Raw genomic sequence first — 54,341 nt, 5'->3', positions numbered from 1 at the left:
CAGGCTCGCGAGGCCGTGGCGATGGCGCAGGGTTCGATGACTGATCCGATCGTCGCCGACGAAGTCGAGGCGCTGCAGGCGGAGCGCCAGCGACTGCTCGAAGAGATCAGAACCGCGGACGACGCCGATCGCCGCTAAACCCGACCGCATTGCACTGACCACACACGAACGAACGCTAGAGACGAAAAGGCGCCATGCTCGAAATCAAAAACCTCCACGCCCGTGTCGCCGACGAGGGCACCGAGATCCTCAAGGGTGTCGACCTGACGGTCAAGGACGGCGAGGTCGCCGCGATCATGGGGCCGAACGGCTCCGGCAAGTCGACCCTGTCCTACATCCTCGCTGGCCGCGACGACTACGAGGTGACCGAGGGCGACATCCTCTACAATGGCGAGTCGATCCTCGAGATGGACCCGGCCGAGCGCGCCGCTTCGGGCGTGTTCCTCGCCTTCCAGTACCCGCTGGAGATCCCCGGCGTCGCCACCATGACCTTCCTGAAGACGGCGATGAACGCCCAGCGCAAGGCGCGCGGCGAGGCCGAGCTGATGACGCCGGACTTCATGCGCCGCGTCAAGGCGGCCGCGGCCGAGCTGAAGATCGACGCCGAGATGCTGAAGCGGCCGCTCAATGTCGGCTTTTCCGGCGGCGAGAAGAAGCGTGCGGAGATCCTGCAGATGGCGCTGCTCGAGCCGAAGCTCTGCGTCATGGACGAGACCGATTCCGGCCTCGACATCGACGCCCTCAAGATCGTCGCCGACGGCGTCAACGCGTTGCGCTCGGAGACCCGCTCGTTCCTGGTCATCACCCACTATCAGCGCCTGCTCGACTACATCGTGCCGGACACGGTCCACGTCCTCTACAAGGGCAGGATCATCAAGTCCGGGGACAAGGATCTCGCGCTGCAGCTCGAAAACGAGGGCTACGGCCAGATCATCGGCGAGGCTGCGTAACTCATGAGTGTCACCGAACTTCGACCGAGAACGCCGGCCGATACGGCGCTCGTCTCGCTGGCGGAAGCCGCCGGGAGTGGCGAGGACGCGCGCCGCGCCGCGATCGAGGCGCTGCGCCGCGAAGGGCTGCCGCATCGCCGCATCGAGGCCTGGCACTATACCGACCTGCGCAATCTGATGGGCCGCCGGCTCGGCGGTAACCAGCTGATCGAGGCCGTCGCCGCTAGAGAATTCCCGCAGACCGGGACGGTGCTGGCGCCGCTGGTCGCCGGCTCGACGGTGGTCGATCTCGACGCGCCGGAACGCGCAAGCGCGCCGCAGGGCGTCACCATCGCGGCCACCGACGATCTCGCCGACTGGCACGAGAGCCCCAACCATCTCGACCGCCCGGTCGACACGGTGCGGCTCGTCAGCGCGGCTTTCGGGGCCCGCGCGGCGACGATCACGGTTGCCGGCAAGGCGGAACTTGCCGCACCGATCGAGCTGCGCGGCGGCATCGGCGCGCCGTCCCATTCGGCCGTCCGGGTCAGCGTCGGCGACGGGGCCACGGCGACCTTCGTCGAGCGCGTCGAGGGCGGCGGCTCGCCTGCCCCCTCCAGTGCGGTGTCGCATCTGTCGATCGGCGACGGCGCCGAGGTGCTGTGGGTGATCGACCAGGCGAAGGACGAGGGCGCGGCCCATCTCGGCCAGCTGAACGTCTCGGTCGGTGCCAATGCCACCTTCAAGCTGTTCCTGCTCAATGCCGGCGGTCAGCTGGTGCGCCAGGAGGTACATGCGGTGACGGCGGGCGAGGGTTCCGAGATCATCATGCGCGGGGTGAACCTTCTCGAAAAGGACCAGCATGTCGACGTGACGACGACGCTGCGCCACACCCATCCGAACACCACCGCCACGGAAACATTCCGCAACGTGCTGATGGGTGGCCACGGGGTCTTCCAGGGCATGATCAAGGTTTCCCGCGAGGCGCAGAAGACCGACGCGAAGATGGCCTGCAACACGCTGCTCCTGTCCGAGGACGGCGACTTTTCGGCGAAGCCCGAGCTGGAGATCTTCGCCGACGACGTTCAGTGCGGCCACGGCGCGACGGCGGGCGAGATCAATCAGGATCACCTGTTCTACCTGATGTCGCGCGGCATCCCTGCGCCGCAGGCGAAAGCCCTCCTGGTCAAGGCCTTCGTCGACGAGATGGTCGAGGAGCTGGAGATCGACGCGGCGCTGGGGGAAGCCCTGACGGGCAAGATCGACGCCTGGCTCGAACAGAGCCACTGACCCCATGCCGCGGGCGCTCGCCGCCCGTTGCAAATGCCGGCAGGGGCAGCTTCGACGCCGCCTCCCGCCATCGGTCACCGGAGTCCCAGACAATGTCCGCACAAGCCGCGATTTCCGCATCCCTCGGCTACGACGTCGAGAAGATCCGCGCCGACTTTCCGATCCTGTCGAAAGAGGTCTACGGCAAGCCGCTGACCTATCTCGACAACGGCGCCTCGGCCCAGAAGCCGAAGGCGGTGCTCGACACCATCATGCGCGCCTACTCAGAGGACTACGCCAACGTCCATCGCGGCCTGCATTTTCTGTCGAACCGCTCGACCGAGGCCTTCGAGGACGCCAGAACCAAAGTCGCGACTTTCCTCAATGCCGGCTCGGCGGAGGAGATCGTCTTCACCCGTTCGGCGACGGAATCGATCAATCTCGTCGCCTATGGCTACGGAATGGAAACGATCGGCGAGGGCGACGAGATCGTCCTCACCCAGATGGAGCATCACTCCAACATCGTGCCGTGGCACTTCATCCGAGAGAGGAAGGGCGCAAAGCTCGTCTTCGTGCCGGTGGAGGACGACGGCTCGATCAGCGTCGAGGCTTTCGAGAAGGCCATCACGCCCCGGACGAAGCTGATCGCCACGACCCACATGTCGAACGTCCTCGGCACGGTCGTGGACGTCAAGGCGGTGTGCGCACTCGCCCGTTCGAAGGGTATCGCGACCCTCGTCGACGGCAGCCAGGGCGCCGTGCACCTGCCGGTCGACGTCCAGGACATCGGCTGCGACTTCTACGTCTTCACCGGCCACAAGGTGTACGGCCCGACGGGCATCGGCGTCCTCTACGGCCGCCAGGCGATGCTGGAGGCGACGCGGCCGTTCAATGGCGGCGGCGAGATGATCGCCGAGGTGACGGAGGAGGGCGTGACCTACAACGCTCCGCCGCATCGCTTCGAGGCCGGTACGCCCGCGATCGTCCAGGCGATCGGGCTCGGCGCGGCGCTCGACTACATGGCGAGCGTCGGCCGCGAGAGTATCGCCGCCCACGAGGAGACGTTGCGGGCCTATGCCCACGAGCGCCTCAAGGCGATCAACTCGCTGAGGATCTACGGCGAGGCGCCGGGCAAGGGCGCGATCGTCTCCTTCGACCTCGCAGGCATCCACGCCCACGACGTCTCGATGGTCATCGACCGCGAGGGCGTCGCGGTGCGCGCCGGCACCCATTGCGCGCAGCCGCTCTTGAAGCGGTTCGGAACCACCTCCACATGCCGGGCTTCGTTTGGTATGTACAATACCCTGGCCGAGGTCGACCGACTGGCTGAAGCCCTCGAAAAGGCGCGGCGCTTTTTCGCCTGACCGCCCAACCCGAGAAGACACCGATGACAGACCAAGCCGAGACCACGACCAGCGCGCCGGCGTCGAATGAGCTCGCCACCGCCGCGCCGACGGACGACACCGCCGCCGCCAACATGGCGATGGCTTCGGGGGGGCAGGATGCCTCGACGATCCCGGCCGAGGAGTTGTCGCGCCTCACCGACGACATCATCGGCGCGCTGAAGACCGTCTACGATCCGGAGATTCCGGCCGACATCTACGAGCTCGGCCTGATCTACAAGATCGACATCGACGACGAGCGCAACGTCGACGTCGAGATGACGCTGACGGCACCCGGCTGCCCGGTGGCGGGCGAGATGCCGATCTGGGTCGAGAACGCCGTCGGCTCCGTCGATGGCGTCGGTCAGGTCAAGGTCGAGATCGTCTTCGATCCTCCCTGGACACCGGAGCGCATGAGCGAGGAAGCCCAGGTCGCCGTCGGCTGGTTCTGAGCGCGGAGGCGACGATGGCGCCCGCCCTCAGCGGTCTCCTCGAAACCTGCCTCTATGTCGACGACATGGAGCGGGCGAGAAAATTTTACTTACGGCTCCTTGGGCAGGAGCCGGTCGTGACGGAAGAGCGCATCACCGTCTTCCGGCTGGCGGATGGGACCGTCCTGATCCTCTTCCGGCGCGGCTCGACGCTGGAGCCCGTCGATGTGCCGGGCGCTGGCACGATCCCACCCCATGACGGCAGCGGGCCGCTCCACTTCGCGCTGGCCATACCCGAGGGTTCCGAGGATGAGTGGCGCCGGCACCTCGGCGAAATCGGTGTCGCCGTCGAGAGTGAGGTGGCCTGGTCGAAGGGCAGGGGTCGCAGCCTCTATTTTCGCGATCCGCACGGCCATTGCGGCGAACTGGCCGTGCGCCGGCTGTGGCAGGGATCGTGACGCCTCTTTAAGGGTGCATCGTTGTCAAGGCGGCTGATGCGGTCGGCTCTCGAAAGGGTTCTCCGGAGCCGGCGGCTTTCCCAGCGACGGTGTGCCAATGGTCGTCAGCTTGGCGACGGTCCGGCAATGCGGAATAGGTTGCAGTTTACCTGACAAATTGCCATCTCTCTCATCATGATCGAACTCGAGGCCTGCTCCGTCCTGCACCTTCCGCATCGGCACCTTGCGACCCGGCTCGGGTTCGCTAGGTGACCAAGTAATTCTCGAGGCTGAAAGGAGCGATCCGATGGGCCGTTTTGCCGTCATGAGCATGACCAACGCCGCCGCCGAGCGCATCAAGGCCATCCTCGCCGCAAGCGATCGCGCGGCGCAGGGGATCCGCGTCGGCATCAAGAAGGGCGGATGCGCCGGCATGGAGTACACGATCGACCTTGCCGACGAGGAGCGATCCGGCGAGGACGTCATCGAGCGCGAGGGAGCCAAGGTGTTCATCGCGCCTGAGGCGGTTCTCTTCTTGCTGGGCACCGAGATGGACTATGAGGAAACGGTGCTGCGATCCGGCTTCGTGTTCAAGAATCCGAACCAGACCTCGGCCTGCGGCTGCGGTGAATCGGTGGAACTGAAACAGGCCGACCTCGCAGCCATGGCCGCCGCCCAGCAGGCCGTCTGAGCCGAAGCCGGCAGAGGTTCGGGGAAGGGAAGGCGATGGACGAAGAGTTCCTGCGTGATCTCTTCCGCTCACTCCCTCAGATCGGCATCCGCCGCATGTTCGGCGGGCAGGGGATCTACAGCGAGGGCCGCATCGTCGCCCTCGTCATCGGCGGCACACTCCACCTGAAGAGCGATCCCGAGAGCGAGGCGGTCTACGCCGAGGCCGGGCTCGATCGCTGGACCTATACGCGCCCGGGCCGGGCGGCGGTGAAAATGCCATACTGGCGCTTTCCCGAAGACGCCTATGACGATCCCGACGAAGCCGACCGCTGGATCGCCATTGCCGATGCGGCCTCGCGGCGCGTCGCGCGTCAGGCGCCCGAAAAACCTCCCCGCAAGGCCAAAAGCCGATCCACCGGTCGCTGACACCGGAGGATCCGGGCAACTGCCGTGGCGCAGTCGGAGGCGAATGGGTTCGGCGAACGGACGCGTCTGTGTCCTCGCCTGCCGGCATGCAATTCCCGTGACGGACGTCCGAAAATCTCCTCCACGAACGACGAAAGGGTGGATCGATGATCGATCCACCCTCGGTGCGTCCTGCGGCGTCGGCGCATCCGGCGATTATGTCCAGTCGCTGCGCCACTGGATCCGCTCGGCAGCCCGCAGAGCCTCGTCCCGCGACAGGCCGACGTCCCTCAGCTGCTCCGCGTTCAAGGCGAGCAGGTCCTGCCTCATCTTCCTGCGCCGCCCGACGGCCCTTGCCACGATTAGCGCGCCGGCGACGAGCGAGCGCAGGCCGCTCGACAACGGCGGCAAGGCCTCGGCTTTGTCTCGCATCCGTTCAAAATGCCCTAGCGGCCGATCTTCGAGCTGGGCGATCCGTGCATGGTGCATTGTCATGGTGACATCTCCTTCGATTGCACCCATGAAGTGATGCCCCTCTTGTACGCCGATCGATTATGCGTACAATACGATTTTCAGCATGGTGACAAAGAGAGGTGTTAGGGTGACAATCCAATTCGATATCTCGCGTGACGAGACTTCGCCCTTCTATCTCCGCCTGGCCGACGCGATCGAGCGGGCGATCGTCGAGGGTGCCTTGAAGCCGGGTGACAAATTGCCCCCCCAGCGCGACATCGCCTTCGACCTCAAGGTCACCGTCGGAACGATCGGCCGGGCGTATCAGATCGCCCGCGAACGGGGGCTGACCACCGGCGAGGTGGGCCGAGGGACCTATGTCCGGCAGATCGAGACTGAACCGGAGAAGCCGGAACCACGCCATTTCCTGCCGAATGCGACGGCCGACTCTCTGCCCGGTCAGCAGAGCGACGACGCCAAGCTCGATTCCACCTCTGCGCCCATGGTCGGCCAGGCGGAGGAGGTCGCCTCCACATTTGCAGCCGTCCTCGGGGATTCGGCGGCCAAAGCGCTGGATTACGTCCGCGGCGTCCCGCAAAGCTGGCTGGAGGCCGGAGCGGCGTGGCTGGAGACGGGTGGATGGACGCCGGAAGTCGCCAACGTCGTGCCGACGCTGGGGGTCAATGCCGCGATCCAAGGGATCATCGCGGCGGCCACCCATCCCGGCGACCGGATCGTTTTCGAGGATCTGTCCTACGCCTCCGTCGCCCGAGCCGCGACGATGATCGGACGGATGCCGGTGACCGTCGGCATGGACGACGAAGGCATGATTCCGGAAGAGCTGGATCGTTGTGCGGCGCGGCAACACCCTAGGATGATCTTCCTCATGCCGGCAGTGAACAATCCGCGCGGCATCACGATGTCGTTGCGGCGACGCGAGCAAATTGTGTCGGTTGCACGTCGGCACAACTTGCTGATCATTGAAGACAATATCTACGGCAAGATCACGTCGGTAGACATTCCGCCGATCGTCTCCCTGGCGCCCGAGCGAACCTTCTTCGTCGGCGGGCTGTCGAAGAGCGTTTCGGCGGGGCTGAGGGCCGGCTGGGCGAGTTGTCCCCGCGGCCAGTCGGTGCGGGTCACCGTCGCGCACAATCAGCTCACCGGGGGCCGACCGTTCCTCAACATGGAGGTCGCCGCGCGGCTGGTTCTCTCCGGCAAGGCCGAGTCGATCCGGCAGGCGGTGATGGGCGAGATCGCCGCGCGCGGCGCTTTGTTCGACGAGATCTTCCAGCTGCGCACGGCGGGGCGGGCCGCCGCCGCCGTGCCCTATCGCTGGGTGCCGCTGCCGGCGCCATGGACCTCGCCGGCCTTCCAGCTCGCGGCGAGAAACCACGGCATCCGCATCGACGGCGAGGACGAATTCCGCAGCGTCAGGGGCGATTACGCCCACCACTCGGTGCGGATCGGCCTTTCCGCCGTCCCCGAGCGCGAAAGACTGGCGAATTCGCTGACGATCCTGAAAGGGCTCATCGACAGCGGCAGCATCTCCTACATGAGCGTCGCCTGAACGGCGCTCTCCTGGGTGTCAATGCGAGAAAGGGCGGGAAGAGGTAGTCTCGGCGGTCCGTCGGCGCCCCGCGCCCGGCCACCGCGGCGCTTTGCAGCGCCCGGCGATCACGGTAGATAAGCAAGGGGGCTGCCGCCGAAGAGGAGGATATCGCGTGTCACGCACGATCTTCGCCATGCTGCTCGCCACCGCCTTCGTCTGCCATATGGAAACCAAGGCCATGGGCGCCCCAGAGGCCGGGCGAACCCTGCCGGAGGAGGCGTCGACCGCCGGCGCGGCATCGCCACGGACGCAGACCTTGCTGGCCGCGGGGCCGGCTTCCTCTTCGCCCGTCGGCCCGCCGCAAACCCGCAAGCCGGTCAGCGGCATCGGTTCCGGTAGCTACAGGCTGCTCGTCGAAACCCCGGGCCACGTCCAACCTGCGGATCAATCTGCCGGCGTCGCCGCGCTCGATCTGCCCCGACCTGCGCCCAATCCCGGCCCGCAGCGCGACATTGCCGTGACGAGGCTGGCCGCCGGGCCTGATCTGGCATCGGTGGCCGCGGCGGTTCCGGACATCGGCCCGTATGATCGCAGTCTCGGCGAGCCTTGCCGGATCGACTGGATCGATCGCTGCGCTTGGGTGCCGGAGGCGCTGGCCGACAGGCTTTACGATGCCCTTCGCGAAGCCGGCGCCGACCCCTCGCGGCACGACGAGCCGTATTTCTACGTCTCGCGCTTCGGCCCGGACGATCGTTTGATCATTTCGCGGACCGAAAGCTTCGGCGAGGGCGATTTCTCCCTCGTCAACGCGCTGGCCGACCGCAACGGAGACATCGAGAAGCTGTTCGCGATCCCGATTTCGCGAGCCGGGCAGGGGCTCGAGGCCGGGGACTCCGAAGCCACCGTCGCGGTGCTATCGGCAAGCGAAGGCGAGGACGGCGCGATCTACCTGACCATCGACACGCCGAGCCGCTGCGGCGACCGCGCCCGCCGGGCCGGGCTGCTGGCCAGGACGAATGGCGAACTCTCCGAGGTCGACTGGGTCGGGCCGTTCAACGTCTCCGACACGAACGTCGTGGTCCGGGGCGGACGGGTCTATGGGGCGAGCGGCGGCAGCTGCGAAAAGGACTATCTTTACGAGCTCGATGCTGCGACGGGGCGGGTCACCGGCCGCAACGTGTTGCCGACGGCGGCGGATTTCCTGGTCGGCGCGGGAGATCATCTGTTGATCGATCTCTACGAAGGCGCCGTGGCCTACGGTTTCCGCTAGAAGGCCGCGCTGCCACCTCTGCCAGAACGACTGTGGCGGATATTCTGATGCGGCCGGGCTACGTGGCGGATATTCAGGGGGCGCGAAACAGCTCCTAAACGCCTGCGTTGTCAGCGATCCTTTACCCGACTCATTTCCTCATCGCGCCTCGACGTTCCGATGATTGCGAACTTATACACGCGAAGAACGCAACTTCAGTATTGACAACATTGAGTGGAGGACATGTGTTCAGCCGATGGATCTGACGCTACGGGAGGTTCAAATGTCAGAAGTCGGGAATCTTGATCTTTCACAACCGATCGACCTGAACGATCCCGGGGCGAGTGCCTTCCTCGGCGATTTGCAGGGTAACATTCTGAAAAGCCACGGGCGCCGGAAGACGACGAATCTCTTCGTCACATTCACCGGCGAAGTTGCGGACACAAAGGCGCTGCTGGCCTCCTTGGCCGCGGACGGTACGATCACCAGCGCTGCCGAGCAGAAAAAACAAAGAGACCGCAAGGAGAACGGCCAGCCGGGGCCTAAGGGCGAAGCGCCGGGAGAGGAGACGGCGACGTTTCTCTTCCTGTCCGCCCAAGGATACAGCTACATCGGCGAAACGGCTCCGGAAGACGAGCCCTTCCAGAAGGGCATGGGGCGGGCCGATGCCGATCTCGGCGATCCAGCCCAGAGCGCATGGGACGAGCCGTTCAACGCGCCTTCGGAAGCGCCGATCCACGCCCTTTTGATCCTCGCCAACGAGAATTCGAGTTCTTTGGACAAGGCCGCGTCGGACATGCAAGAGCGGATTGTCAGCGCCGGCATCAGGGTGGTCGGCAAGATCGACGGGCGCGGCCTGAAGAACGGCAATGGCCACGACGTCGAGCATTTCGGCTATGTCGACGGGATCAGCCAACCGTTATTGACCTGCTCCGACGTCCAGGAGGCGAGCGACAATGCCACTGCGGCCAATGCCAAGGCCGATAGTCTGGGCGCCCCAAAGAGCGTCAAACCCTTCGATCCCAGCTTCTCGCCGGAAGCCACGGTCCTCGTGCCGGATCCGCTCAGCCCGAAGGGCGGCTTCGGCAGCTTCTTCGTCTTTCGCCAGCTCGAGCAGAACGTCGACGGCTTCAAGAAGGCCGAGGCGGAGCTCGGAAAGCTCTTGCCCAAGGGTCAGGAGGAGCGGGCGGGCGCAATGATCGTCGGCCGGTTCGAGGATGGAACGCCCGTGGCGCGGTATGGCGAGGAGATCGGCCCCATCGGCCCGAAAGGCACGCCGGACAACCATTTCAGCTACGACATCGATCCGGACGGAGAGAAATGCCCTTTCCAGGCTCATATCCGGAAGACCAATCCGCGCGGGGATGTCGAACGCCAGTTCGGAGCCGGGCCGGAAGCTGAAAGGCGCGTGCTGTTCCCGCGGCGGGGCGTCACCTATGGTTCGCGGGAGACCCATGACGACGACGTTCTCAACGAGGACGCCTCTCACCCGTCGGGCGGTGTCGGACTGCTCTTCATGGCCTACAACAAGGACATCGCCCGCCAGTTCGAGTTCATGCAGCGAGATTGGGCGAACAGTCCGACATTCGTGACAGGCAATCCGGGGATCGACCCGATCATCGGGCAATCCGGCCAGTCCTGGCCGGAGAACCATGGCGGCGGCGCCAAGGTGGTCCATGATTTTCACGGCTTCGTCAGGATGAAGGGCGGAGAGTACTTTTTCGCGCCATCCCTGAGCGGCCTGCAGGCGCTGCATCCCTAGCCGGAAGATTTCCCCACCCATGGCGAAAGCCCGGCGGCCATGGAAGGCGACGGGGCGGGCATTTCTCCCCGCCGAACTCGCGGCGAGGCTTCATGCCTGCGTCCGCGAAACGCCCCGGTAGATATCCCCCAGCGGCAGCGAGACGCCGAGGATCGGCAGCGTGACGTCGCCATCTGTCAGGACCTCGGCCGCCTCGGGCCAGCCGTCGGGCCCGCGGTGCCAGACCCAGATTCTGAGCTCGTCCTGCGCGGCGATGAGATAGGTGTCGAGATCGCGGAGGCCGAGATATTCGAGCCGCTTCTGATTGAAGTCGATCCCGGCGGTCGAGTCCGACAGCACCTCGACGATCAGCACCGTGCGCTCGGAGATCCGCCCGGCGAGATCGTCGTTCGTGGGCTCCACCAGGACGTCGGCGAAACGGATGGAGCGCGGGCCGGTCTGGATGGCGAAATCGCCCTGGGTCACCAGATATTCATCAGGATCGAGCGCTGTCTGAAGCAGCCGATCGATATTGCTGACGATGCGGGCGTGGGCGCGCTTGACGAAGGGCATCATGACCGGCGTTCCGTCGACGAGCTCGTACTGGTCTTCGTGGGTGCCCAGCCAGTCGAAGAACTCGTCGATCGTCATGTTCGTCGGCAGGTCGCTTCGCTGCCGCAATTCCGCAAGTGAGCTCATGGGAGGCTCCGTGGTCGTCGCTTTTGCCACGATAGCAGATGGGGATGCGCCTCGCAGCCTGAAACCTGGCTGACGGGACATCGGCATGGGGCGGCGAGCTTGAACCCGTTCCCGCTTTCCTCTAGCCAAATCCCACGCCATTTCTGAGAGATCCGGACACGCCCATGACCCTCGTCGACACCCGCACGCCCGATCCGAAGACCTTCATCTCCGGCGCCACCGGCGACTGGGAGATCATCATCGGCCTCGAGGTCCACGCCCAGGTGACGTCGGAGGCCAAGCTCTTCTCCGGCGCCTCGACCGGCTTCGGCGCCGAGCCGAACTCCCATGTCAGCCTCGTCGACGCGGCGATGCCCGGCATGCTGCCGGTGATCAACGAGGAATGCGTCAAGCAGGCGATCCGCACCGGTCTCGGCCTCAAGGCGCAGATCAACCACCGCTCGGTCTTCGACCGGAAGAACTATTTCTATCCCGATCTCCCCCAGGGCTACCAGATCTCCCAGTACAAGGATCCGATCGTCGGCGAGGGGACGGTGATCGTCTCCGTCGGGCCGGATTCCAAGGGCGAGTTCCAGGACATCGAGGTCGGCGTCGAGCGGCTGCATCTCGAGCAGGACGCCGGCAAGTCGATGCACGACCAGCATCCGACCATGTCCTTCGTCGACCTCAACCGGTCCGGCGTGGCGCTGATGGAGATCGTCTCCAAACCCGACATGCGCTCGGCCGACGAGGCCAAGGCCTATCTGACCAAGCTGCGGACGATCCTGCGCTATCTCGGCACCTGCGACGGCAACATGGACGAGGGCTCGATGCGCGCCGACGTCAACGTCTCGGTGCGGCGGCCGGGCGGGGCCTTCGGTACGCGCTGCGAGATCAAGAACGTCAACTCCATCCGCTTCGTCGGCCAGGCGATCGAGTCGGAGGCCCGGCGCCAGATCGCCATCATCGAGGACGGCGGCGTCATCGACCAGGAGACCCGGCTGTTCGATCCGGTGAAGGGCGAGACGCGGGCGATGCGCTCGAAGGAAGACGCCCACGACTACCGCTATTTCCCTGATCCGGACCTCCTGCCGCTGGAATTCGACCAGGCCTATGTCGACGCGCTTTTGAAGGAGTTGCCGGAGCTTCCCGACGACAAGCGGGCGCGGCTGATCAAGGACGCCGGCCTGTCGGCCTACGATGCCTCGATCCTCGTCTCGGAAAAGGCGATCGCCGATTTCTTCGAAAAGGTCGCCGCAGGACGCGATGCCAAGCAGGCGGCGAACTGGGTGATCAACGATCTCCTCGGCGCGCTCAACAAGGCGGGCAAGGGCATCGACGAGACCCCGGTTTCCGCTGACCAGCTCGGCGCGATCCTGGACCTCATCCGCGAGGGCACGATCTCCGGCAAGATCGCCAAGGACCTGTTCGAGATCGTCTGGAACGAGGGCGGCGACCCGAAGGCGATCGTCGAGAGCCGCGGCATGAAGCAGGTGACCGACACCGGCGCCATCGAAAAGGCCGTCGACGAGGTGATCGCGGCGAACCCGGAGAAGGTCGCCCAGGCGAAGGAGAAGCCTTCCATGGCCGGCTGGTTCGTCGGCCAGGTGATGAAGGCGACCGGCGGCAAGGCCAATCCGCAGGCGGTCAACGCGCTGGTGAAAGAGAAGCTGGGGGTGGAATGATCTTCTTCGTCCGCACCGCCGGCCGCAACGACCTCCAGGCGATTTCGGAGCTGCTCGGCGAGACCTGGCACGACACCTATGACGGTATCTACGGGACGCAGAAGGTTTCGGAAATCACCGCGTCCTGGCATTCGGTCGCGGCGCTGGAGCCGCGGCTGAGCCGGCCGGAATCGGAATTCATCGTCGCCGACGATGGTACGCGGCTCGGCGGCGTCGCCTTCGCGGCGTCTTCGGACCCGGAAAAGAAGCTCGTCGTCCTGCACCAGCTCTATGTCCGGCCGGACTGCCAGCGCCAGGGGATTGGCCGCGATCTTCTCAACGAGATCACCGACGCCTTCCCGGACGCGACGCGGATGCGGATCGAGGTCGAGGCGGCGAACGAGAAGGCCGTGCGATTCTATGTCGCCCACGGCTTTGCCGAAATCGGCCGCACCGAGAATTGCGGCTCCGCCGACAGCGGCATCCCTGCCGTCGTCTACGAGAGGCAGCTGGGCGGCTGACCGATGGCCGCTCGCCGGGTGCAGCGCAGGATGGACGGCGCGCAGGCGTGAGCCACTTCTTGTGACGAGCGGAGCGATCGTCGTTTCGCCGCCACGGGAGCGGCGGCATGCATCTGGTGAAACTCTATTTCCGATTCGAGAAGCTGGTCGCCCACATCCTCCTGTTCGGCATGGTCGGCGTCGTCCTCCTGACCCTGTGGAGCTTTCTGCGCGCCACCGGACTGGCGCTGTTCGATTTTGATCAACCGTTTGATTATTCGGCATTTCAATCGCTGTTCGACCGGGTTCTGGCAGCGGTCATCGCGCTCGAACTCGCCCATTCGATCCACCAGATGGCGCTCGGCGACCATCGGCTCGCCCAGGTCCGGACCGTCATCGTCATCGGCGTGCTCGCCGTCGTCAGGAAGCTGATCCTGCTCGAGGTGGATTCGACGAGTGGGACATTCCTTGCCGGCTTGGCCGCCACCTTCCTGGCGCTCGGCGCGCTGCTCGTGATGGTCCACTTCGTCGATTCCCGCGAGCAGCGCGGCGACAAGACGAGCGTCACAGGCGGCGACGGCGATGGTTAGTGTCCCGACCGGAGCGACCGAATGGGTGCGAGCCTTGATCTGTGGCATGGCGGCATGCGCGCCGGGTGGACATTTCCTCGGCGCCGCAGCATAACGAGCCGCAGTTCGCAGGGATCGAGACTTCCATGAAGAAATGGCTTCTAGAGATCTTCACCTGGTGGCAGGGTCAGACGATCGGCACGCGCTTCCACACCTGGCGCTTCGGCAGGAAGGTCGGTGAGGACGAGTTCGGCAACGTCTACTATACCAATGCCGCCGGCACGCGTCGCTGGGTGATCTTCAACGGCCCGGCGGAGGCTTCGGCGATCCCGACCGGCTGGCATGGCTGGATGCACCACCGTGTCGACCTGCCGCCGAGCGACGAGAAATACGCGCCACGCGAATGGCAGAAGCCCTTCGAGCCGAACCACACCGGCACCGCCAAGGCCTATCGTCCGTCCGGCTCGCTGCTGCGCCCCGGCAAGGAGCGGCCGCGCGTGACCGGCGAGTACGACGCCTGGACACCGTGAAGATCGGGCAAGGCGCGACGCGGTGATCAATCTGGCGCCGCATTCCGCGCCTAACCGTTCCGGCAGAGTGGCGAAGCCTGCGAAGGCGTCGTCGAACGAATTGGCTGCGGTCGGATATCGGCCCGCGCCACAATCCTCGGACCTTGCACCCATCGTATGACGCGGACGAAATCCCGAATGATCCTGGCAATCGCCTTGGCCGCGCTGGTCATGCCGGGCGTTTCGGGCGCCGTTGCCCAGGAAGACCAGCCCGATCCGCAGATGGCGACGCCCAAGCCGCGGATCAAACATCCGGTCGCGGTGTTTTCCGGCATCGACAAGATCACCGGGCGGATCACCAGCTTCGACGTCTATATCGACGAGACGGTACAGTTCGGCGCCCTGCAGGTGACGCCGCGAGTCTGTCTCACCAGTGCCGAGGGCGAGGCGGAGCGAACCGACGCATTCGTGCAGGTCGACGAGATCACCCTCGACCGCAAGATTCAGCGCATCTTCTCCGGCTGGATGTTCGCCGATTCACCCGGTCTCAACGCCGTCGAGCACCCGGTCTATGACGTCTGGCTGAAGAGCTGCAAGACCGATTCGGCCGTGCCGGCCCCCGCCGGGTAGAAGGTTGCCGCCACCGACAGCGCCTGGCCGAGCAGGGCGTGGTACTCGTCGCGATCGATCTCGACGGCGCCGAACTGCGCCAGATGCGACGTGATGAACTGGGTGTCGAGCAGCAGGTAGCCGCCGCGGATCAGCCTTTCGCAGAGAAAGGCGAGAGCGATCTTCGAGGCGTCGGTCTTGCGGGAAAACATGCTCTCGCCGAAGAAGGCGCCGTTGATCGAGACGCCGTAGAGCCCGCCGACCAGCACTTCGCCCTCCCAGCACTCCACCGAATGGGCGAAGCCCTCCCGGAAAAGCGCGATGTAGAGATCGCGGATCTGCCGGTTGATCCAGGTGTTCTCGCGGCCCGGCGCCGGCTCGGCGCAGCCGTCGACCACCGCAGCAAAGGCCGTGTCGACGCGAACCGTGAAAGGCTCCTTGCGGATCACCTTCCTGAGGCTGCGCGGCAGGTGCAGTCCGTCCAGCGGCAGGATGCCCCGTTCGGTCGGGTCGACCCAGAAGATCTGCGGATCGTCGCTCGCCTCGGCCATCGGAAAGATGCCCGACGCATAGGCCTTGAGGAGAAGTTCCGGGGTGATTGCCGGGGTCTTGCCGCGTCCCGCCATGTCCGCCTCAGCGCCTTGAAGGAAACACCCACGTCCCCGCCGCAAAGCCCGCCACGGCATCAAGGGGCCGTTCTCCGGTCTTGACGATCGAGCGGACATGCATCGGACATTCGATCCCCGGCTCGGGCCTTCCACGCTGCGGATGGCCCTTCGCCGAGACGTGCAACCGCCTTGCCGTGCGGCGGTTGCGATGTCGGCGTCAGGCCTTGGCGCCAGCGGCCAGATACTTCTCCAGCCAGTGGATGTCGTAGTCGCCCGCGCCGATGTCGGCATTGTCGACGAGATCGCGGAACAAGGGAAGCGTCGTCTTCACGCCGTCGACGACGATTTCGTCCAGCGCCCGCCTGAGGCGCATCATGCATTCGGCGCGGTTGCGGCCGTGGACGATCAGCTTGCCGATCAGGCTGTCGTAGAAGGGCGGGATCGAATAGCCCTGATAGACCGCCGAGTCGACCCGGACGCCGAGGCCGCCGGGCGCGTGGTAATAGGTGATCTTGCCGGGCGAGGGCGCGAAGCTGCGCGGGTCCTCGGCGTTGATCCGGCATTCGATGGCGTGGCCGGAAAAGACGATCTCGTCCTGGGTCGCCGACAGGCCCTGGCCGCTGGCGACGCGGATCTGCTCGTGGACGAGATCCATGCCGGTGATCGCCTCGGTCACCGGATGCTCCACCTGCAGGCGGGTGTTCATCTCGATGAAATAGAACTCGCCGTTCTCGTAGAGAAACTCGATCGTGCCGGCGCCGCGATATTTCAGGTCCCGCATGGCGTTGGCGCAGATCGTGCCGATCCGCTCGCGCTGCTCTCCCGTAAGGGCGGGCGAGTTCGCCTCCTCCCAGACCTTCTGGTGGCGCCGCTGCAGCGAGCAGTCGCGCTCGCCGAGATGGATGGCGTTGCCGGCGCCGTCGCCGAACACCTGCACCTCGATGTGGCGAGGCTTTTCGAGGTATTTCTCGATGTAGACGGCGTCGTCGCCGAAGGCCGCGCCGGCTTCCTGCCGAGCGGTCTGCAGCGCCAGCACCATGTCTTCGCGGGTTTTGGCGACCTTCATGCCGCGTCCGCCGCCGCCGGCCGATGCCTTGACGATGACCGGATAGCCGATCTCCTCGGCGATCTTCAGCGCTTCGGCATCTTCCGTCACGGCGCCGGCCGAACCGGGCACGACGGGAATGCCGAGCCGCTTGGCCGTGCGCTTGGCCTCGATCTTGTCGCCCATGATGCGGATGTGATCAGCGGTGGGCCCGATGAAGGTCAGGCCGTGGGCGTCGAGGATGTCGGCGAAGCGGGCATTCTCGGACAGGAAGCCGTAGCCGGGATGAACGGCGTCGGCTCCGGAGATCTCGCAGGCCGCGAGGATCGAGGGGATGTTCAGATAGCTGTCGCGCGAGGGCGGCGGGCCGATGCAGACGCTCTCGTCGGCCAGCCGCACGTGCATCGCCGCGTTGTCGGCGGTGGAATGGACGGCGACCGTCGAGATGCCGAGTTCCTTGCAGGCCCTGAGGACCCGCAGGGCGATCTCGCCGCGATTGGCGATGAGGACCTTCTTGACCATGAAGTTCCCCCTTACGCGATGACGACGAGGGCTTCGCCGTACTCGACCGGTTGGCCGTTCTCGACCAGGATCTTCGTCACCTTGCCGGCGCGCGGCGCCGGGATCTGGTTCATCGTCTTCATCGCCTCAATGATCAGCAGCGTCTCGCCTTCGGCGACGCTCTGCCCGACCTCGACGAACTGCTTGGCGCCCGGAGCGGCGGCGAGATAGACGGTTCCGACCATGGGCGAGGGAACGCTGCCGGCCTCGGGGCCGCTCGCCGGAGCGGCGGGTGCAGGGCCTGCCGAGGCGGGTGCGGGCTGCGGCGCCGGCGCCTGATGCTGCTGCGGATAGTAGGCAGGCTGCATCTGCATCTGGGCCGACTCGATCTTGCGGGTCACACGGACCTTCATCGAACCGTTCTCGACCTCGATCTCGGTCAGGTCAGTCTCTTTCAGGATCGATGCGATCTCACGAACGAAACGCGGGTCGACCGTCATGTCTTCTTTGGGCATATTCTTCCTTGGCCGATTCGGACTGAGGGGAGCCTTGGGGGCGAGAGCTTTCGCCATCGGGTCCCGTCGCCGGATGGATTGTCTCCCCCGACGAGGCTCAACGTCGCGACGGCCTGAAATTGCAACGCCGCCGGGCCTGCCAGGGTGCCGAAGCACCGATGCCGCATGGCACGCAAACATCCAGACGGGTTGCTGACGGCGGCGATCGGCATCGTGGCTCTGCGCTCACGGACGGGACGTTTCGACGTTGGCCGTCGATGTTCACGACGCCGTATAAAGCCTAGCGCCCCGTTCGCAAAGCCCTAATTGGCGCCAGCCGTGGCGAACGCGCCGCGGCTGGGGGTGACGGCCGCCTTTCAGCAGGTGGTGCTGCCGCAGGATCTGACATTGGCGATCGCCGCCTGGAGGTTGTCGATCCCGACCGCCCCGGGCAGGACCGTGTCCTCGATGACGTAGCTCGGCGTGCCGTTGACGCCGAGGGCCTCCGCGACTTCCTTGTCCTTGGCGATGTCGGCGGCGATCTCGGGCGAGGCCATGGCCGCCTTCAGCGCCCCGGCGTCGACGCCGAACTCGGCCGCGACGGCGATCGCCCGCGCTTCGTCGGCGGTCCCGCGGGAGGCCAGCAGCTTGCGGTGGAAGTCGCCGTAGGCTTCCGGCTTCAGACTGCGGAAGGCCAGGCTCACCCGCGAGGCTTCGGTCGACTGGGGCCCGAGCACCGGGATCTCCTTGAGGATGAAGCGGACGTTCGGATCGGCCTTCAGGAGCGTGTCCATGTCGGACAGGGCATGCTTGCAGTAGCCGCAATTGTAGTCGAAGAACTCGACCACGGTGACGTCGCCCTGCGAATTGCCGAGCGCCGTGCCCTCGGGGGTCGAGAAGATCGAGGCGGCATTCTCCGTGATCGCGTCCTTCTGGGAGGCCGCCGCCTCGGCCGTGCGCTTGGCTTCGAGCGCGTTGATCGCTTCGACCAGCACCTCCGGATGGGTGACGAGATAATTGCGGACGATCGCCTCGATCTCGCTCGTCTGCTTGGCGTCGAAGGACTTCGCCTGATCTTGCGCGCGGGCCGGAGCGCCAAAGGCGCCGGCTGTCAGGATCGCGGCGAATGCCACCGCGGCGGAGCGTTTGAAGACCATCAGGGCATTTCCTTCGCGTCTGTTCGTTCGGCAAGTGGAAGCGGTGGACACCAACGTCCGGGATTGTGGCGTTTTGGCGGGTCCGAAGCGGCCCGACCGAGACGGTCGCGATCTCATCGCGACTTGACCTTCAAGATGTCCTGGGCGCGGCGCCATGCGGGAGAGCCGGGCTGGAGCTTGCCTTGCGCCCGGGCGGCGAAGACCTTCGCTTCGGTGAGCGATCCGGCGTTCCAGTGTCCCTCCGCCGTCGCCAGTTCGGCCCGCCCGACGTCGCCGAGGCGGGCATAGGCCATTGCCAGGTATCGATAGGCGGCGGCGTTGAGCGGATCGCTCTGCAGCCCGCCTTGGATCAGCTCGATGGCCTGCTTCATGTCCGCCCCGTTGCCGGCGACGACGAGGGCCTGGCCGATCTCGGCCTTGAGCAGGCCGGAGTTGGTGCGATCGAGCTTCGACGCCTTGGAGAAGGACGCAGCGGCTTCCTTGCCGCGGCCGGCCTCCAGAAGGATCTCGCCGCGCATCTCGTGGAACCAGGGATTGTTCGGCCGCGCTGCGATCAGCCCGTCCATCTTGCGAAGCGCGCTCGCCGTCTCGCCGGCGAGGAAGGTCGCGATGGCGTCGCCATAGAGCGCCCCGAGCCCGCGCGGATTCTTGACGAACAGGCGGCGCACGTCGCTCATCCCGCCGGCATAGGCGGCGATCTTTCCTCGGGCGAGCTCGTGGCGCTCGGCGAGGGCGGGCGGATCGGTCCGGTCGTAGGGGGTCAGGCGCCGCGCGGCTTCCTCGACGGCGGTGATCCGCTCGCGCGGGGCCGGGTGCGAGGACAGATAGTTGCGTCCTCTCGCGGCGCTGAAGATGCTGCCGCGCTCCAGCGTCTGGAAGGTCTCGACGAGACCGCGGCCCGACTGGCCGGTCTTGGCGAGAAAGGAAACCGCCGAGCGATCGGCGATGGATTCCTCGCCCTGCATGTAGTTGAGGATGGAGCGCTGGGCCATCGCGCCGCCGCCGGAGATGATGCCGGCGCCGGCGCCGGCCGCGCCGCTCGCCCCCGCCACCGATCCGCCGATGGCGACGCCGGCACCGAGGATCGCAGCCGCGATGGTCATCACCTTGGCGCCTTCGAGCCTGTCGCGCAGGCGCTGCTGGTGGCCGCCCTTCAGATGGCCGATCTCGTGGGCGATGATGCCGATCAGCTGGTTCGGCGTCTCGGTGAAGGCGACGGCACCGGTATTGACGAAGATCCGGCGCCCGAGGACGAAGGCGTTGAAGTCGTTGGAGTTGATCAGCACCGTCTCGATGCCGGACCGCGACAGCCCGGCGGCCTTGAGCAACGGCCGTGTATAGTCGGCGATGAGGCTCTCGATCTCGGCGTCGCGAACCACCGGCAGGCGGCTTCTCTCGCGCGCCTCTGCGCCCGACGTCAAGGGAGCGCCGGCGCCCGTCAGGACGAGGCTCGTGGTCAAGACGAAGGCGCCGACGCGCCGGGTGATGGAGCTGAGAAAACGTTGCATGTTCGGTCCTTTGTCCACTTGCGCTAGTGGACCCGATCGGCATCGCGTATCAAGCGCGCCACTTCAATCTTTCGTCAGCTTCGCCGCATCGGCGCGGCTGCGTGGATTTGCCGACACAACGCGTTCGAACGATACCAAAAGTTGATCCGACCATGCATGAAACAAAAGCCTCCCGCCGCTCCGACGTCCTGCCCTTTCGGGCGATGGACGTGCTTGCCGAGGCGAACGTCCTCCTCGCCCGCGGCGAACCGGTGATCTCGCTGGCCGTCGGCCAGCCCGCGGCGCCGACGCCGAAGGCGGCGATCGAGGCGGCCAAGGCGCATCTGGCGCAGGGACGGATCGCCTATACCGACGCGCCGGGCCTGCCGGCCCTGCGCGAGCGCATCGCCCGCCACTACGGCGAGGCTTATCACCTCGACGTGGCGCCGTCGCGGGTGGTCGTCACCACCGGCTCGTCCGCCGGCTTCAATCTCGCCTTCCTCGCCGCCTTCGATCCCGGCGCGCGCATTGCGCTGGCCTCGCCCGGCTACCCGGCCTATCGGAACATCCTGAAGGTGCTCGGCCTCGAACCGGTCGAGATTCCCGTCGACGTCTCGACCGGCTATCTCCTGACGGCCGATCACCTCGCCGAAGCCCATCGCGACGTGCCGATCGACGGCGTCCTCATTGCCAGCCCCGCCAATCCCACCGGCACGGTGACGCCGCCGGAGGAACTGAAGCGCCTCGTCGACTTCGCCGACGAGGCCGGAATCCGCTTCATCTCCGACGAGATCTACCACCGGCTCGCCTATTCGGGCGGCGAGGCGACCGCGCTCGCCTTCTCGCAGAACCCGTTCGTGGTGAACTCGTTCTCGAAATACTACTGCATGACCGGCTGGCGGATCGGCTGGATGGTCCTGCCGCCGGAGATGGTGCGCGTCGCCGAGCGGATCGCCCAGAGCCTCTATATCTCGGCGCCGGAGCTGTCCCAGGTGGCGGCGAGGGCGGTATTCGATGCGACGGACGAGCTCGACCGGGTGCGGGAGGTCTATGTGCGGAACCGCGACCTGTTGATGCGCGAACTGCCGGCGCTCGGCTTCCGCGACATCGCCCCGATCGACGGGGCGTTCTACGCCTATGCCGGCATTCCCGAGGGCGAGGCGAGCGCCACGGACTTCTGCCGCCGGCTCCTGGCCGAATCCCACGTCGCGATGACGCCCGGGATCGACTTCGACCTTTCCCGCGGCGAGCGCTTCGTGCGGATCTCCTACGCCTGCGGCCATGCTGCCCTCGAGGAGGCGGTCGGCCGTATGAAGGTGGCGCTCGACGGCCGTTGAACAGGACACCTGCCGCGCCGCTGCTTGACAGATTCCGGGCACTACCATACCAGCCCTTCGCCAACGATGCCGTGTGACGGGAGGACGATCGTGGCACTTCTGGACGACGACAGGCTGTTTCCCGCAGACGCGGCCGGGCGCAAGATCGCCCGGGCGCTCTACGACAGCGTCAAGCCGCTGCCGATCGTCTCGCCGCATGGCCACACCGAACCCCGCTGGTTCGCCGAGAACCAGCCCTTCCCGGATCCGGCGCAGCTCATCGTCGTCCCCGATCACTACATCTTCCGCATGCTGGTCTCGCAAGGAATCGGCCTTGCCGAACTGGGCGTTCCGTCGGCCGACGGCGCGCCGGTCGAAACCGACGGGCGCAAGATCTGGCGGCGCTTCGCCGAGCACTATCATCTCTTCCGCGGCACACCGACGCGGCTCTGGCTGGACGACACGTTCCAGAATCTCTTCGGCCTCGACGTGCGGCTTTCGGCTGACACCGCCTACCATTATTACGATCACATCGCCGAGATGCTCACCCTGGAGGAGTTTCGTCCTCGGGCGCTCTACGAGCGATTCGGCGTCGAGGTGATCGCGACGACCGAGAGCGCCCTCGACGATCTGGCTCATCATCGGGCGATCCGGGACAGCGGCTGGCCGGGCAGGGTGATCACCACCTATCGACCCGACGCCGTCACCGACCCGGACGTCGCCGGATTCGCCGAGAACCTGAAGGCCCTCGGTGACATAACCGGCTGCGACACCGGCAGTTTTGCCGGCTATCTCGAGGCCCACCGCCGGCGCCGCGCCTTCTTTCGCGAGCATGGCGCGACCGCGACCGATCACGGCCATCCGACCGCGCGCACGGCGAACCTCTCCGGCGATGCGGCTGCAGCGCTCTACGACCGCATCAAGGACGGGAGCGGTACGGCGGAAGAGCGCGAACTCTTCCGCGCCCAGATGCTGACCGAAATGGCGAAGTTCTCGGTCGAGGACGGCATGGTGATGCAGCTCCACGTCGGCTCGTGGCGCAGCCATTCCGACCGGATCTTCAAGAGCTTCGGCCGCGACCGCGGCTTCGACATCCCGCAGCCGACGAACTACGTCGCCGGGCTGAAGCCGCTGCTCGACGTCTGCGGGCTGGAGAAGGATTTCACGCTGATCGTCTTCACCCTCGACGAGACGGTCCAGTCTCGCGAACTGGCGCCGCTGGCCGGCGTCTATCCGTGCCTGAAGCTCGGGCCGCCATGGTGGTTCTTCGATGCGCCGGAAGGCATGATGCGTTTCCGCCAGGCGGTGACCGAGACGGCCGGCTTCTACAACACCGCCGGCTTCAACGACGACACTCGCGCCTTCTGTTCGATCCCGGCCCGGCACGACGTCGCCCGGCGGGTCGACAGCGCCTATCTCGCGGGTCTCGTGACCACCGGACGGCTCGATGAGGACGAGGCCTTCGAAGTCGCCCACGACCTGACATACCGCCTCGCCAAGCAGGCCTATAGGCTCTGACGGGTGGTTTCCGCCCGCATCTCCAACTCACTGGCGAGCACCGCGACATGACTTCTGAACGACGCCTTTCCCTTGCGACGCTCGACTCTCTGCCTGATTCGGTGCAACAGCCGTCCTATGACCCGGCGGGGACGAGCGCCGGCATCGTCCATCTCGGCGTCGGCGCCTTTCACCGGGCGCATCAGGCACTCTATCTCGACGACATTCTCGCGACCGATCCGCAATGGGCCATCATCGGCGCCTCGCTGCGACGCCCGGACATGCGCGACGCGCTGGCCGCCCAGGACAATCTCTACACCGTGGCGGTGCGCTCGGGCGAGGGGACGCGGCTGCGCGTCATCGGCTCGGTCAAGAGCATTCTCGTCGCGCCGGAAAGCCCCGAGGCACTCATCGCCGCTATGGTCGATCCGAAGGTGCGGATCGTCTCGCTGACGGTAACCGAGAAGGGCTATTGTCACGATCCCGCCACCGGCGATCTCAACCGCGAGCATCCGGATATCGTCGCCGACCTGAAGAACCCCCGCGCCCCGACCTCGGCGCCGGGGCTGCTGGTCGAGGCACTGCGTCGCCGCAAGGCGGGGAACATCGTGCCCTTCACGGTGATGCCCTGCGACAACCTTCCCGCCAACGGCCCGACGGTCCATCGGATCATGACGCAATATGCCGCGCTGATCGATCCGGATCTCGCCCGCTTCGTCGAAGATGACGTCGCCGTCGCCGGGACCATGGTCGACCGCATCGTGCCGGCGACGACAGATGCCGAGATCGCCGAGATCGACGCCGCTTTGGGCCTTTCGGATGCCTGGCCGGTGGTCACGGAGCCGTTCACCCAGTGGGTCATCGAGGACCGGTTCCCGACCGGGCGGCCGGACTTCGCCGCCGTCGGCGTCGAGATGGTGGCCGATGTCGAGCCCTATGAGCGGATGAAGCTTCGGATGCTCAACGGCTCCCATTCAAGCCTTGCCTATCTCGGCTATCTCGCAGGCTACCAGACGGTCTCCGAAACGATGGCCGACCCGGCCTTTGAGCAGCTGGTGCGCCAGCTGATGACCGACGAGATCATGCCGACCCTCGAGATGCCCGGCACCGACCTTGCCGCCTATCGCGACGCGCTGATCGCGCGCTTCCACAATCCGGCGCTGAAGCATCGCACCTGGCAGATCGCCATGGACGGCTCGCAGAAGCTGCCGCAGCGCTTTCTCGGGACGGTCCGCGACCGGCTCGCGGCGGGCCAGCCGATCGACCGGCTGGCGCTCGGGATCGCCGGATGGATGCGCTACGTCACCGGGACGGACGAGACGGGCGCCGCGATCGACGTGCGCGACCCGCTGGCCGCCCGGCTGAAGGCGCTGGGCGAGACGGCCGGACGCGACCCCGAGCGGCTCGCCACCGCCTATCTGGGCGTCGAGGACGTCTTCGGCCGCGATCTGCGCGCCGAGCCCGCCGTCGTGCGACCGGTGACGGAAGCGCTCGCTGCGCTGCTGGAAAACGGCGCCGTGGCCACGGTCCGCGCCTATGCAGGCTGAAGAGGTTTTCGCGAGACGGTTCGCCAGGGTGGTGTGATCGAACGATCCGTCCCGCCACCGGCGGGCAGTTCGGGAAGCTCGCCTCGTGCAACGACCATGGGCAGGTCGACGATCTGTCCGTGGGTCTCGTCGCGAGGGCGGCAGCCGTAGGCTCGCCGCGGAGGGTCAAATCCGCTAAGGGCCGGGTGAATTTTCATCCAGGAGTCCCGACCATGAGCGGTCTCGATATTTGCAAGGCAACCGAGGCCGACCTGCCGGCGATCGTCGGCCTTCTCGCCGACGACTATCGCGGCCGCGTCCGCGAGGATCCGAGCCTGCCGCTCGATCCCGCCTATCTCGAGGCGTTCGCGGCGATCGCCGCCGATCAGCACCAGATCCTCGCCGTCGCCCGTCTCGACGACGCGATCGTCGGAACGCTGCAGCTGAGCTTCCTGCCCGGTCTCAGCCACAAGGGTGCCTGGCGCGGACAGATCGAGGCGGTGCGGGTTGCCTCGCATCTGAGGGGGCAAGGGCTTGGGGCCGAGCTGATCGCATGGGCCGTCGACACCTGCCGGGCGCGCGGCTGCCGCATGGTGCAGCTGACCTCGGATGCCACCCGCCTCGACACCCACCGCTTCTACGAAAGGCTCGGCTTCACGCAAAGCCATCTCGGCTTCAAGCTGACACTCTGACGTTCCGGCGGCGCGTTTGCGGCAGCGCCACCGGCGCGGATCCGACAAGCCCGCCGGCCAGTGCCGTCTCGCCGGCCCGGGTGACCCTGAGTGCCCGGCTGCCCGACACGCGCACCACCCACTTTTCCCGCTCGGCATGGGCGAACAGCGCAGCACCCAGCCGGCCGCCGATGTGGAAGCGCCGCTCGCTCCAATCGAGGCAGCAGCGGCAGAGCGGCCGACGGTTGGCCTTGTCAGTTTGAAACTCGATCCCAAGCGCGCCGAAAAGCGCCGAGCCCGCCTCGGTGACCGTGCCGCCTTCGTCCGACAGGACGACGAATCCGCCCGCTTGAAGCCGCTCTGCGAGATCGACGGCGAAGCGCCCGGCCATGTGGTCGTAGCAGCTCCTCGCCCGGCGCAGGGCCTCGTCGCGCGGGCCGACCGGCCGATGTCGCGTCGGCCCGAGATCGGCCGCCCCCATCAGCGTCTCCAGCATGTCGGCCACCCGCGGGCCGGACAGCCGAAAATAGCGGTGGCGGCCCTGCTTCACGACGGTCACCAACCCGGCATCGAGCAGCTTCGACAGATGCCCGCTGGTCGTCGAGGCGCTGACGCCGGCGTGGAGGGCGAGTTCGCCGGCGGTCAGCGCCCTGCCGCCCGTCAGAGCGCAGAGGATGTTCGCTCGCGCAACGTCGCCGATGAGGTTTGCCGTCGTGGCGAGGGTGATGCCGGACGCGAAGTGGGTCATGGACTGAGGCTACAGGACGCCGTCCGATCTGCCTACGGCGGACACTTCGGCTGGCGCCGAAGCAGTGGCCGGCCGTCACCCGCTATCGCCGTTCCCGACCATGGCGAGCGGCAGGAGGCGCGAGTGACGGACGAGACGGCGATCGAGCAGGGAAGGATCACACGGACCGGGGCGAGTGTGGCGAAGCGCGGCCGGCACTGGCTGGGGCGGTTCGCCCGCCGCCTGCGCCGCTGCGCGGCGAGGCGGCGCCAGCGCATGGTCCTCGCCGAGCTTTCCGACCGGCAGCTCCGCGATCTCGGCATCGCCAGGGACGCGGCGATGGAAGAGGCCCGCAAGCCGTTCTGGCGATGACCGGCGCCGGTCAATCCGGAACGCTCATCGCCTCGATGAAGCGGGGCGTCTGCTTGGCCTCGAAATCGGCCTCGCGCACCAGACCGTCGAAATGCCGGGTCAGCTCCAGCACCTGTCGGCGTTCGGAAAACACCAGATAGAACCGCCCGACATAGACGCTGGCCTGGAGCGGGCCGAAGATCGTCACCGGGGCGGAGAACACCTTCTTGCGGTCGAAGAGATAGAGCCGCAGCGACGGGTAGAGCTCGTCGGTGAGCTCGGCGAAGCGCTTGAGCTGGGCCCGCCTTTCGTGGGCAGCCAGACCGCGCCAGTAGCCCTCGCCGGCGGCGAACCCCTCCAGCGTGTCGAGCGGCATGGCGATCTCGTAGTCGGTGTCCGGCGCGCGCAGATAGGCGAGGCGGTCGCGCATGTCGGCGATCGCCTGGTCGGAGGTGCGGCCGACGAAATCCCCATATTCGAAGCGCAGCACCGCTTCCGACTTCAGCATGTCGGGCAGGGTGGCCGGCACGTGGCGGATCTTGTAGCCGCGCGCTTCCTCGTGCCAGCGGAAGATCCGCTCGTCGGACGGCGCCCGGGCGGCCTCCTCCATGCGGATCGCGGCCTGAAGGACGTCGGCGCCGCGTTCGCGCCGGTCGGTCAGTCCGAGTAGCCAGTCGCAGGAAACGGTCAGCGCGCTCGCACATTCGGCGGCAAACTGGGCGTTGGGGAGGCGTCCGTCTTCGGCGGAAAGCGCCAGCGACACCGTCGACCGGTCGGCGCCCGTCTCCCGCGCCAAGGCGCTCTTGGTGATGCCAGCAGCCTGCATCGCGCTGGCGAGGCGGTCTCGAAAGAGGCGGGAGCGGTCGCGCTTGTCCATGACATCATATGAGAAAAATCACGATACGGGGATATTATTCCGAATGATGATTAGAACAAAGAGAATTCTCCGAATTCCCTGCCAATCCGCGGTTGGCTAAGAACTGGGCCCTGGCGGCAGGCGCAAGATGCGGCCGCTCCCCGTCAGCCGCTCTCCTTCCGGCCGCCGAACAATCATCGACGCAAGACCCTTGGCAAAATCCACGGCTGGGGAGTGCTGCGCCATATTCCAGGAGTTCGTCATGGAAACCCGCAAGAGAAGCTTCGCCAAGGCCGTGTCCTGGCAGGGTCTCGGCATCGTCACGATGCTGGCGCTCGGCTTTCTCTTCACCGGCTCGCTCTGGTCGGGCGGTGCGCTGGCCGTGCTCTCCAGTCTTTTGGGCTTCTTCTCCTACCTCCTGCACGAGCGGGTCTGGGCTTCGATCGGCTGGGGGCTGGCCGGGGATCGCCGCCAGGGCCCCACCGAAACCGTTGCCGCAGCCGAACGACTTGACCCGGCCGCCGCGCGCCAGTGGTCCCCCGCGTCCGCGTGATTGCGCCGAAATGAGGCCGCGCGTCGAACGTCGAAGCTGCGAGGATGCTGCCGATCGAGAACGTTCTGGCGAATGTCGACGGGATTGCGGACGGAGCCCAGGAATGACGGTGCGTTCCCTCTGGGGCTCGGCACTGCGAAGCGCAGAAACGAGACGAATTCTTGCAAGTCCCTGTTTGATGAAGTTCGTCACAATTGCGATTATGACTGGAAGAACTCCGCTCTTTGGCCTGATCGGATCCTCCCTCTGCAACACTTGCAGGATTCATTATCCCTAGCCTTTAAAACCATTTTGGCATTTCGCATCCATCAATGACCATTCCGTCGACCCCAGCGCTTCGGTAGTGGAGCCTCTACGGCAATTCGTCTTGATGCAGAGGAAGGGAAATCCCATGGAATCCAACAAACGAAGCTTAGCGAAGGCGGTCTCCTGGCAACTCGTCGGGCTCGTCACCATGGCGATCCTCGGCGAAGCGTTCACCGGGTCGTTCTTCGCCGGCAGCGAGCTCGCCCTGACCTCCTGCGCCATCGGCTTCGTCATGTATATTCTGCACGAACGGGTCTGGGCCGGGATCCGCTGGGGCCTCAAAAAGGCGTCGGCCGCCGCTTCGCAGCCTGCCAGCCCGGCGCCGACGGGAAGCTGACGCGCATCCTCGCGGATTTGGCGCTCGATCCGAAACGAGGGTCACAGGCGCGGCCGTCGGGAGACTGAGCGGCCCCACTTCCTGTGCGAAAAGCCGGGCACCGGAAAAGCCGGCACAAAAAAAGGCGGCCGAAGCCGCCTTTGAGTCGTATCAGAAATGTCTCGCAGAGCTTACTCGGCGGCGGTCTTTGCCGCTTCCTTCTCGGCCTTGACCTTTTCGCGCTCGGCGGAGGCGATCTGGCGGGCGTCGTCGTTCAGCTTGCGGGCGCGGGCGTTGGTCGCCTCGACGATTCGGGCCGACTTGCCGCGACGATCGCGCAGGTAATAGAGCTTGGCGCGGCGAACCTTGCCGCGGCGCACGACCTCGACCGAATCGAGCATCGGCGAATAGACCGGGAAGACGCGCTCGACGCCCTCGCCATAGGAGATCTTGCGGACCGTGAAGTTTTCCTGGATGCCGGCGCCGGAGCGGGCGATGCAGACGCCTTCATAGGCCTGGACGCGGGTGCGGGTGCCTTCCGTGACCTTCACGTTGACGCGAAGGGTATCGCCGGCGGAAAAATCCGGGATCGTGCGGATGGCTTCGATGCGGGAGGCTTCAGCGGCCTCGATTTCGGAGATGATGTTCATGGCATAGCCTCAATTCGTTTCATGTCGAGGTAACCCGACATGGCCGCCGTGACGGTCAGGTTATTCTGAGGAAATCGGGTGCGCTCATATATGGCTTCGGGCCGTTTGTCACTAGCCGGCAGGCACTTTTGCCACTTCCGACGCGGCAATCACGACAGTTCCGCGAAGCCGACCAGCATCAGTCCGACGATCGCCATCACCCATAGCGTAAAGGCCCTGTTCCAGACGAGGCCGACGGTCAGGGCGCTGACATGGCCCAGCCGGCCGACGAGAAGGGTCGTCGCGGTGAAGGGCGAGGTCGCCCCGGCGAGCGCCCAGCCGGCGGTAATCGCCGCGACGACGAGATTCGGCGAGAGGCCGAGCGATGCGGGCGCCGGCAGCAGCGGAGCCAGCATCGAGACCGACAGGATCGGGTTCATGCCGAGCTGGCCGAGAATCGGAATGACGACGACCGGCGCGACCAGGATGAGCCAGAGCGGCACCTCGGACAGATCGAGCGCTTCGCCGGAGGCGAGCGGCTGGATCAGCGCCGCGCCGAGGACCCCGATGACGCCCGCCATGATCAACAGCACCAGCTCGGACCGATAGGCCGGAAGCTCGGTGAAGCAGAGCCGCTTCAGGCGCCGGGTCGTCTCGCCGGCGCTCGACGATTCGTAGGCGATCCAGCCGATCGAGACGAGTGGGACGAAGGCCATGACGATGGCGGTGATGGCGAGGCCGGTCAGATATTCGAGACTTCCGACGACGGCAAAGAGCAAGACGAGCAGCACGACCAGCGGCAGGAGATCGCGCATCGAGCCGGTCGGCGCGGAGCGGGGCGGGCGCGGACCGGTGAGCTTGGGTTTGAAGATCGTGTCGAGCGCCCAGCCGGTGACGAGAAAGACGAGGCCGAAGAGCATCGCATAGGGCGCCATGCCGCCCCAGCTGGCCCCGGCGATTACCGAGGTAGTGATGGCGGTGGCGAAGGCGAGCGGCGACCAGCAGAGCGAGGCGCACAGGCCCCGCTGGATGGCCAGCAGCATGCGCCGGTTGCGGATCTCGCGGATTTCGGCGTTCTTCTCGCGGCCCGCGATCGCCTCGGTGAGGCCGCCGAGCAGGGTGATCGAGCCGTAGTTGAGGATCAGCGCGAAGAGATGGCCGCCGACGGTCAGCGCCACGTAGCGCCGGCCGGGCGGCTGGCTTGCAAGATACTGGCCGCAGCGATCGATCGCCGGGGATGCCGCGGCCGGATTGCGCAGGCTGGCGAGGGCGATGAAGAAGGTGGAAATGAAGGCGCCCTGTGTCGCCGCCTTTGCCATGACCGCCGGCCAATCGTCGAGAAAGGCGATGGCGAGCCCGGCGAGAACCAGCCCGATCGCGACGAAAGCCTGGCGCGACCATCGCGTGAAGGGCGTTGCGCAAATGAGGAAAAGGCCAAGGCCGGCCGCGGCGACGAGGCCCGCCAACTCCAGCCCGAGCCATTCGTGAATGATGACGGCGATCCCCGTGACGAGGAGAAGGACGCCGAGAAGTCTGTCGAGCACGGGCTGAACCAGTCGGGCGGGAAACGGAGACGCGGCCGGTCGCTGATCGCGTGGGGGCCGAAGAAACCGAAACATAACGCCGAAGGCGGCTCGAGCAAGAAAGCCGCCGAGGCGGCGGCGGAGATCGGCGCCGCATCGGGAGAGATTTCGTCACGAGGGCTTTTGATTTCGGCCCCGGGCGGCTCGCCCTCACATGACCTCATCGAGCCCCGCCGGCAACTGCCGGCGCTGCCCGGACCTGTCGAAGTCGAGGCACGTCTTCCGCCCTTGACGGAGGCAGCGTGTGCCGATGGCGTGTGCGATGTCAAACCACCTCCCGTGTCCAAGCACGGCTGCACTTTTCCGCTTGCCATCGACGGCAGAAACGGTCTAGCCATGCCGTTGGGGAATGTCCATTTGTCGAGGAAGATAATACTGCTGCGCGCGTCGGGGCATTCTGGTGTTTATGCGCGCAAGCGGGGAGGAAAAATTCGACGAATATTAGCTCATAAGCTCTTTAGCGCAGACTATCGCATGGCCGGTCGCAAGACGTTTCTGTGTCTTGGGGTTGGCGCGGCAATCGTGGCTCCGACAGCCGGGAAGCCGGCGCTTTTGATCCACACGGCAACTACGGACAAGGACCAACGAAATCATGCTTGCAACGTCGATGGCGGTGGCCTTCGCGCTCGTCAATGCGGGTGGGCACAAGCTGGATGATCGGGCTCCGCGCGCCGGCGAGGCGAGAGTCGAACAGGTCCAGATGAAACTCAGCTGGTCCGGCAGCTGGATCTGGACGCCCGAGAATCGCGAGTGGGTCGACAAGGACAATCACTCCTCGATCGAGCTGCTTCAAGGCAACACCGTCAAGTTCTGCATGAACGGCTCATGCTGGCAGGTGAACTACTCCGATCAGAACGGGATCTACAGCTTTCGTCTGAACTCGACCTCGAAGGCCTACTACGAGTTCTGGCTCGGAGATTTCAATTCGCTCGAAGGCCGCTTCTGGTTCGACAGGGCGAACGAGCAGGCTCCCGCCGCGATGATCCGGATGATGCAAAACTAGGTTCGGTGAGAGCGTGCTTCGGTCGACCTCCTCGGTTCAGGTCGAAAGCCGAGATCGCTGATGCAAGTCTGCAGCTGCGCGAGGAAGCGCCAGCTTTCTGCCTGTTTCGATCGAAAAATCCAACACCCCAGTCAAGGAAGGCAATCGATGTCGAATATGCGGTGTCTCATCCTGTGTGCGAGCCTTGCGCTGAACACGTCCGGCTCGGCGATCGCCCAGCAGAACGACTATGGGGGCTATGACATCGTCTCGGCTCCCGAAGGCGAGTCCTACTACGCCGATACGAGAGGATGGCGCGTCTTCGGCGCCCGGGTCGGCGGTCGGTTCGGCTACTGCTTTGCCGAGACGGCGCGGGGGGACGGTTCGGCCTTTCGCCTCGGCTGGGACGGACAGCAATGGCAGATCGCCGTGCCGATCACCTCCCAGCCAGACTGGGAGGGGACGCTGCAGATCGACGGCGCGGGCTCGGGGCAGGGCTATCGACGCGGTGGCGATTTCATCTCCGGCACCGCCAGCGGTGGCTGGACGATCGCCTGGCTCGGGGAGGCCGAGCTCGATGGACTGCGACAGGGCAGTTCCGCGGTTCTCGGCGTCGGCAAGTCGGACTACGACTTTCGGCTGGCCGGCTCGACGGCCGCGATCCTGAAGGTCAAGGAATGCGTCGGCCGCTCCGGCGCGGGAGCCGGGCAGGCCGCTGGGCCCGCCGCGCCGCCTTCGCCCGAAGAGGCGATGCCGGCAGAGGTGATGCCCGTCAGCTTCGGCAAGGCCGGTTCGTGGGTCATCAACGAGATCCGCGCCGGCAACCGTGTCCTCGCCTGCGAGGTCTATGACACGCGGCAGCCCAATCTGCGCTTCGAGATCGACCGCGAGAACAGCTACATCGATTTCAGGGACGGCGGCGAGATGGGCGATCTGGGCCAGCGCAAGCCCGTCCGGATCCTGTTCGATCCCGGGGACGACCCCAGCCAGTCCGAGGTCGAGATCATCGAAGGCCGGGACGGCAAGAAATGGGGCCGCATCACCGAAGGGCGCGCGGATGGCCCCGGCTACCTGGACGATGCGATACCCAATTCCGGCCAGATCTCGTTCATCGGCCAGAACATCATCCTGGAGACGGGTCTGTCAGGCAGCAACAGGGCGCTCGACGTGTTCTTCCGCTGTTCGGACGGGATCCGGTAGGCTTGCGGCGCGCCAACGAAGATCGGGCGTGCAAGGGAGACGCTGAGCCGCGCGCCTTGCTTGCCGGCGATGGGCGAAGGATCTCGCGGACGCAAAGGCGCTTGCGGGAGGAGGCGGGCTGCCTCAGACCGCCTCGACGAAGCCCTCCAGCACGCGCTTCTGGCCGGCCTTGTCGAAGTCGACGGTGAGCTTGTTGCCGTCGATGCTGGCGACCGTGCCGTTGCCGAATTTCAGATGGAAGACGCGGTCGCCCTTGGAGAATCGATTCTCTCCATCGGCGACGGATTTGGCCACCAGCTCGCCCTGGATCTCGCGCGGGCCGCCCTTCCTGGCGGAGGAATAGAGGCCGAAGCCCTTTTTCGGCGGCTGGTTGTGGCCGCGGCCGGGGGCGGGGCCGTCATTCATGCGACCGGCGAAGCCGTTGCCGCCCCCGGAGCCGCGGGAGCCGGGCTCGGCGTCGTAGGTGATCTCGCGCGTGCGTCCGCCGGACCAGCCGTCGCCGCCGCGGCGGGGCGGGGTTTCAGCAAAGCCCGCCTGAGCGGCCTGGGCGCGTTTCCAGCCGGGAGTCTTGTAGGAGGATTCCTTGAAGGCGTTGCCACCGTCCCAGCGCGAGGCGCCGTAGCCGCCGAAGCCGGAGGCGCCATAGCCGCCATAGGAGGTATTCGCCTCCATCACTTCGACATGGGCTTCGGGCAGCTCGTCGAGAAAGCGCGACGGGATGGTCGACTGCCAGAGGCCGTGGATGCGGCGGTTGGAGACGAACCAGATCTTTGCCCGGCGCTTGGCCCTCGTGATGCCGACATAGGCGAGACGGCGCTCTTCCTCCAGCCCTGAGCGGCCGCCCTCGTCGAGGGCCCGCTGATGGGGAAACAGGCCTTCCTCCCAGCCGGGCAGGAAGACGGTCTGGAATTCCAGGCCCTTGGCCGAATGCAGCGTCATGATCGACACGGCGTCGGTGTCGGCGTTCTGCTCGGCGTCCATGACGAGGGCGACATGCTCGAGGAAGGAGGGGAGTGATTCGTACTCCTCCATCGAGCGGATCAGCTCCTTCAGGTTTTCGAGCCGTCCCGGCGCCTCGGCCGAGCGGTCGTTCTGCCACATCTCAGTATAGCCGGATTCGTCGAGGATCTGCTCGGCGAGCTCGGTGTGCTTCATGGTCGGCAGCAGCTCCGACCAGCGCCGGAAGTCGGCAACGACGCCGCGCAGCGTGTTCCGCGGCTTGGGCTTCAGCTCCTCGGTCTCGACCATCTCGCCGGCAGCGGCGATGATCGGGATCTGGCGCTCGCGGGCGTAATCGTGGAGGAGGCGCACGGTGGCGTCGCCGAGGCCGCGCTTCGGCGTATTGACGATGCGCTCGAAGGCGAGGTCGTCGGCGGGCTGGCAGACGCAGCGGAAATAGGCGAGCGCGTCGCGGATCTCCATGCGCTCGTAGAAGCGCGGACCGCCGATGACCCGGTAGTTCAGCCCCATGGTGACGAAGCGATCCTCGAAGGAGCGCATCTGGAACGAGGCGCGCACCAGGATCGCCATGTCGTTGAGGTCGTGGTTCTCGCGGCGCTGCAGATCCTCGATCGCCTCGCCGATGGCGCGCGCCTCCTCTTCCGAATCCCAGCCGGCATTGACCTCGACCTTGGGGTCCTCGGGATCGGCGCGATCGGTGAACAGGGTCTTGCCGAGCCGGTCCTCGTTGTGGGCGATGAGATGGGAGGCGGCGCCGAGAATGTGGCCGGTGGAGCGGTAGTTGCGCTCCAGCCGGATGACGGTGGCGCCGGGAAAGTCCTTGTCGAAGCGCAGGATGTTGTCGACCTCGGCGCCGCGCCAGCCATAGATCGACTGGTCGTCGTCGCCGACGCAGCAGATGTTGATGGTCGAAGCCGCGCTCCCTCGCCCTTCGACAAGCTCAGGATGAGGGAGCTCAGTGCTCGAGCGCTCCGCGATCTGAGAACTGGCGCCGGCCGCTGCGGATGGCCGGGACATAGTCCCCTCATCCTGAGCCTGTCGAAGGACGGGGGGACGGGCAGTCTCGTCCCTTCCAGATTTCGGCTGCTGCGCCAGGAGCCGCAGCCACATGTACTGGGCGACGTTGGTGTCCTGGTACTCGTCGACGAGGATGTAGCGGAACCGCCGATGATACTCGGCGAGAACGTCGGGGTTCGCCTTGAGCAGCGCGATCGGGTGCATCAGGAGGTCGCCGAAGTCGCAGGCGTTGAGCGTCATCAGCCGGGCCTGATAGGCGGCATAGAGGTGGCGGCCCTTGCCGGCGAAGGCCCGCGCGTCGCCCTCCGGAATGTCCTTGGGCGCAAGGCCCTTGTTCTTCCAGCCGTCGAGCATGGTCGCGAAGGTGCGCGCCGGCCAGCGCTTGTCGTCGAGGTTTTCGGCCTGGATCAGCTGCTTGATCAGGCGGATCTGGTCGTCGGTGTCGAGGATGGTGAAATTCGGCTTTAGCCCGACCAGCTCGGCATGGCGGCGCAGGATCTTGACGCCGATCGAGTGGAAGGTGCCGAGCCACGGCATGCCCTCGACCTGACCGCCGACCAGCATGCCGATGCGCGTCTTCATCTCGCGGGCAGCCTTGTTGGTGAAGGTCACCGCGAGGATCTGCGACGGGTAGGCCCGGCCAGTGGCGAGGATGTGGGCAATGCGCGTCGTCAAGACGCGGGTCTTGCCGGTGCCGGCTCCGGCGAGCACCAGCACCGGACCCTCGGTGGTCTCGACCGCCGCGCGCTGCTCGGGATTGAGGCCCGACAGATAGTCCGGCGCACTCGTGCCCCTGGCCGCCATGGCCCGCGCGGCGATGCCGCCCTGGCGCGGCGCGGGCGCTGATTCGTTGAAATCGCTCATGCCGGGCAATGTAAGCAATCGGCCGGCGAAGACCAACGGGCGCGAAACCGGCCTCGGGAGCGGGCCCGGGCGGTGCTTCAGCGATAGAGCAGCGTCGGCAGCCACATGGTGATGGAAGGAACGAATGTGACCAGTGCCAGCACCACGAAGAGCGGAACGAGGAAGGGCAGCGTCGCCGAGACGCAGCGCTCGAACGGGATCTTCGACACCCGCGACAGCACGTAGAGCACCATGCCGACCGGCGGCGTCAGAAGCCCGATCATCAGGTTGAGCACCAGGATGACGCCGAAATGCACCGGGTCGATGCCGACCTTCTCGGCCACCGGCAGAAGCACGGGGACGAGGATGGTGATCGCCGCGACGGTCTCCATGAAGCAGCCGACGACGAGGAGGATCAGGTTGATCAGGAGGAGAACGATGATCCAGTTCTCCGAGACCGACAGGATCAGGCCGGCGAAGTGTTCCGGCACCCGGTTGGAGGTGAGGATCCAGGCGAAGATCGCCGCGGCGCCGACGATGAACAGGACGACCGCCGTGGTTTCGATCGTGTCCAGCGAGACGCGCAGGAAGCGCCGCCAGTTGAGCGTGCGGTAGACGACGACGCCGAGGAACATCGCCCAGGCGCAGGCGGCGATCGCCGCTTCCGTCGGCGTGAAGGCGCCGGTGAGGATGCCGCCGACGATGATCACCGGCGTCAGCAGCGCCAGGAAAGCGCGCAGGAACGAGCGGCCGAGGACGGGGATGCTGAAGGCCTGGTCGCGCGGATAGCCGCGGCGGCGGGCGTAGATCGCCACCATGATCATCAGCGCGACGGCCATCAGAAGGCCCGGCACGAAGCCGGCGGCAAACAGCTGGCCGATCGAGGCGCCGGCGACGACGCCGTAGATGACCATCGGCAGCGAGGGCGGAATGATCGGCCCGATGGTGGAGGAGGCGGCGGTGATGCCGACGGCAAAGCCCGGATCGTACTTGGCGTCGCGCATCGCCTTGATCTCGATGGCGCCGAGGCCGCCGGCATCGGCGACGGCGGCACCCGACATGCCGGCGAAGATCACCGAGGCGCCGATGTTCACATGGCCGAGGCCGCCGCGCATCCAGCCGACCAGCGCCTTGGCGAAGTCGAAGATCCGCTCGGTGATGCCGGCGGTGTTCATCAGATTGCCGGCGAGGATGAAGAACGGCACCGCGAGCAAGGGAAAGGAATCGACGCCGTTGACCATGCGGTGGGCGACGACGACGCTCGGCACGTGCCCGTCGACGAGGAGGAAGACGAGGGACGAGCCGGCAAGCGCGATCGCCACCGGCACCCCGAGGATGATCAGGCCGAACAGGACCGCGAACAGAAGAGCGATGAGCATGGAAAAAGCGCCGTGGTCAGAGGCTGGGACCGGTCGAGGTTACGGAATCGGGGTCGATCAGGCGGCTGGTGCGGGTGCGAAGATGCCGGACGAGGACGAGAAGCTGATAGATCGTCATGGCCGCGAAGCAGCCGGCGACGACCCAGTAGATCAGGGATTTCGGCACGTCGATCGAGGTCATCTTCTGCAGGGTGCGCTGGGAAAGATGCACCGACAGCCAGGCGAGGATCCCGTAGAAGGCGAGGGAGACGACGTCGACGAAGATCTGCAGCCCGAAGCGCGTGCGGCGCGAGACCCGGGTGTAGAGGAGCTCGACGGCGATGTGGCTCTCGCGGCGCACCGCCGACACGGCGCCGATGAAGGTGACGCCGATCAACAGGTAACGGGCGATCTCCTCGGTCCAGCCGAGGGAATCGTTGAGGACGTAGCGGGTGAAGAACTGCAGGAAGACGACGAAGGCCAGCACCCAGAATAACACGATGACGGGCAGGTCGACGATCTTCAGGTCGGACAGGTTCTCGCTTTCATCCCGCATCGGCGGCGGGGACGGCTCGGCGCTGCGAACCGACGGGGGGTCGATCGACATCGGCTTTCACTCCAGGCGGTCGGGCAGGAGGGCGGCCGGAGCCGCCCTCGGGGACAGGAAGGATCAGTGACGCGTCACTCGATCGCCTGCAGCCGGTCGTATGTCGCCTGGTCCCAGCTCGCGTCCGGGCCGTTATGCACCTTCACCGTGGCTTCCCGGAAGGGTCTTCGGTCGACCTCGTGGACCGCGACGCCCTGGTCCTTGAACCACTGCACGAGGTCCTTCTCGTTCTTGATCACCTGTTCCGTGGCGCATGCGGCGGCCTCGTCGAGGGTCTCCTCCAGCGCCGTCCGATCGGCCTCGTCCATGGCGCCCCAGGCCGAGCCGGAGACGATGGTCAGGAGCGCGTCGGTGATGTGGCCGGTGAGGTTGATGTCCTTCTGGACCTCGTAGAACTTCTTCGCCTGGATCGTCGGCAGCGGGTTTTCCTGCGCGTCGACGGTGCCTTGCTGCAGTGCAAGGTATACCTCGGCAAAGGCGATGGGAGTCGGATTGGCGCCCACCGCCTTGGGGAACATCTGGTAGAGGGCGGCGTCGGGCACGCGGATCTTCAGCCCCTTCATGTCCTCGGGCTTTTCGATCGGCTTGTTCGATGTAACGTGCCGCTCGCCATAATAGGTCAGCGAGGTGATGTGGTTGCCGGTGGCTTCATCGTAGCCCTGGGACAGTTCCTGGAAGAGGTCGCCCGTCCGGTACTTCTCCCAATGGTCGAAGTCGCGGAACATGTAGGGGGCGCCGCCGATGGCGATCGGCCCATAGGCTCTGCCGGCGAACAGCTGGCCGGTATAGATGATGTCGACCGTGCCGAGGCTGAGACCCTCGTTGATGTCGGTCTCCTTGCCGAGCGAGGAGGCCGGATAGACCTCGATCGAATAGCGCCCCTCCGTCGCCTCCTTCAGCTTGTCGGAGGCCGCGACGGCGCAGGTGTTGTAGGGTTCGTTCGCCTCGTAGACGTGGGCCCATTTCAGCACCGTCTCGGCCGCGGCCGGGCCGGCAATCGCCGTCGATGCCAGCAGCGCCACTCCCAGCGCCGCCGTCTTAGTCGCGTATGCCATGTAGTTCCTCCCTAACGTATACGCTGAGGAACCATCTTATTGGCTGACGGCGCAAGCGCAATGGCAAAGGTCGGCCGAGAGCTGACATTCGCCAGAGAGAGGCCGGGCGGGCGGGGCGTTGCCCGGCGCCGATCGCCGTTCGGAGGTCAGGCGTGCGAGACCAGCGGGCGGACGTGGCGGCCCGCCGCCTCGCTGCCGGCAAAGGCGATGTCGGCATAGACCGGCAGATGGTCGGAGGCGCCGCGCGAACGGTTGGAGACGTGCACGGCCGCATCGACGAGGGTGACGTCGCGGCTGAGGATGAAGCGGTCGAGGGCGCCGAGCGGCATGCGCGAGGGGAAGGAGCGGCCCGGCATCACCACCCGGTGGGTTCTGGCGAAGAGCTTGAAGCAGCGACCTTCGGGATTCCATTCGTTGAGGTCGCCCATCAACACGGTCGGCATCGAAGGCTCCAGCCGTTCGAGATGCGCCAGGACGGCCGCCGCCTGGCGTCGACGCCACAATCCCAGCAGGCCGAGATGCATGCCGACCACCCGCAGCCGCGCCTCGCCGAAGGCGAGATCGACGATGGCGGCGCCCCGCGGCTCCAGCGCCGGCAGCGCCAGACAGGTCGTCTCGACCACCTCGATGCCCTCGCGAACCAAAATGGCGTTGCCATGCCAGCCGAGGCTGCCGGGGCGTGCATCGAGGGGGACGGGAACGTAGCGCGTCGCCTCGCGGATCGCCTGTCGGGGCAGGGACGAGGCTCTCGTGCCGAAGCGCCGGTCGACCTCCTGCAGGGCGACGACGTCGGCGTCGATCTCGTTGAGCACCGCCAGGGTTTCGAGCGGACGGCGGCGCCAGTCGGTGCCGACGCTCTTGCGGATGTTGTAGGACGCGACGCGGAGCATCGACGGGTCTCCCTCGTTTTCTCGGGGCCGGGATAACATGGTTTCCCGGCAAAAGCGGCAGCCCTTTCTCCCCGAAGGCCGCTCCTGCCGACGTTCTTCGCCAGACGGCGCGCTGGTGGCGCTCTGGCGTCCGCCCGAGCTTCGAGAAACGTTTCAAGGTGAACGCGAAGATGCTGACGATGCTCCCGAATCCGTCGCCGGCGACCGATATGGCGGTTGCAGATTCCGCTGGACTTCGTGCAGACTGAGCACCTAGAATTCCCATAGGGAAGATACGGGGGAGGAAACGATGAGTATGGAGACCCTGTCTGAAGCCATGATGGCCGCAGCGAGCGAGAAGGCGATCTGGCTGAGGGGACGCAAGGCCTTTCGCCTGCACGGGCTCGGCGCGCCAAATCCGTATCAGTCGGAAAACGATCCGATGAAGGACCTCTGGGAGGAAGGTTTCAACTACGAACGGCAATCGGAAGCCGAGCGGCAACCGCGTTTCTGACGCCGACTCGGGGATCGAGGCTCCGCCCGGCGAGCGGGCCGGCCGGCCCCGGCGTTGGCGAGCCCGATCCCCGGCGGGCTGCACATTTGCGGCTTTTGGCGCGCAGGCGTTCGGTGCTAAGGCGCTTCGATGACAGCGCGCAAACCCTATCCGCCGATCGAGCCCTTCCGCATGGGCCGTCTCGCCGTCGGCGACGGCCACGAGATCTATTTCGAAGAATGCGGCAATCCGGCGGGCCTGCCCGCGGTCTTCCTGCATGGCGGCCCCGGCAGCGGCACGTCGGCCCAGCATCGGCGATTGTTCGATCCGACCCGCTATCGGATCGTCCTGTTCGATCAACGCGGCTGCGGGCGTTCGACGCCGCTCGGCTCGCTGGACGGTAACACAACCTGGCACCTCGTCGACGATCTCGAACGGCTACGCAGGCACCTCGAGATCGAGCGCTGGCTGCTGTTCGGCGGCTCGTGGGGCGCCACCTTGGCGCTCGCTTATGCCCAGGCCCACACCGATCGCGCATCCGGTCTGATCCTGCGCGGCATCTTTTCCGGTCGGCGCTCGGAGCTCGACTGGTTCTACGAGTGCGGCGCCAACCGGCTGTTCCCCGATCACTGGGAGAACCTCGTCGCGCAAATCCCGGCAGCGGAACAGGACGATCTGATCGCCGCCTACCGCCGGCGCCTGCTCGACCCCGACCGCGCTGTCAGGGCAAGGGCGGCGGAAGCATGGACGGCCTGGGAGGGGGCGACGGTGATGCTTCGCTCGGCCAATCCGCCGACCCGAGCGTCTGGCGGCAGCGTCTCCGACGGGCAGATCGCCTTCGCCCGGATCGAGAACCACTTCTTCTTCCACGAGCTCTGGCTGGAAGAGGGGCAGCTGCTTTCGAACATGGACCGCCTTGCCGAGACGCCCGGCGTCATCGTCCAGGGGCGTTACGACGTCGTCACCCCGGCGATCACCTCCTGGCAGTTCGCCCAAGCCTGGCCGAAAGCCGATTATCGGCTGGTGGAGGCCTCCGGCCACGCCTTCGCAGAGCCGGCGATCCTGACGGAATTGCTCGATGCGACGGATCGGTTTGCCGACGAACTCGCAACAGGCTGAGCGGCTCATTGGCAACAAGGGAAGGCGGAGCCTGCATCCGGTGAAGCTTCGAAATTCGATCGTCACCGAGACAGGTCTCGACCTTCTCTTGCCCGAGGGCCGGACCTAAGATCTTTCCTGAAAGCCGTTGGACCGGCAATACGCACCAGGGAGATGGCAGATGACGATGCTCACCGGCGGATGCCAATGCGGAGCCGTGCGGTTCCGCAGCGAGATCGAGGCGGAGACAGCGTCGATCTGCCATTGCCGCATGTGCCAGAAGGCCTTCGGCTCCTTCTATGCGCCACTCGTCCATACGCGGGCGGGAACGCTGGTCTGGACCAAGGCCGAGCCGAAGCGCTTCCGCTCGTCGAGCTATGCCGAAAGGGGCTTCTGCCCGGAATGCGGGACCCCGCTCACCTACGAGACGGCGAGCGCGGTCTCGATCGCCATCGGGGCGCTGGACGATCCGAGCACGATCCGGCCGAATGCGCAGGACGGGATCGAGGCGAAGATCCCCTATGTCGACGCGATGCCCACGCTGCCCGGTAGAGCCACGGACGACGATCCCGAGATGGCTGAGGCGATTGGGAAGATCGTCAACTATCAGCACCCGGACGCGCCGTCGCCGGACGAGGCCTGACGCACGCAATTTTCAGATCGGGCAGGCTCGACCCGCTGATCCGCGCGATCAATCGCGTGGCGAGGCGAGGCAACGGCGCGCTCGGTCGAATTCGTCCTATTGCATCTCCTTTGCCGACCGACGAAACACAGCCGACGCGCGGCGAAGCATCATCGGAATTCTTGATGGCAACGATCACGCAAAATCGGGCTGAAGCATACGGCCCGGTCTGCTAGGGCTGCGCCGATACGCTCCCGCCGCAAAAGGTCCGGCCATGCAGTCTCCCCAGGGCGAAAGCCGCCAGGGTCTCATCTATGCCCTCGGCGCCTATGGCATCTGGGGCCTCGTGATGCCGCTGTTCATGAAGCTCCTCGCCAATGTCTCGCCGGTCGAGGTGGTTGCGCACCGGATCGTCTGGGCGCTGCCGCTGGCGATCGCGATCCTGCTCTGGCAGGGGACCGTCCGCCATGCCTTCGGGCATTTCCGCAACCTCCGCACGGTGGCGCTCGCCGCCCTGACGGCCTCGCTGATCTCGATCAACTGGGGCACCTACGTCTATGCCATCGGCGCCGGCCACACGCTCGAGGCGGCGCTCGGCTACTACATCAACCCGCTGGTCAACGTCGCGCTGGCGGCGATCTTCCTCGGCGAGCGGCCGACGCGCCTTCAGGGCGTGGCCATCGCGCTGGCGGCCGTCGGCGTCGCCATTCTGACGGCCAAGGCCGGCGGGCTGCCGTGGATCTCGCTGGTGCTGGCCCTGACCTTCGGAACCTACGGGCTGCTGCGCAAGACGGTGCCGGTCGGTGCCAGCGAGGGGTTCTTCCTCGAGGTGGCGATCCTCGTCGTACCCTCGATCGTGCTCGTCGCGCTGTTCGTCCCCGACAGGCATTTCGGGGCGGACGGCTTCGAGACCGCGATGCTGTTAGCCGCCGGTCCGCTCACCGCCGTGCCGCTCATCCTCTACGCCGCCGGCGCGCGGCTCCTGCATTTCACCACCATCGGCATCCTGCAATACATCGTGCCGACGCTGTTGTTCTTCACCGCCGTCTTCCTGTTCGGCGAGCCGTTCAGCGAGTGGCAGCTGGTCGCCTTCGCCTTCATCTGGTCGGCGCTGGCGCTCTACACGTGGTCGCTGGTGAGGCGGCGGCGCGGCGAGAAGGCCGCAGCGCCTGGCGCGGCTACACCCCGCCGGACGCCCCGGTGATCACCCCCCGTCGGACCAGCGCGTGCGATAAAGATCCAGCCGGCGGTCGCGGAAATTGCGGACCGAGCCTTCGTAGCGGGCCCAGGCGAGGGTGGAGAGGTTGAGGTCGGCGACGGCGACCATCTCGACGTTTTCCGAGGTTTCCGCCGCGATGCCGTCGCGGGCGAAGGGGAAGTCGCACGGGGTGAAGATGCCGGACTGGGCGTATTCGATGTCGAGATTGTCGACATTGGCAAGGTTGCCTGTCATCCCCGACGTTACGACGTAGCACTGGTTCTCGATCGCCCGCGCCTGGCAGCAGTAGCGCACGCGCAGATAGCCGTGGCGGGTGTCGGTGTTGAACGGCACGAAGAGGATGCGGGCGCCCTGGTCGCAGAGGCGCCGGGCGATCTCCGGGAATTCGGAATCGTAGCAGATCATGATGCCGACCGGGCCGCAGTCGGTCTCGATCACGTCGATCGGATCGCCGCCCTGGATATGCCAGTACTGCCGCTCGTTCGGCGTCGGGTGGATTTTTTCGCGGGCATGGACCGAGCCGTCGCGCAGGAAGGCGTAGCCGACGTTCTGGATCTCGCCGTCCTCGGTGCGGGTCGCGTGGCTGCCGCCGATGATGTTGATGTTGCGGCGGATGGCCATCGCCGTCATGCGCTCGACGAACTCGGGCGTGTGTTCCGTCAGCCGCGCGATCGCCGCCTCCGGCTTCAGCTCCTCCGGCTCGGCGGAAAGCAGCATCAGCGTGAAGAGCTCCGGGAAGACGACGAAGTCGGCGTCGTATTCCGCCGCTACCTCGACGAAATATTCGACCGCGTCGTAGAACTCCTTCGTCGCCGCCATCTTGCGCGCCTGCATCTGCACGGTGACGATCCGTACGATGTCGGGATTGGAGCGGTTGACCGGCTGCTTGGCATGCTCGGGATCGTAATAGGGGTTCGGCCAGACCATCAGAACGCCATGGCCGCCCGAGGCGGTGTCGATCGGATAGTAGTTCTTCAAGAGAAATTCCGGCTCGAAGCCCGCCTTCAGATGGAAGGAGGCGACCGGATCGGTGATCTCGTTCTTGCGCACGGCCTCGAGATAGGCCTCGGGGGTGCCGTATTTCTTGGCGTGGCGCTTGTAGCCCGGCAGGCGGCCGCCGAAGGCGATGCCCTTCAGATCCATATCCGTGCACAGCCGTCGGCGGGCGTCGTAGAGGCGCTTGCCGATCCTGAGCCGCCGGCGGTCCGGATCGACGCAGACTTCGATGCCGTAGAGCCAGTCGCCTTTGCGATCGTGCATCGCCGCGTAGCCGCCACCGGTGACCTCGGCCCAGGAATGCTGCTTCATCACCTTGGCCTCGGGCAGGACCATCGTCGCCGCGTAGCCGACGATCTCGTCCTCGTAGACGACGACGAACTGGCCCTCGGGGAAGGCCGAGAGCTGGCCCATGACCATGCCGCGGGTATAGGGGGCCTCGTCCTTGAAGACCTTGGCCGAAAGGGCGATGATGGCGGAAACGTCCTTGGTCGTCGCGGTGCGGACTTCGATCTTCGGGGTCGAGCGTTTCTCGGCCATGGGCGGGGTGTTTCCTCATTCTTCGAAAAACAATCGGGACGGCTAGCCATGCGGCTCCGTCCCGTGGCCTTGACATAGGCGCGCCAGCGCCTCGCGCAAGCGTCGGGGCCGTGGCGCGCGGCGCAGGCCGCTGCACGAACATGACGAAATCATGCCAGGCGATGAACTCACCGTCACGCAGGAGTGCGCGTCCTGCGGGTTTCCTTCTGCCACCTCATCGATAGCTTGGTTGCCAAGCCGCTGGCGGGGTTTCGGCCTCCGGCAGGGCCAATTTCGCAACAGCAAGGAGACTTCATGCGCTCAGTCGTTCCCGCCCTCGTCCTCGGCCTTTCGGCAGCGGGCCTCACGGCGCCCCCGATGGCGACGCCCGCCGCGGCGCAGACCATCGACATCAACGCCGGCACCTACGTCAACGATCCGCTGCATACGAACGTCTTGTGGAAGGTCGACCACTTCGGCCTCTCCACCTATATCGGCCGCTTCGCCGATATCTCCGCGACCCTCGAACTCGACCCCGACGACGTGACGCAATCGAAGCTGACGGCGACGGTCGATCCGGCATCGGTCGACACCCACTATCCGGCCGACGACAAGAGCTTCGACGACGAGATCGAGAGCGACATGTTCCTCGACGCGGCGAAGTTTCCCGAAGCGAAGTTCGTCTCCAAGTCGATCGAGGAAACAGGCGACAAGACCGGCAGGGTGACCGGCGACCTGACGCTGCACGGCCAGACGCACGAAGAGACGATGGACGTGACCTTCAACACGGTGGTCGACCCCCACCCGGTTTCCAAGCTGCCGACCGTCGGCTTTTCCGGGACGATGACCTTCGACCGCACGAAATACGGCATCGATACCTTCGCCGGGCCGGTCGGAAAGGACGTCACGCTCGAAATCGAGGTCGAGTTCGTGCCGGCGAAGGCCGAATAGCGCGAGCCGAACTGCTCAATGAGTGTGAAGGCGCTGCGGCCGAACCGGTCGGATCTCCCGCCGTCCTATCATTATCGGCGCACCGGATGACGACAGGTCGCAGGGCCGTCGCGCTTGCACGCCATCAGGCTGTGCATAGCTGATGAGACGAGCGGCAACGGGCAAGCTCCGCCGCCGTGTCCACTCGAAAGGTTTCCGACCTTGTCCCCTCGCTTTCCATCCTCTCGCGGCTCGTCGGTCCCGACGGGCCGTCTTTCGCGTCTCGCCCGCCTCGGGAGGCTAGCGGCCGGCGTCGGCGGTGGCATGCTGGTCGATGCGGCTGGAAGAGCGGTCCGCGGCGAGCGACCGCGGCTGGAAGACCTCGTCCTCACCCCCGCCAACGTGTTGCGGGCAACGGAGCAACTCGCCCAGCTTCGCGGCGCGGCCATGAAGATGGGCCAGCTGATCTCGATGGATGCCGGCGACATGTTGCCGCCGGAACTGGCAGCAATCATGGCACGGCTGAGAGCTGATGCCGAGCCGATGCCACGACGTCAGCTGCAGGGCGTGCTCGACGCGGCGTGGGGCAAGGGCTGGGAAAAGTGCTTCGAGTTCTTCGATCATCGCCCGATCGCCGCCGCCTCGATCGGACAGGTGCATCGCGGCCTGACCACGGACGGACGGCTTCTGGCGATCAAGGTCCAGTATCCGGGCGTCGCTCGCAGCATTGACAGCGATGTCGACAACGTCTCGACGCTGCTGCGCCTTTCCGGCCTGGTTCCCAAGCATCTCGATATTGCGCCGCTATTGTCGGAGGCCAAGCGGCAACTGCACGAGGAGGCGGACTACGAGCGCGAGGCGAGCTGCATGGAGCGGTTCGGTGTGCTGCTCGAGGGCGAGGCCGATTATCTGGTCCCGGACGTCCATCGCGACTTTTCAGGACCAAGCGTACTCGCCATGACATTCGTCGATTCTGTTCCGATCGAAACCCTGGAGAGCGCGTCGCAGGAGACCCGGGATCGGGCCGCACGTCTCCTCATCGATCTGTCGCTGCGCGAACTCTTCTCGTTCCAGCTTATGCAGACCGACCCGAACCTCGCGAATTATCGCTACGAGCCATCGTCGGGACGGATCGTGCTCCTCGATTTCGGTGCGACACGGGCTTTTTCGCCGGAACTTGCCGAGCAATGCCGGCGGCTCGGCGCAGCTGGACTGTCGAGCGACTGGCCTGCGGCCCGAACGGCGCTGACGGACATCGGGCTGATCGACGCTTCCGTTGCGCAGCGTCATCAGGACAAGGTGATGGCGATGGTCGAGACGGTGATGCAGCCGCTGCAGCGCACGCAAATCTTCGACTTCGGCGATCGTGCCATCGTCGACACCATGCGTGAGCAGAGTATCGCTTTCGCCGACGAACGCGACGGGTGGCGTCTGCCTCCTGTCGATACGTTGTTCCTCCAGCGCAAGTACGGCGGGACCTATCTTCTTGCCGCGCGCCTGAGGGCGCACGTCGATGTGAAGGCCATATTCGCGCGGTATTTTTAGGGCTGTCGGCTGATCGATCTGAGGATCCGCGGCAGGAGCGCCGGATCTACATCCGCTCGATGATCTCTCTGCGGCCGCCGTCTTCGCCATCCGCACCATGCTTGATCAGCATCGGCACGATGTCCTCGACGTCGTCGACGACCAGTGGCTTCACCCTGTCGGCCGAATGAAGGAAGCCTTCCTCGCTCATGTGATCGAACAGCCGGGCGAGGGGATCCCAGAAGCCGTCGACATTGGCGATGACGACGGGCTTTTCATGCTGGCCGAGCTGGCTCCAGGTCATGATCTCGACCAGTTCCTCCAGTGTTCCGATGCCGCCCGGCAGGGCGACGAAGGCGTCGGAACGCTGGAACATCCGATGCTTGCGCTCGTGCATGTCGGCCGTGACGATCAATTCGTCGAGACGCTTCAACTCGCGCTCGGTCGCTTCCATGTCGATCAGGAATTGCGGGATGATCCCCGTGACCTTGCCGCCGGAGGTGAGAACCGCGTCGGAAACGGCTCCCATCACCCCCTTGGTGCCGCCACCATAGACGAGTTCGAGCCCGGCATCGCCGATGCTTCTGCCGAGCGCGCGTGCCGCCGCGATGTAGGCCGGGCTGCGGCCGGGCGAGGAGCCACAATAGACACAGACGGATCGAATCGTGTTCATGGATGGAAAGTCCGACGCTGAGGCGAAGAAATCAAGTTGGCCGATCGGCTGGAAAAGGGTGGGGAGCCGCGCTCACACCCATTCGAGCCGGCCGCCCGAAACGTGCAGCACCCGGTCCTGCGGAATGTCGGTGCTAACCGCCTCGTCGCCCGGAACTCCGGCGTAGAGCGCAAGGAAGCTGCGCGTGACGCCGCCGTGGGCGACGAGAACCGTCGGGGCGTCGAGGGCCTCGAAGACCGGCCGGACCCGCTCGGCGAGCATGGCGTAGGATTCGCCTCGCTCGCCCGGGGGCAGAAACCCCCACTTGTCGGCCTTGCGGCGGCGGATCCCCTCCGGGTCAGTCTGGCGGAGCTCGGCCATGGTCCATCCTTGCCAATCGCCGAAGCCGACTTCGATGAGGCGATCGTCGGTGGCGAAGGCTTCGGGGGGAAGACCGAGTTCCTCGCGGATCAGCTGCATCGTTTCCATGGCGCGCCCTAGCGGGCTCGCAAGGTAGCGAAAGGTTTCCGCACGGTCACCGAAAATGTCCTGCAGACAGCGACCGTTGCGCCGCGCCTGGGTTCGGCCGAGCGCATTGATCGGCACCTCCACCTGGCCTTGCAGCCGTCCCTCGGCGTTCCAGTCGGTCTGACCGTGCCGGGCGATGTAGAGTTCCGGCAGGCCGCGCAGCGATGCGTTGTCCATGGTCCCGTTCAGTGTCCGCGCTGGGCCTTCGCCGCAGCAGGCAGGCCGCCGCGGCGAGGGCGGGAGTGGTGAAGAAGGCCCTCTCTGAAGCCCGCTCGCGCGCTTGCACGAGAGCCAGTCAGCTGTCCTTGACGACCGAGATGTCGGGAGCATCCACGGCCTTCATGCCGACGGTATGATAGCCGCAGTCGACGTGATGGACCTCGCCAGTGACGCCGCGCGACATGTCCGAGAGGAGATAGAGCGCCGACTGGCCGACCTCGTCGATGGTCACCGAGCGCTTCAGCGGCGCGTTGTACTCGTTCCACTTCAAAATATAGCGGAAGTCGCCGATGCCCGATGCGGCGAGCGTCTTGATCGGCCCGGCTGAGATGGCGTTCACGCGGATCGCCTGCTTGCCGAGATCGACCGCCAGATAGCGCACCGACGCTTCGAGCGCAGCCTTGGCGACGCCCATGACGTTGTAGTGCGGCATCACCTTCTCGGCGCCGTAATAGGTCAGCGTCAGAATCGAGCCGCCGTCGGTCATCAGCTTCTCGGCCCGGGCGGTGATCGAGGTCAGCGAGTAGACCGAGACGTCCATGGTCTTGCGGAAGTTCTCGCGGCTGGTCTCGACATAGCGGCCGGTGAGTTCGTCCTTGTCGGAAAAGGCGATGGCGTGGACGACGAAGTCGAGGCGGCCCCATTGCGATTCGACCTCGGCGAAGACCGCGTCGATGGTCGCTTCGTCGGTGACGTCGCAGTGGCCGGCCAGGATCGCGCCGAGTTCGTCGGCCAGCGGCGCGACGCGCTTCTTCAGGGCGTCGCCCTGATAGGTGAGGGCAAGCTCCGCCCCGGCGTCGGCAAGCGCCTTGGCGATGCCCCATGCGATCGAACGGTTGTTGGCAACCCCCATGACCAGGCCGCGCTTGCCGGCCATCAAACCGTTCGGTCGATCCATGGCGCCCTATCCTCCAATGGATATTTCATAATTCGTCGTGCGGCGGGGGTATGGCACAGAGGGGATGGGGCTTCAAGCGCGCGCGCCGGCGAGTGGCCGGCGCCGCCTTCAGCCGCCGGTGGTCTCCCTGGAGCGTTGACGCATCAGCGCGGCGAGTTCCTCGTCCTTGTCGGGCAGCACGATCTCCGCCTTGAGATAGAGGTCACCGCGGCCGCCTGCCTTGGTAGTCAGCCCCTTGCCCTTGAACCGGAAGGTTTTGCCCGAGCTGGTCCAGGCCGGCACGTTGAGCGCCACCCGGCCATCAAGCGTCTCGACCTCGAGCCGACCGCCCAGGACGGCGGTCTCAAGGGGCACCTCGACCTCGCAGCGCAGGTCGCGCCCGTCGATCTTGAACCGGCGATGCGGGGTGATGCGGATGGTGATCAGCGCATCGCCCGGCTCGCCGCCGGCGGGGGCGGGTTGTCCCTGGCCGCGCAGCCGGATGGTCTGGCCGTCCTCGACGCCCATCGGCAGGCGGATGGCGAGTTTCCTGCCGGAGGCGAACGCCACCTCGACCCTCTCGTTCGACACCACGTCCTGGAGGTCGATCGAGAGATTGGCGGCGATGTCTGCGCCCTTCGCCGCGGCTTTCCGTGCCCCGGAAAAGCCGCCGCTGGCGCCCGAGCGACGCGCCCCGGCCGCACCCGCGCCGCCGAAGGCGCCTTCGAAGAGGCTGGAAAAGATGCTGTCGGCGTCGAAGTCCTCCGCCTTCGTGGAAGAGCGGTACTCGAAGCCGCCGGCTCCGCCCGGCCGCGCCCGCCCGCCCGCAAAGGGACCCCCGGCCGCAAAGGGATCGCCGCCGGCAAAGCCCTGGAACTTCGGCTTTCCCTCGGCATCGATCTCGCCGCGGTCGAACTGCGCGCGCTTGTCCTTGTCCCCAAGGATCTCATAGGCCTGGTTGGCTTCGTTGAAGCGGCCTGCGGCGGTCGGATCGTTCGAATTGGCGTCGGGATGGTATTTCTTCGCCAGCTTGCGAAAGGCCGATTTGATCTCCTTGTCGCTCGCCGACTTCGCGACGCCGAGCACGGCGTAGGGATCGCGCATAGGCTGTGAGTTCCTTCATGATGGCATGCGTGGGGCACGGCGCGCTCGCGCACCGTCAAGATCTTAGACTATATGATCGTCCGCGTGGCGAAATTGAAGGTCAGCGGGCCGCAGCTTTGCCGTCCCGAAGCGATTTTTGCAGCTTTTGCGGCATGCCAGCGATTCGCTCTGGCACGATCAGCGTTGGGCGAACTCGATGAGAGCCCATTCACCGGCGCCGACGGTGCAGGCGCGCCCCTGGTAGAGCGCGATCCCGTCGAAACGCTGGCGCGAGGTCTCGAAGGAGCGACAGATGCTGTCGCCGTCGCGCTGCTGGTTCATCGCCGTGATGACGCCGCTCGATCCGGTTTCGGGATTGGACCAGGAAAAGCGGCCTTTGCCCTTTTCGATATCTGCTGCCGAAACCGCATTGCGAACGATGCGCCTGTCCGAATCGTCGTCGATGTCGGCAATTTTTCCCGGCGCCTTGACGGAACCGGTAATGGTGGGATCAAGCAGCGTATCCTCGACGCTCGGGCCGGCGACGACGCAGCCGCCGAGACCTGCCGTCAGAGCCAAGAGGCACACCGTCTTGTAGGGCAGCATCGATCTCATATTCTTCGTTCAACTCGGCGAACTGACACCTCTGCCGTGGTTTTTTGAGGCACCGTCACAAATGACAGACCAACCTTTAACACTCGATGAAACGGACGTCGGCGCCGATCCCTTCGCCTTTTTCGCCGGTTGGCTCGAAGACGCCGGGCAAAGCGAGCCGAACGATCCGAACGCGATGGCGCTCGCGACGGTCGACGAAAGCGGCATGCCCGACGTGCGGATCGTCCTCTTGAAGGGCTTCGACGAGCGGGGCTTTGCCTTCTACACAAATTTCGAGAGCACCAAGGGACGGCAGGTCCTCGGCGCCGGCAAGGCCGCGCTCTGCTTCCACTGGAAGAGCCGCCGCCGGCAGGTGCGCCTGCGTGGGACGGTGGAGGTCGTCAGCGAAGCCGAGGCCGACGCCTACTACGCCTCCCGTCCGCGGGGGAGCCGGGTCGGCGCCTGGGCCTCGCAGCAATCGCGCCCGCTGGACAGCCGGCAGACGCTGGTCGCCGAGGTCGAGCGCTACCAGGAACGATTCGGCGAGGGCGAGATCCCGAGGCCTCCGCACTGGTCGGGCTTCCGGCTGATGCCGCTGTCGATCGAATTCTGGCAGGACGGCGCCTTCCGGCTGCACGACCGGATCGTCTTCACGAGGAGCTCGCTCGATGCAGCCTGGACGATCGCGCGGCTCTATCCTTGAGCGCGCCTGCTCCGGCAGGTGGGGAAGCACGTGACCCTGCGTTGCCAGGGCCGCGCGCATTGGGTATGTGCGAGGAAGTGACAGGAGTGGAGGGCTGGATGGCCGGGGAAGTGAAAATCGACACGTCGCACGCTGCGGAAATGGACTATCCGGAGCACGAAAAGACCTATGGTCTGTTCATCGCCCTGTTCAAATGGGGCTCGGTGGGCATCATCGCCCTCTTGCTCGGCATGATGGTCGGTCTGATCATGGGCAGTGGCGTCATCGCCTCCGTTCTCACCTTCGTCGTCGCTCTCGTCATCGGCTATTTCGCCCTGCGCTGACGCCCCGGCGCACGCCCGCGGAAGAACGGGCCGAGCGAGACGCAAGGCGAGGGAGGAGCCGACGCATGAAAATCTTCGTTCCAAAGGAGACGGCCGAGGGCGAGACGCGCGTCGCGGCCTCGCCGGATACCGTCAAGAAGCTCGCCGGCAAGGGCGCTGAAGTCGTCGTCGAGAGCGGTGCCGGGGCCGGGTCGCGGATCACCGACGCGGCCTTTGAGGAGGCCGGTGCGACGATCGGCACGGCCGCCGATGCCGGTTCGGCCGACGTCGTCCTGAAGGTGCGGCGCCCGACGGCCGAAGAAGCGGCTTCCTACGGGGCCGGCACGGTCGTCATTGCCATCATGGACCCCTACGGCCAGGACGAAGCGCTGACGGCGATGGCCGATGCCGGGATTACTGCGTTCGCCATGGAGTTGATGCCGCGCATCACCCGGGCGCAGGTGATGGACGTGTTGTCGTCCCAGGCGAACCTTGCCGGCTACCGCGCGGTGATCGACGCGGCGCACGAATTCGACCGCGCCTTTCCGATGATGATGACCGCGGCGGGCACGGTTCCCGCCGCCCGCGTCTTCGTCATGGGCGTCGGCGTCGCGGGCCTTCAGGCGATCGCCACCGCCCGCCGCCTCGGCGCCGTGGTGACGGCGACGGACGTGCGCCCGGCCACCAAGGAGCAGGTCGAATCCCTCGGCGCGAAGTTCATCGCCGTCGAGGACGAGGAGTTCAAGGCGGCCGAGACCGCGGGCGGCTACGCCAAGGAAATGTCGAAAGAGTATCAGGCCAAGCAGGCCGAGCTTGTCGCCGCCCACATCGCCAAGCAGGACATCGTCGTCACCACGGCGCTGATCCCGGGTCGCCCCGCGCCGCGCCTCGTCTCCAAGGAAATGGTGGCCTCGATGCGCCCCGGCTCGCTGCTGGTCGACCTCGCGGTCGAGCGCGGCGGCAACGTCGAGGGCGCCAGGGCGGGCGAGATCGTCGAGGCGGGTCCGGCCCGCATCATCGGCTACACCAACGTTTCCGGCCGCATCTCGGCCAGTGCCTCGCTGCTCTATGCCCGAAATCTCTCGGCCTTCCTCGAAACGATGACCGACAAGGAAACCAGCGCGTTGAAGATCGACTTCGACGACGAACTGGTGAAGGCGACGCTTTTGACGCGCGATGGCAAGGTCGTGCATCCGAATTTCGCGCGCGCCGACGCGCCTGAGGGGACTTCAGGCACAGAAGACCAGAAGGCCGGGGGAGGGAACTGATGGAACACGAGACCGCAAGGGAGACGCTGCAGCGTCTCAACGAAGCGGGGTCGGCGATCAACGATGCCCGCCACGGCGTCGAGCGGATGATCGGCGAAGGCTACGGGCACGTCGCCGACGCGGCCGCGCATTCGGGCACCGACCCGTTCGTCTTCCACTTCGCGATCTTCATCCTGGCGATCTTCGTCGGCTACTATGTGGTCTGGTCGGTGACGCCGGCGCTGCACACGCCGCTGATGTCGGTGACCAACGCGATCTCCTCGGTGATCGTCGTCGGCGCGCTGCTCGCCGTCGGCCTGTCGGCCTCGGGCCTTGCCACCACCTTCGGCTTCGTCGCGCTGATCCTCGCCTCGGTGAACATCTTCGGCGGCTTCCTGGTCACGCATCGCATGCTGGCGATGTACAAGAAAAAGTCGAAGTGAGGCGGTAGGAACCATGTCCGAATCCACCGCCGCCTTCCTCTATCTCGTCTCCGGCGTCCTGTTCATCCTGGCGCTGCGCGGCCTGTCCCACCCGACCACCAGCCGTCAGGGCAACCTGATGGGCATGGTCGGCATGGCGATCGCCGTGCTCACCACGCTGTTCCTCGCCGAACCCTCCTTCGGCGGCCTGCTCCTGATCGTCGTCGGCATCGCCATCGGCGGCACCGCCGGAGCGGTGATCGCAAGGCGCATCGCCATGACGGCGATGCCGCAGCTCGTCGCCGCCTTCCACTCCCTCGTCGGCCTCGCCGCCGTGATGGTCGCGGCGGCCGCTCTCTATGCGCCGGAATCCATGGGGATCGGCACGGTCGGCGCGATCCACGGCCAGGCGCTGGTGGAGATGTCGATCGGCGTCGCCATCGGTGCGATCACCTTCACCGGCTCGATCATCGCCTTTCTGAAGCTCGACGGGCGGATGAGCGGCAAGCCGATCATGCTGCCCTCACGCCACGCCATCAACATCGCGCTGGCCGTCCTGCTCGTGGTGCTGGTGGTCTGGTTCGCGATCTCCGAGAGCCATCTGGTGTTCTGGCTGATCGTCCTCGTCTCGCTCGCTCTCGGTGTCCTGCTGATCGTCCCGATCGGCGGGGCCGACATGCCGGTCGTGGTGTCGATGCTGAACTCCTATTCCGGCTGGGCGGCGGCGGGCATCGGCTTCACGCTGCAGAA

Annotated in this window: 58 protein-coding genes (2 of these 58 running past the window's edge); 36 read left to right on the top strand and 22 right to left on the bottom strand. The window is 66.0% G+C overall.

Features of this window, described 5'->3' with window-relative positions:
- From GTK09_RS12830 to GTK09_RS12795, 8 genes are all read left to right on the top strand, one after another.
- On the top strand, positions 1-138 hold the 3' portion of the coding sequence (locus tag GTK09_RS12830) for a hypothetical protein (protein WP_163463565.1). The gene continues 63 nt to the left of window position 1, outside the view; the window shows 138 of its 201 coding nt (coding positions 64-201); its start codon lies beyond the left edge, outside the window; the stop codon is at positions 136-138.
- Between the two features lie 56 nt (positions 139-194).
- Positions 195-950 carry a Fe-S cluster assembly ATPase SufC gene (sufC, locus tag GTK09_RS12825; protein WP_163463564.1) on the top strand — a complete coding sequence of 252 codons (756 nt, stop codon included), beginning with the start codon at positions 195-197 and terminating at the stop codon, positions 948-950.
- A 3-nt stretch (positions 951-953) separates the two neighbouring features.
- The gene (gene sufD, locus GTK09_RS12820) at positions 954-2,219 is read left to right on the top strand and encodes a Fe-S cluster assembly protein SufD (protein WP_163463563.1); all 1,266 of its coding nucleotides are present in this window, start codon (positions 954-956) and stop codon (positions 2,217-2,219) included.
- Positions 2,220-2,311: 92 nt separating this feature from the next.
- Positions 2,312-3,562, top strand: coding sequence for a cysteine desulfurase (locus GTK09_RS12815; protein ID WP_163463562.1), 1,251 nt, complete (start codon positions 2,312-2,314; stop codon positions 3,560-3,562).
- A gap of 113 nt (positions 3,563-3,675) precedes the next feature.
- The gene (locus GTK09_RS12810) at positions 3,676-4,032 is read left to right on the top strand and encodes an SUF system Fe-S cluster assembly protein (protein WP_246217890.1); all 357 of its coding nucleotides are present in this window, start codon (positions 3,676-3,678) and stop codon (positions 4,030-4,032) included.
- 14 nt (positions 4,033-4,046) lie between these two features.
- Positions 4,047-4,469, top strand: coding sequence for a VOC family protein (locus tag GTK09_RS12805; protein WP_163463561.1), 423 nt, complete (start codon positions 4,047-4,049; stop codon positions 4,467-4,469).
- 286 nt (positions 4,470-4,755) lie between these two features.
- Positions 4,756-5,139, top strand: a complete 384-nt coding sequence (gene sufA / locus GTK09_RS12800; protein ID WP_163463560.1) for a Fe-S cluster assembly scaffold SufA — start codon at positions 4,756-4,758, stop codon at positions 5,137-5,139.
- A gap of 35 nt (positions 5,140-5,174) precedes the next feature.
- Positions 5,175-5,546 (top strand): TfoX/Sxy family protein, encoded by a 372-nt coding sequence (locus GTK09_RS12795; RefSeq protein ID WP_163463559.1) that lies wholly within the window; start codon positions 5,175-5,177, stop codon positions 5,544-5,546.
- Positions 5,547-5,741: 195 nt separating this feature from the next.
- On the opposite strand, the gene GTK09_RS12790 is transcribed toward GTK09_RS12795, so the two are convergent.
- Positions 5,742-6,020, bottom strand: coding sequence for a YjiS-like domain-containing protein (locus tag GTK09_RS12790; protein WP_203561010.1), 279 nt, complete (start codon positions 6,018-6,020; stop codon positions 5,742-5,744).
- A 106-nt stretch (positions 6,021-6,126) separates the two neighbouring features.
- Here GTK09_RS12790 and GTK09_RS12785 point away from each other — a divergent pair, with 106 nt between their 5' ends.
- From GTK09_RS12785 to GTK09_RS12775, 3 genes are all read left to right on the top strand, one after another.
- Positions 6,127-7,548: an aminotransferase-like domain-containing protein gene (locus GTK09_RS12785; protein WP_163463558.1), complete on the top strand. Its 1,422-nt coding sequence runs from the start codon at positions 6,127-6,129 to the stop codon at positions 7,546-7,548.
- Between the two features lie 154 nt (positions 7,549-7,702).
- Complete coding sequence (locus GTK09_RS12780) at positions 7,703-8,800, top strand: hypothetical protein (protein ID WP_163463557.1); 1,098 nt, start codon at positions 7,703-7,705, stop codon at positions 8,798-8,800.
- Positions 8,801-9,062: 262 nt separating this feature from the next.
- On the top strand, positions 9,063-10,541 hold the full coding sequence (locus tag GTK09_RS12775) for a Dyp-type peroxidase (protein ID WP_163463556.1): 1,479 nt from the start codon (positions 9,063-9,065) through the stop codon (positions 10,539-10,541).
- A gap of 90 nt (positions 10,542-10,631) precedes the next feature.
- Here GTK09_RS12775 and GTK09_RS12770 read toward each other — a convergent pair whose 3' ends face one another.
- Positions 10,632-11,219 carry a Uma2 family endonuclease gene (locus tag GTK09_RS12770; RefSeq protein WP_163463555.1) on the bottom strand — a complete coding sequence of 196 codons (588 nt, stop codon included), beginning with the start codon at positions 11,217-11,219 and terminating at the stop codon, positions 10,632-10,634.
- A gap of 164 nt (positions 11,220-11,383) precedes the next feature.
- Here GTK09_RS12770 and gatB point away from each other — a divergent pair, with 164 nt between their 5' ends.
- The 5 genes from gatB to GTK09_RS12745 all read left to right on the top strand — a co-directional run bounded on the left by gatB (position 11,384) and on the right by GTK09_RS12745 (position 15,070).
- Positions 11,384-12,883, top strand: coding sequence for an Asp-tRNA(Asn)/Glu-tRNA(Gln) amidotransferase subunit GatB (gatB, locus tag GTK09_RS12765; protein WP_163463554.1), 1,500 nt, complete (start codon positions 11,384-11,386; stop codon positions 12,881-12,883).
- A complete protein-coding gene (locus GTK09_RS12760; RefSeq protein ID WP_203561009.1) occupies positions 12,880-13,383 on the top strand; it encodes a GNAT family N-acetyltransferase in 504 nt (167 codons plus the stop codon). The genes gatB and GTK09_RS12760 overlap by 4 nt, the downstream gene beginning before the upstream one ends.
- Positions 13,384-13,490: 107 nt before the next feature.
- A complete protein-coding gene (locus GTK09_RS12755; protein ID WP_163463553.1) occupies positions 13,491-13,952 on the top strand; it encodes a phosphate-starvation-inducible PsiE family protein in 462 nt (153 codons plus the stop codon).
- Positions 13,953-14,077: 125 nt separating this feature from the next.
- The gene (locus GTK09_RS12750) at positions 14,078-14,461 is read left to right on the top strand and encodes an NADH:ubiquinone oxidoreductase subunit NDUFA12 (RefSeq protein WP_163463552.1); all 384 of its coding nucleotides are present in this window, start codon (positions 14,078-14,080) and stop codon (positions 14,459-14,461) included.
- Between the two features lie 261 nt (positions 14,462-14,722).
- Positions 14,723-15,070, top strand: a complete 348-nt coding sequence (locus GTK09_RS12745; protein WP_246217889.1) for a DUF2155 domain-containing protein — start codon at positions 14,723-14,725, stop codon at positions 15,068-15,070.
- On the opposite strand, the gene aat is transcribed toward GTK09_RS12745, so the two are convergent.
- From aat to GTK09_RS12720, 5 genes are all read right to left on the bottom strand, one after another.
- Complete coding sequence (gene aat / locus GTK09_RS12740; protein WP_163463551.1) at positions 15,010-15,675, bottom strand: leucyl/phenylalanyl-tRNA--protein transferase; 666 nt, start codon at positions 15,673-15,675, stop codon at positions 15,010-15,012. The genes GTK09_RS12745 and aat overlap by 61 nt on opposite strands.
- A 199-nt stretch (positions 15,676-15,874) precedes the next feature.
- Positions 15,875-17,224: an acetyl-CoA carboxylase biotin carboxylase subunit gene (gene accC / locus GTK09_RS12735; RefSeq protein ID WP_163463550.1), complete on the bottom strand. Its 1,350-nt coding sequence runs from the start codon at positions 17,222-17,224 to the stop codon at positions 15,875-15,877.
- Between the two features lie 11 nt (positions 17,225-17,235).
- Positions 17,236-17,718 (bottom strand): acetyl-CoA carboxylase biotin carboxyl carrier protein, encoded by a 483-nt coding sequence (accB, locus tag GTK09_RS12730; RefSeq protein ID WP_163463549.1) that lies wholly within the window; start codon positions 17,716-17,718, stop codon positions 17,236-17,238.
- Positions 17,719-18,074: 356 nt separating this feature from the next.
- Positions 18,075-18,854, bottom strand: a complete 780-nt coding sequence (locus tag GTK09_RS12725; RefSeq protein WP_163463548.1) for a DsbA family protein — start codon at positions 18,852-18,854, stop codon at positions 18,075-18,077.
- 113 nt (positions 18,855-18,967) lie between these two features.
- Positions 18,968-20,362, bottom strand: a complete 1,395-nt coding sequence (locus GTK09_RS12720; RefSeq protein ID WP_163463547.1) for a M48 family metalloprotease — start codon at positions 20,360-20,362, stop codon at positions 18,968-18,970.
- A 152-nt stretch (positions 20,363-20,514) separates the two neighbouring features.
- On the opposite strand from GTK09_RS12720, the gene GTK09_RS12715 reads away from it, so the two are divergent.
- From GTK09_RS12715 to GTK09_RS12700, 4 genes are all read left to right on the top strand, one after another.
- On the top strand, positions 20,515-21,678 hold the full coding sequence (locus tag GTK09_RS12715; RefSeq protein WP_163463546.1) for a pyridoxal phosphate-dependent aminotransferase: 1,164 nt from the start codon (positions 20,515-20,517) through the stop codon (positions 21,676-21,678).
- Positions 21,679-21,768: 90 nt separating this feature from the next.
- Entirely contained in the window at positions 21,769-23,175 is a 1,407-nt protein-coding gene (gene uxaC / locus GTK09_RS12710) for a glucuronate isomerase (protein ID WP_312869827.1), read from the top strand.
- 47 nt (positions 23,176-23,222) lie between these two features.
- The gene (locus GTK09_RS12705; protein ID WP_163463545.1) at positions 23,223-24,701 is read left to right on the top strand and encodes a mannitol dehydrogenase family protein; all 1,479 of its coding nucleotides are present in this window, start codon (positions 23,223-23,225) and stop codon (positions 24,699-24,701) included.
- A 212-nt stretch (positions 24,702-24,913) separates the two neighbouring features.
- Entirely contained in the window at positions 24,914-25,372 is a 459-nt protein-coding gene (locus GTK09_RS12700) for a GNAT family N-acetyltransferase (RefSeq protein ID WP_163463544.1), read from the top strand.
- Here GTK09_RS12700 and GTK09_RS12695 read toward each other — a convergent pair.
- A complete protein-coding gene (locus GTK09_RS12695) occupies positions 25,356-26,099 on the bottom strand; it encodes an ArsR/SmtB family transcription factor (protein ID WP_163463543.1) in 744 nt (247 codons plus the stop codon). The two genes, GTK09_RS12700 and GTK09_RS12695, sit on opposite strands and share 17 nt — an antisense overlap.
- Positions 26,100-26,222: 123 nt before the next feature.
- Between GTK09_RS12695 and GTK09_RS27795 the strand changes: the two genes are divergently transcribed.
- Positions 26,223-26,450 carry a DUF1127 domain-containing protein gene (locus GTK09_RS27795; RefSeq protein ID WP_163463542.1) on the top strand — a complete coding sequence of 76 codons (228 nt, stop codon included), beginning with the start codon at positions 26,223-26,225 and terminating at the stop codon, positions 26,448-26,450.
- A 10-nt stretch (positions 26,451-26,460) separates the two neighbouring features.
- Here the strand turns inward: GTK09_RS27795 and GTK09_RS12685 are convergent, their stop codons facing one another.
- Entirely contained in the window at positions 26,461-27,306 is an 846-nt protein-coding gene (locus GTK09_RS12685) for a helix-turn-helix domain-containing protein (protein ID WP_163463541.1), read from the bottom strand.
- A 241-nt stretch (positions 27,307-27,547) separates the two neighbouring features.
- On the opposite strand from GTK09_RS12685, the gene GTK09_RS12680 reads away from it, so the two are divergent.
- The gene (locus GTK09_RS12680) at positions 27,548-27,838 is read left to right on the top strand and encodes a DUF2061 domain-containing protein (protein ID WP_163463540.1); all 291 of its coding nucleotides are present in this window, start codon (positions 27,548-27,550) and stop codon (positions 27,836-27,838) included.
- A 391-nt stretch (positions 27,839-28,229) separates the two neighbouring features.
- Positions 28,230-28,481 carry a DUF2061 domain-containing protein gene (locus tag GTK09_RS12675; protein WP_163463539.1) on the top strand — a complete coding sequence of 84 codons (252 nt, stop codon included), beginning with the start codon at positions 28,230-28,232 and terminating at the stop codon, positions 28,479-28,481.
- A 170-nt stretch (positions 28,482-28,651) separates the two neighbouring features.
- Here GTK09_RS12675 and rplS read toward each other — a convergent pair whose 3' ends face one another.
- Together rplS and GTK09_RS12665 are read right to left on the bottom strand one after the other, a co-directional pair.
- Positions 28,652-29,110, bottom strand: a complete 459-nt coding sequence (rplS, locus tag GTK09_RS12670; protein ID WP_163463538.1) for a 50S ribosomal protein L19 — start codon at positions 29,108-29,110, stop codon at positions 28,652-28,654.
- A gap of 149 nt (positions 29,111-29,259) precedes the next feature.
- On the bottom strand, positions 29,260-30,633 hold the full coding sequence (locus GTK09_RS12665; RefSeq protein ID WP_312869826.1) for a hypothetical protein: 1,374 nt from the start codon (positions 30,631-30,633) through the stop codon (positions 29,260-29,262).
- A gap of 631 nt (positions 30,634-31,264) precedes the next feature.
- Here GTK09_RS12665 and GTK09_RS12660 point away from each other — a divergent pair.
- Together GTK09_RS12660 and GTK09_RS12655 are read left to right on the top strand one after the other, a co-directional pair.
- Positions 31,265-31,675, top strand: coding sequence for a hypothetical protein (locus tag GTK09_RS12660; protein WP_163463537.1), 411 nt, complete (start codon positions 31,265-31,267; stop codon positions 31,673-31,675).
- A 147-nt stretch (positions 31,676-31,822) separates the two neighbouring features.
- Positions 31,823-32,854: a hypothetical protein gene (locus GTK09_RS12655; RefSeq protein ID WP_163463536.1), complete on the top strand. Its 1,032-nt coding sequence runs from the start codon at positions 31,823-31,825 to the stop codon at positions 32,852-32,854.
- A 123-nt stretch (positions 32,855-32,977) separates the two neighbouring features.
- Here GTK09_RS12655 and GTK09_RS12650 read toward each other — a convergent pair whose 3' ends face one another.
- The 5 genes from GTK09_RS12650 to GTK09_RS12630 form a co-directional block, all read right to left on the bottom strand.
- Positions 32,978-35,695, bottom strand: a complete 2,718-nt coding sequence (locus GTK09_RS12650; protein WP_163463535.1) for an ATP-dependent helicase — start codon at positions 35,693-35,695, stop codon at positions 32,978-32,980.
- Between the two features lie 77 nt (positions 35,696-35,772).
- On the bottom strand, positions 35,773-37,053 hold the full coding sequence (locus GTK09_RS12645) for a TRAP transporter large permease (RefSeq protein WP_163463534.1): 1,281 nt from the start codon (positions 37,051-37,053) through the stop codon (positions 35,773-35,775).
- A 16-nt stretch (positions 37,054-37,069) separates the two neighbouring features.
- Positions 37,070-37,639 (bottom strand): TRAP transporter small permease, encoded by a 570-nt coding sequence (locus GTK09_RS12640; protein WP_163463533.1) that lies wholly within the window; start codon positions 37,637-37,639, stop codon positions 37,070-37,072.
- Between the two features lie 74 nt (positions 37,640-37,713).
- Entirely contained in the window at positions 37,714-38,694 is a 981-nt protein-coding gene (locus GTK09_RS12635; RefSeq protein ID WP_163463532.1) for a sialic acid TRAP transporter substrate-binding protein SiaP, read from the bottom strand.
- Between the two features lie 146 nt (positions 38,695-38,840).
- Entirely contained in the window at positions 38,841-39,584 is a 744-nt protein-coding gene (locus tag GTK09_RS12630; RefSeq protein WP_163463531.1) for an endonuclease/exonuclease/phosphatase family protein, read from the bottom strand.
- 289 nt (positions 39,585-39,873) lie between these two features.
- Between GTK09_RS12630 and GTK09_RS12625 the strand changes: the two genes are divergently transcribed.
- The 4 genes from GTK09_RS12625 (at position 39,874) to rarD (ending at position 42,980) form a co-directional block, all read left to right on the top strand.
- On the top strand, positions 39,874-40,077 hold the full coding sequence (locus GTK09_RS12625; protein WP_163463530.1) for a hypothetical protein: 204 nt from the start codon (positions 39,874-39,876) through the stop codon (positions 40,075-40,077).
- A gap of 129 nt (positions 40,078-40,206) precedes the next feature.
- Complete coding sequence (pip, locus tag GTK09_RS12620; RefSeq protein ID WP_163463529.1) at positions 40,207-41,175, top strand: prolyl aminopeptidase; 969 nt, start codon at positions 40,207-40,209, stop codon at positions 41,173-41,175.
- A gap of 160 nt (positions 41,176-41,335) precedes the next feature.
- A complete protein-coding gene (locus GTK09_RS12615; protein ID WP_163463528.1) occupies positions 41,336-41,797 on the top strand; it encodes a GFA family protein in 462 nt (153 codons plus the stop codon).
- Between the two features lie 253 nt (positions 41,798-42,050).
- Positions 42,051-42,980, top strand: coding sequence for an EamA family transporter RarD (gene rarD, locus GTK09_RS12610; protein ID WP_163463527.1), 930 nt, complete (start codon positions 42,051-42,053; stop codon positions 42,978-42,980).
- On the opposite strand, the gene GTK09_RS12605 is transcribed toward rarD, so the two are convergent.
- A complete protein-coding gene (locus GTK09_RS12605; RefSeq protein WP_163463526.1) occupies positions 42,981-44,531 on the bottom strand; it encodes a bifunctional GNAT family N-acetyltransferase/carbon-nitrogen hydrolase family protein in 1,551 nt (516 codons plus the stop codon). It abuts the gene before it with no gap.
- 294 nt (positions 44,532-44,825) lie between these two features.
- Between GTK09_RS12605 and GTK09_RS12600 the strand changes: the two genes are divergently transcribed.
- Positions 44,826-45,461, top strand: a complete 636-nt coding sequence (locus tag GTK09_RS12600; protein ID WP_163463525.1) for a YceI family protein — start codon at positions 44,826-44,828, stop codon at positions 45,459-45,461.
- Positions 45,462-45,764: 303 nt separating this feature from the next.
- Complete coding sequence (locus GTK09_RS12595; RefSeq protein WP_163463524.1) at positions 45,765-46,985, top strand: ABC1 kinase family protein; 1,221 nt, start codon at positions 45,765-45,767, stop codon at positions 46,983-46,985.
- Positions 46,986-47,031: 46 nt separating this feature from the next.
- On the opposite strand, the gene GTK09_RS12590 is transcribed toward GTK09_RS12595, so the two are convergent.
- The 5 genes from GTK09_RS12590 to GTK09_RS12570 form a co-directional block, all read right to left on the bottom strand.
- Positions 47,032-47,637, bottom strand: coding sequence for an LOG family protein (locus tag GTK09_RS12590; RefSeq protein ID WP_163463523.1), 606 nt, complete (start codon positions 47,635-47,637; stop codon positions 47,032-47,034).
- A gap of 72 nt (positions 47,638-47,709) precedes the next feature.
- On the bottom strand, positions 47,710-48,321 hold the full coding sequence (locus GTK09_RS12585) for a histidine phosphatase family protein (protein WP_163463522.1): 612 nt from the start codon (positions 48,319-48,321) through the stop codon (positions 47,710-47,712).
- A gap of 118 nt (positions 48,322-48,439) precedes the next feature.
- Positions 48,440-49,261: an enoyl-ACP reductase FabI gene (fabI, locus tag GTK09_RS12580; RefSeq protein ID WP_163463521.1), complete on the bottom strand. Its 822-nt coding sequence runs from the start codon at positions 49,259-49,261 to the stop codon at positions 48,440-48,442.
- 108 nt (positions 49,262-49,369) lie between these two features.
- The gene (locus tag GTK09_RS12575; protein ID WP_163463520.1) at positions 49,370-50,344 is read right to left on the bottom strand and encodes a DnaJ C-terminal domain-containing protein; all 975 of its coding nucleotides are present in this window, start codon (positions 50,342-50,344) and stop codon (positions 49,370-49,372) included.
- Positions 50,345-50,521: 177 nt separating this feature from the next.
- The gene (locus GTK09_RS12570) at positions 50,522-50,938 is read right to left on the bottom strand and encodes an RT0821/Lpp0805 family surface protein (protein WP_163463519.1); all 417 of its coding nucleotides are present in this window, start codon (positions 50,936-50,938) and stop codon (positions 50,522-50,524) included.
- 61 nt (positions 50,939-50,999) lie between these two features.
- On the opposite strand from GTK09_RS12570, the gene pdxH reads away from it, so the two are divergent.
- The 5 genes from pdxH to GTK09_RS12545 form a co-directional block, all read left to right on the top strand.
- On the top strand, positions 51,000-51,620 hold the full coding sequence (pdxH, locus tag GTK09_RS12565) for a pyridoxamine 5'-phosphate oxidase (RefSeq protein ID WP_163463518.1): 621 nt from the start codon (positions 51,000-51,002) through the stop codon (positions 51,618-51,620).
- Between the two features lie 98 nt (positions 51,621-51,718).
- On the top strand, positions 51,719-51,943 hold the full coding sequence (locus GTK09_RS12560) for an aa3-type cytochrome c oxidase subunit IV (RefSeq protein ID WP_163463517.1): 225 nt from the start codon (positions 51,719-51,721) through the stop codon (positions 51,941-51,943).
- A gap of 65 nt (positions 51,944-52,008) precedes the next feature.
- Positions 52,009-53,190 (top strand): Re/Si-specific NAD(P)(+) transhydrogenase subunit alpha, encoded by a 1,182-nt coding sequence (locus tag GTK09_RS12555; protein ID WP_163463516.1) that lies wholly within the window; start codon positions 52,009-52,011, stop codon positions 53,188-53,190.
- Complete coding sequence (locus GTK09_RS12550) at positions 53,190-53,612, top strand: proton-translocating transhydrogenase family protein (protein WP_163463515.1); 423 nt, start codon at positions 53,190-53,192, stop codon at positions 53,610-53,612. Before GTK09_RS12555 ends, GTK09_RS12550 begins: the two co-directional genes overlap by 1 nt.
- Before the next feature lie 13 nt (positions 53,613-53,625).
- Positions 53,626-54,341, top strand: the 5' portion of a protein-coding gene (locus GTK09_RS12545) for an NAD(P)(+) transhydrogenase (Re/Si-specific) subunit beta (RefSeq protein ID WP_163463514.1). It continues 685 nt past the right edge of the window; 716 of the gene's 1,401 nt are visible here — the first part of the coding sequence; the start codon lies at positions 53,626-53,628; its stop codon lies off the right edge, out of view.

This window comes from Jiella pacifica (assembly GCF_010500815.1).
GTDB lineage: Bacteria > Pseudomonadota > Alphaproteobacteria > Rhizobiales > Rhizobiaceae > Jiella > Jiella pacifica.
Note: the sequence above shows the minus strand (reverse complement) of the source record. Positions and strands in the feature narration are given on the sequence as shown.

Coding starts and splice junctions, on each gene's coding strand:
- sufC (WP_163463564.1), top strand. CDS start 195: ATGCTCGAAATCAAAAACCTCCACGCCCGTGTCGCCGACGAGGGCACC.
- sufD (WP_163463563.1), top strand. CDS start 954: ATGAGTGTCACCGAACTTCGACCGAGAACGCCGGCCGATACGGCGCTC.
- GTK09_RS12815 (WP_163463562.1), top strand. CDS start 2,312: ATGTCCGCACAAGCCGCGATTTCCGCATCCCTCGGCTACGACGTCGAG.
- GTK09_RS12810 (WP_246217890.1), top strand. CDS start 3,676: ATGGCGATGGCTTCGGGGGGGCAGGATGCCTCGACGATCCCGGCCGAG.
- GTK09_RS12805 (WP_163463561.1), top strand. CDS start 4,047: ATGGCGCCCGCCCTCAGCGGTCTCCTCGAAACCTGCCTCTATGTCGAC.
- sufA (WP_163463560.1), top strand. CDS start 4,756: ATGGGCCGTTTTGCCGTCATGAGCATGACCAACGCCGCCGCCGAGCGC.
- GTK09_RS12795 (WP_163463559.1), top strand. CDS start 5,175: ATGGACGAAGAGTTCCTGCGTGATCTCTTCCGCTCACTCCCTCAGATC.
- GTK09_RS12790 (WP_203561010.1), bottom strand. CDS start 6,020: ATGACAATGCACCATGCACGGATCGCCCAGCTCGAAGATCGGCCGCTA.
- GTK09_RS12775 (WP_163463556.1), top strand. CDS start 9,063: ATGTCAGAAGTCGGGAATCTTGATCTTTCACAACCGATCGACCTGAAC.
- GTK09_RS12770 (WP_163463555.1), bottom strand. CDS start 11,219: ATGAGCTCACTTGCGGAATTGCGGCAGCGAAGCGACCTGCCGACGAAC.
- gatB (WP_163463554.1), top strand. CDS start 11,384: ATGACCCTCGTCGACACCCGCACGCCCGATCCGAAGACCTTCATCTCC.
- GTK09_RS12760 (WP_203561009.1), top strand. CDS start 12,880: ATGATCTTCTTCGTCCGCACCGCCGGCCGCAACGACCTCCAGGCGATT.
- GTK09_RS12755 (WP_163463553.1), top strand. CDS start 13,491: ATGCATCTGGTGAAACTCTATTTCCGATTCGAGAAGCTGGTCGCCCAC.
- GTK09_RS12750 (WP_163463552.1), top strand. CDS start 14,078: ATGAAGAAATGGCTTCTAGAGATCTTCACCTGGTGGCAGGGTCAGACG.
- GTK09_RS12745 (WP_246217889.1), top strand. CDS start 14,723: ATGGCGACGCCCAAGCCGCGGATCAAACATCCGGTCGCGGTGTTTTCC.
- aat (WP_163463551.1), bottom strand. CDS start 15,675: ATGGCGGGACGCGGCAAGACCCCGGCAATCACCCCGGAACTTCTCCTC.
- accC (WP_163463550.1), bottom strand. CDS start 17,224: ATGGTCAAGAAGGTCCTCATCGCCAATCGCGGCGAGATCGCCCTGCGG.
- accB (WP_163463549.1), bottom strand. CDS start 17,718: ATGCCCAAAGAAGACATGACGGTCGACCCGCGTTTCGTTCGTGAGATC.
- GTK09_RS12725 (WP_163463548.1), bottom strand. CDS start 18,854: ATGGTCTTCAAACGCTCCGCCGCGGTGGCATTCGCCGCGATCCTGACA.
- GTK09_RS12720 (WP_163463547.1), bottom strand. CDS start 20,362: ATGCAACGTTTTCTCAGCTCCATCACCCGGCGCGTCGGCGCCTTCGTC.
- GTK09_RS12715 (WP_163463546.1), top strand. CDS start 20,515: ATGCATGAAACAAAAGCCTCCCGCCGCTCCGACGTCCTGCCCTTTCGG.
- GTK09_RS12705 (WP_163463545.1), top strand. CDS start 23,223: ATGACTTCTGAACGACGCCTTTCCCTTGCGACGCTCGACTCTCTGCCT.
- GTK09_RS12700 (WP_163463544.1), top strand. CDS start 24,914: ATGAGCGGTCTCGATATTTGCAAGGCAACCGAGGCCGACCTGCCGGCG.
- GTK09_RS12695 (WP_163463543.1), bottom strand. CDS start 26,099: ATGACCCACTTCGCGTCCGGCATCACCCTCGCCACGACGGCAAACCTC.
- GTK09_RS12685 (WP_163463541.1), bottom strand. CDS start 27,306: ATGGACAAGCGCGACCGCTCCCGCCTCTTTCGAGACCGCCTCGCCAGC.
- GTK09_RS12680 (WP_163463540.1), top strand. CDS start 27,548: ATGGAAACCCGCAAGAGAAGCTTCGCCAAGGCCGTGTCCTGGCAGGGT.
- GTK09_RS12675 (WP_163463539.1), top strand. CDS start 28,230: ATGGAATCCAACAAACGAAGCTTAGCGAAGGCGGTCTCCTGGCAACTC.
- rplS (WP_163463538.1), bottom strand. CDS start 29,110: ATGAACATCATCTCCGAAATCGAGGCCGCTGAAGCCTCCCGCATCGAA.
- GTK09_RS12660 (WP_163463537.1), top strand. CDS start 31,265: ATGCTTGCAACGTCGATGGCGGTGGCCTTCGCGCTCGTCAATGCGGGT.
- GTK09_RS12655 (WP_163463536.1), top strand. CDS start 31,823: ATGTCGAATATGCGGTGTCTCATCCTGTGTGCGAGCCTTGCGCTGAAC.
- GTK09_RS12650 (WP_163463535.1), bottom strand. CDS start 35,695: ATGAGCGATTTCAACGAATCAGCGCCCGCGCCGCGCCAGGGCGGCATC.
- GTK09_RS12645 (WP_163463534.1), bottom strand. CDS start 37,053: ATGCTCATCGCTCTTCTGTTCGCGGTCCTGTTCGGCCTGATCATCCTC.
- GTK09_RS12640 (WP_163463533.1), bottom strand. CDS start 37,639: ATGTCGATCGACCCCCCGTCGGTTCGCAGCGCCGAGCCGTCCCCGCCG.
- GTK09_RS12635 (WP_163463532.1), bottom strand. CDS start 38,694: ATGGCATACGCGACTAAGACGGCGGCGCTGGGAGTGGCGCTGCTGGCA.
- GTK09_RS12630 (WP_163463531.1), bottom strand. CDS start 39,584: ATGCTCCGCGTCGCGTCCTACAACATCCGCAAGAGCGTCGGCACCGAC.
- GTK09_RS12625 (WP_163463530.1), top strand. CDS start 39,874: ATGAGTATGGAGACCCTGTCTGAAGCCATGATGGCCGCAGCGAGCGAG.
- pip (WP_163463529.1), top strand. CDS start 40,207: ATGACAGCGCGCAAACCCTATCCGCCGATCGAGCCCTTCCGCATGGGC.
- GTK09_RS12615 (WP_163463528.1), top strand. CDS start 41,336: ATGACGATGCTCACCGGCGGATGCCAATGCGGAGCCGTGCGGTTCCGC.
- rarD (WP_163463527.1), top strand. CDS start 42,051: ATGCAGTCTCCCCAGGGCGAAAGCCGCCAGGGTCTCATCTATGCCCTC.
- GTK09_RS12605 (WP_163463526.1), bottom strand. CDS start 44,531: ATGGCCGAGAAACGCTCGACCCCGAAGATCGAAGTCCGCACCGCGACG.
- GTK09_RS12600 (WP_163463525.1), top strand. CDS start 44,826: ATGCGCTCAGTCGTTCCCGCCCTCGTCCTCGGCCTTTCGGCAGCGGGC.
- GTK09_RS12595 (WP_163463524.1), top strand. CDS start 45,765: ATGCTGGTCGATGCGGCTGGAAGAGCGGTCCGCGGCGAGCGACCGCGG.
- GTK09_RS12590 (WP_163463523.1), bottom strand. CDS start 47,637: ATGAACACGATTCGATCCGTCTGTGTCTATTGTGGCTCCTCGCCCGGC.
- GTK09_RS12585 (WP_163463522.1), bottom strand. CDS start 48,321: ATGGACAACGCATCGCTGCGCGGCCTGCCGGAACTCTACATCGCCCGG.
- fabI (WP_163463521.1), bottom strand. CDS start 49,261: ATGGATCGACCGAACGGTTTGATGGCCGGCAAGCGCGGCCTGGTCATG.
- GTK09_RS12575 (WP_163463520.1), bottom strand. CDS start 50,344: ATGCGCGATCCCTACGCCGTGCTCGGCGTCGCGAAGTCGGCGAGCGAC.
- GTK09_RS12570 (WP_163463519.1), bottom strand. CDS start 50,938: ATGAGATCGATGCTGCCCTACAAGACGGTGTGCCTCTTGGCTCTGACG.
- pdxH (WP_163463518.1), top strand. CDS start 51,000: ATGACAGACCAACCTTTAACACTCGATGAAACGGACGTCGGCGCCGAT.
- GTK09_RS12560 (WP_163463517.1), top strand. CDS start 51,719: ATGGCCGGGGAAGTGAAAATCGACACGTCGCACGCTGCGGAAATGGAC.
- GTK09_RS12555 (WP_163463516.1), top strand. CDS start 52,009: ATGAAAATCTTCGTTCCAAAGGAGACGGCCGAGGGCGAGACGCGCGTC.
- GTK09_RS12550 (WP_163463515.1), top strand. CDS start 53,190: ATGGAACACGAGACCGCAAGGGAGACGCTGCAGCGTCTCAACGAAGCG.